This window comes from Pseudomonas sp. MF4836 (assembly GCF_002018875.1).
Lineage (GTDB): Bacteria > Pseudomonadota > Gammaproteobacteria > Pseudomonadales > Pseudomonadaceae > Aquipseudomonas.
In genome coordinates this window covers 113456-169977 of the sequence record NZ_MVOL01000006.1, presented here as the reverse complement: position 1 = coordinate 169977, position 56522 = coordinate 113456, and the positions used below count along the sequence as shown (strand labels likewise).

Genomic DNA, 56522 nt, shown 5'->3' with positions numbered 1-56522 from the left:
CAACAACAGGACCAGGGTAAACCCGATGCCCAGTTTCTTTGCCATGCCCAGGTTGGCAAAACGTCCGCTCGTGGCCGAATTCATTGCGCTCAGTCCCCTTCCGATACCCAATGGCGGCAAGGCCATTTTCGAGTACTGCAGGTTCGCAACGGGCTGTACCGCAACACAAGTCTCTGGCGTCGGAATAATGGCAAAAAGCTAGGTGCAGGTCGTTTTCAGGACGGTCGAGGTCGATCGGGCGGGCCTGGATGCGACAGGGCACATCACCGTCCCGCCTCGACGAAAAATCCCCTCAGATGGCGGTGGCGCCGCCGTCGACCGCCAGCGCATGGCCGGTGGTGAAGGCCGCGCCGTCACTGCACAGATACAACACGGCGCTGGCGATCTCCTCGACCTTGCCCACCCGGCCCACCGGATGCATGGCTGCCGCGAACTCGGCTTTCTTTGGATCGGCCTCATAGGCGCGGCGGAACATATCGGTGTCGATCACCGCCGGGCAGACCGCGTTGACGCGGATTTTCTTCTTCGCATACTCGATGGCCGCGGACTTGGTCAGGCCAATCACCGCGTGCTTGGAAGCGGCGTAGATACTCATCTTCGGTGCTGCCCCGAGGCCTGCCACCGAAGCGGTGTTGACGATGGCGCCGCCGCCCTGGGCCAGCATCAGCGGCAACTGGTACTTCATGCACAGCCAGACGCCCTTGACGTTGACCCCCATGATCGCGTCGAACTCATCCTGGGTACCGTCGGCCAGCCGGCCCTTCTCGATCTCGATTCCGGCATTGTTGAAGGCGTAATCGACCCGCCCGTAGGCATTCACCGCCTGGGCCATCAGTTGCTGTACATCTGCTTCCAGGGTCACGTTGCAGCGCACGAACAAGGCGTCGCCACCGGCACGGCGAATCAGCTCCACTGTGCCTTCGCCGCCGTCGACATCCAGGTCCGCCACCACCACTTTCAAGCCTTCGCCGGCGAATGCCAGGGCGGTGGCTCGGCCAATACCGGCGGCGGCACCGGTAACCAGGGCCACGGTGCCGGAAAACGTCATGCTCATTGTTATGTCCTCGATGGAATGCGGGTCGCGTGCCGGGAGTCTAGCCACAGGCCGGGGCCCTGCGGCAGCACTATCAGAAGCCCGGTTGAGGGCTTATGCGCGGCAGTGATAAACCGCCCGGGGTGACCATCACTGCACTGGATCGGCGCCTATTCGCTGCGCCGGCAATCCTTGCGGCAGCGGCGCTGAAGGTCTATCAACTAGGGTTTCATTGACCTTGAGTGCCTGCCATGACCAGCCAGACCAATCGCCAGTTCCTCCTCGCCAAGCGCCCTGTAGGCGCGGCGACCCGCGAGACCTTCACCTACCAGCAGGTTGCGGTCGGTGAACCGGGGCCGGGGCAGATTCTGGTGAAGAACGAATACCTGTCCCTGGACCCGGCCATGCGCGGCTGGATGAACGAGGGCAAGTCCTACATCCCGCCGGTGGCGATTGGCGAAGTGATGCGTGCCCTGGGCGTGGGCCAGGTGATTGCGTCGAACAACCCGGGCTTCAATGTCGGCGACTACGTCAATGGCGCCTTGGGCGTGCAGGACTACTTCCTCGGCGAGCCTCGCGGCTTCTATAAGGTCGACCCCAAGCTCGCTCCCCTGCCGCGCTACCTCTCGGCCCTGGGCATGACCGGCATGACCGCCTACTTCGCCCTGCTCGACGTCGGCGCGCCCAAGGCCGGCGAGACCGTGGTGCTGTCCGGGGCCGCCGGAGCGGTGGGCAGCATTGCCGGGCAGATCGCCAAGATCAAGGGCTGCCGCGTGATCGGCATCGCCGGGGGCCAGGACAAGTGCAAGTTCCTGATCGACGAACTGGGTTTTGACGGCGCCATCGATTACAAGAGCGAAGACGTGCACGCCGGCCTCAAGCGCGAATGCCCGAAAGGCGTCGATGTGTATTTCGACAACGTCGGCGGCGACATTCTGGATGCGGTGCTCAGCCGCCTGAATTTCAAGGCACGGGTGGTGATCTGCGGCGCCATCAGCCAGTACAACAACAAGGAAGCGATCAAAGGCCCGGCCAACTACCTGTCGTTGCTGGTCAACCGCGCGCGCATGGAAGGTTTTGTGGTGATGGACCATGCCGCGCAATTCGCGGCGGCCGGGCAGGAAATGGCCGGCTGGATGGCCAAGGGGCAGCTCAAGAGCAAGGAAGATACTGTCGAAGGGCTGGAGACGTTCCCGGAAACCCTGATGAAACTGTTCAGCGGCGAGAACTTTGGCAAGTTGGTGCTGAAGGTTTAAGCGCGGCTGACCATTGAAGGCACCGTCCATCGCCGGCACACCGGCGATGGACTGGCGACTCAGGGCCTGTTCACCCTCAGGCCAGTTCGGCGACCACAGCCGCCAGCGCCTGGCCTGGATCAGCCGCCTGGCTGATCGGGCGACCGATCACCAGGTAGTCGGAACCGGCATCCAGCGCCTGGCGCGGGGTGAGGATGCGCCGCTGGTCGTCCTGGGCGCTGCCTGCCGGACGGATGCCCGGAGTCACCAATTGCAGCGACGGGTGGGCGGCTTTCAGCGCCTGGGCTTCCAGCGCCGAGCACACCAAGCCATCCATGCCGGCCTTTTGCGCCAGCGCCGCCAGGCGTAGCACCTGCTCCTGGGGCTCGATGTCCAGGCCGATGCCGGCCAAGTCCTCGCGCTCCATGCTGGTCAGCACGGTCACACCGATCAGCAGCGGTTTCGGGCCGCTGCGCTGGTCGAGCACTTCACGGCAGGCGGCCATCATGCGCAGGCCACCGGAGCAATGCACGTTGACCATCCACACGCCCATTTCCGCCGCGGCCTTGACCGCCATCGCCGTAGTGTTGGGGATGTCATGGAACTTGAGGTCGAGGAACACTTCAAAACCCTTGTCGCGCAAGGTCCCGACGATTTCGGCGGCGCAACTGGTGAACAGTTCCTTGCCGACTTTGACCCGGCACAGTTTCGGGTCCAGCTGATCAGCCAGTTTCAGTGCGGCGTCACGGGTGGGGAAATCCAGGGCGACGATGATAGGAGTCTGGCAGGCGGACATGAATGGGCTCTCAGGCAAGTCGAAATCGGCGCGGATTGTAGCGCAAGCCGGGATGTTCCGGGACCCGGTGATCGGTAAATCGTCGCCAGGAGCGCCCGATCAGCTGCCATATCGGGCACAATGGCCGACCCGGCGGGCTTTGTATCAATCCCGATACACTTCCGACACGCCCGCAACAATCCACAGCGCTACCCTCGCCAGCCGCTATACCCCGAACAGCACTTCCAGCCCTCGGGCCGGACGCCTATGCTGAAGCCACAACCTCGCAGCCCATCTTTGTGGTTGGCAGCCTACCTGGCAGATGATCGCACCCATGCAAAACACTCCAGCCCCTCTCAACGACGATCAGAAAGCGCCCGTCAGCAACGACGAAAAACGCTGGAACACAAGGGCCTTGATCGTTGACGACGACGTGCCGATCCGCGAACTGCTGATCGACTACCTGGCACGCTTCAATATCCACGCCAGTGGCGTCACCGATGGCGCCGCCATGCGCGTGGCACTGCAAGCCGAACACTTCGACGTGGTGGTGCTCGACCTGATGCTGCCGGGCGAAGACGGCCTGTCCCTGTGCCGCTGGCTGCGTAACGAATCGGACATCCCGATCCTGATGCTCACCGCGCGCTGCGAACCCACCGACCGCATCATCGGCCTGGAACTGGGCGCCGACGACTACATGGCCAAGCCGTTCGAGCCTCGGGAACTGGTGGCGCGGATCCAGACCATCCTGCGCCGGGTGCGCGACGATCGCAGCGAACAGCGGGCCAATATCCGCTTCGACAACTGGCGCCTGAACAGCGTCCTGCGCCAACTGATCTCCGCCGATGGCCTGGTGGTGCCGCTGTCGAATGCCGAGTTCCGCCTGCTCTGGGTGTTCATCGAGCGCCCGCGCCGGGTGTTGAGCCGCGAGCAACTGCTGGACGCCGCACGCGGCCGCTCCATCGAAGCCTTCGACCGCAGTATCGACCTGCTGGTCTCGCGCCTGCGGCAGAAGCTGGGCGACGATCCGAAATCGCCACAGCTGATCAAGACCGTACGCGGTGAGGGTTATCTGTTCGACGCGCGAGACATCGGCTGATGCGGGGGCGTTTCGATACGCTGTTCAGCCGCCTGTTCGGGATGTTGCTGATTGCGATCGTACTCGCCCACCTGCTGGCCTTTTTCTGGTTTCACCACTACGGCCCGCCACCGCCGCCGCCCCCTCCCCAGGCCGGACAAGCCTTCAACGGTCCGCCCCGCGGGCCGCCGAATTTTGAACCGCGGCCGCCACGACCGTGGTTTGGCGGGCCCATCGTGCCGCTGACCTTTCAGCTGATTTCATTGGTGATTGCCGCCTGGTACGGCGCCAAGCTGCTGAGCCGCCCGATCCAGCGCCTGAGCGGCGCCGCCGAACGCCTGAGTGAAAACCTCGACAGCCCACCTCTGGATGAGTCCGGGCCACGAGAGGCACGCCAGGCGGCCCACACCTTCAACCTGATGCAACGCCGCATCCGCGAGCAGGTGCAGCAGCGCGGGCGCATGCTCGGCGCGGTTTCCCATGACCTGCGCACGCCCCTGTCGCGCCTCAAGCTGCGCCTGGAGCAGATCGAAGACATCAAGCTGCAAGGGCAGATGCGCCAGGACCTCGACGACATGATCAGCATGCTCGACGCGACCCTCAGCTACCTGCACGAGCAGCGCACCAGTGAAGCCCAGCAGCGCATGGACGTGCAGGCCCTGGTTGAATCGCTTTGCGAAAACGCCCAGGACCAGGGCGCCGATGTCCAGGCCAGCGGCCACTGCGCGCCGTTGCAAGTACAGCCCATGGCCTTGCGCTCCTGCCTGAACAACCTGCTCGACAACGCCCTGCGTTACGCCGGGCATGCCGCGATCGACCTGCAGGACAGCCGCGAACAGTTGCTGATCCGGGTCATCGACCACGGCCCGGGGATCGACGCCACCCAACGCGAGGCGGTATTCGAGCCGTTCTTTCGCCTGGAAGGCTCGCGCAACCGCAACTCCGGCGGCGTCGGCCTGGGCATGACCATCGCCCGCGAGGCGGTCGGGCGCCTGGGTGGTCAACTGAGCCTGGAACAAACCCCTGGCGGCGGCCTGACCGTGGTGGTCCGCCTGCCGCGTCACTGATCCCCCTCGAGCAGCATGTGTAGCCCCGGGTACAAAGCCCACATACCCACGACAAATCCCCCCGCGAGGCTGCACAAGCCGGCACACCCACCGGCTTTATCCATCCGCAGGGAGTGAGCCCCATGATCGGTAGCGTCAGTAACTATTCGAGCTATATCAGCTCCAGCAGCAGTACGACCAACAACACCCGCAGCCAGCAGTTGCAGAAAGAGCTGTTCAGCAAACTCGACAGCAACGGCGACGGCGCAGTGGATCAGGACGAGCTCAAGAGCGCCCTGTCGCAGAAAAGCGACAACGGCATCCTGGTCAGCCTGAGCAAGAACTTCAGTGACCTGGACAGCGACAGCAGCGGCAGCCTGAGCAGCGAAGAAATGGCCGCCATGGCGCCCCCGCCGCCGCCATCGCAGGACCAGGCACCCAATACCGAGCTGGCCGATGCCCTGATCAAGGCCCTGGACACCGACGGTGACGGCGTTGTCAGCAGCGACGAGCTGAGCAACGGCCTGAGCAGTGCCGGCAGCAGCGCCGACAGCAAGGAAATCTTCTCGGCCTTGGACAAGAACCAGGATGGCAGCGTCAGCCAGGAAGAAATGGCCGCCGCCCTCGCCCCGCCTCCACCGCCGCCTCAGCAGGCTTCCAGTGAGGAGTTGTTCAGCCAGCTGGACACCGACGGCGACGGCAGCATTACCACCAGCGAACTGAGCAGCGCGCTACAGGCCAGCAATAGCAGCACCAGCACTGACAGCAGTGCCGCCCTGCTCAAGGTGCTGGACAGCGATAACAGCGGTGGCGTCAGCAGCGACGAGCTAAAGGCCGCGTTGCAGGCCGGTCGTGATCAGCCAAGCACGGCCTCCAGCGAAAAGAGCGAACTGGCCCAGGCCCTGGGCAAGATGATCGCCAATCTGAACAAGCAGTATCAGCTCGATAACGTGGCGCAGGTCGGCAGCAGCGTCAACGTCGCCGCGTGATCCGCGGAAAGCGGCGCTGGCCTGCCAGCGCCTGCACGCCAGCAGGTCGCACGGTCAGCGCTGGTCCTCGACCCGCGCCTGGCTCGCGCTCCAGTCGGTGAGCAGGCTGTAGGCCACCGCCAGCAGGGTCGGGCCGATAAACAGGCCGATAAAACCGAAGGCAATCAAGCCGCCGAACACCCCCAGCAGCACAATCACCAGAGGCAGGTTGCCGCCACGGCTGATCAGGTAGGGTTTGAGCACGTTGTCGACGCCGCTGATGATGAACGTGCCCCAGATCCCAAGGAACACCGCCATCCCGTATTCGCCCTTCCAGGCCAGCCAGGCCGTGGCCGGTATCCACACCAGGGGCGGCCCCATGGGAATCAGACTGAGCAGGAAGGTGGTGATCCCCAGGACCAGGGCGCCCGGCACCCCTGCGATCAGGAAGCCGATCAGGGCCAGGATCGCCTGGGCCGCTGCCGTGCCGATCACGCCATTGACCACCCGCTGCACCGTACCCGCCACCAGCTCGATGTAGTAGCCGGCCCGCTCGCCGATCAGGCGTTCCAGCAGCTTGTGCACGAACAGCGCCAGGCGCGGGCCGTCGCGATAGAAGAAAAACACAAAGACGATACTCAGGGTCAACTCGAGGATGCCGCCGCCGATCTGTGCGCTGCGCGCCAGCAACCAGTTCCCGACCTGCCCCAGGTAGGGCTTGACCGCCAGCATCATCGCCGCGCCCTGCTGATCGATGCTGTCCCACAGCCCCACCAGACGCTCCCCGACCAGAGGGATGCTGCCCAGCCAGACCGGCGCAGCGGGCAGGCCATCGACCTGCACGTCCTTGATAAAGGCCGTGGCATCGCGCACATGGTCAGCCAGGTTCAAGCCCAGCCAGACCATGGGTGCGGCCACCAGCACCATCCAGCCCAGGGTCAACAGGGCCGCGGCCAACGACTCGCGGCCATTGAGCCAGCGTGTCAGCAGGCGCATCAGCGGCCAACTGGCAAACGCCAGCACCGCACCCCAGAACAGCGCCGACCAAAACGGCGCCATCACCCACAAACTGGCACCAAACAACACCAGGAGCAGAATCTGCACCAACAGGCGATCGTTATTGAGCATGAAGAATCTCGAGAAAGGACGTCGAACACAGAGTAGGCGAACACAGGGCCGGTGTGTTCGCCTTGGAGGGTATTAGCGCAACAGCTCGAAGTGCAGGCCCGTCGTATCGGTGGTGCCGGTTTCCATCCGCGCGGCGCGCACGCCCTGGCCGATCAGGGCCTGACGCCAGGCTTCGGCGTTGCTCCCGGAAATACTGACCCGCAGCGTGGTATCCAGGTTCAGCCCCCGGGACAGCAGGGTCAGCCAGACCGACTGCGGGTCGGCACCGAGTTTGGGCAGGTCCAGGCGGCCGGTGTCTTTCAACTGGCGCAACAGGGTTGCCGAAGTCGGCAGCAAGTCACCCAGTGGCGCACTGGCCTCGAACTGTTCGACATGCAGGTACGCCCGGCGATTGCCCCGAGTGATGCTGTACAGCGCCACCAGGGAATTGTCCTGGGGCGCGGCCAGGCGCAACAGCAGGTAGGCCTGCTGGTCGTCGGCGCCAAAGAGCTTGGCGTTGCCGAACACTTCATTGGCCCACAGGCTGCTTTCCCCGCAGTCCCGCGCCTGGCACCAGAACAGCAGTTCGGCGCCCTGCTTCTGCAGGGCTTCGCGGGCGGCGGTAAAGGCTTCGGTGGATGAATGCTCGGGCGGCAACTCATAGGTCACCGAAGTGGCCTTGCCCCGGGCGCCAACCTGGCCGTCAAAGCGCAACTGGCCGCTGATCCTGCGGATCGACCCCATGGGGTAGATGCGCTCCAGCTCCGCCAGTGGCCGGTAATCGACAATCTGCGCATCGGCCAGGCGCGGTACCAGCGGCAAGTCGTGGCTACCGGGCACGTCGGCGGCGAACACCATGGAACTGGCACAGTACAAACCCAGCATGCTGAAACAACGGATGAGTCCTTTCATTGGAAATACGCTCATCGGATCAGCATGGCCTGGGCACCTTTGACAACGCTGGCGTCATCCGTGCGTTGGGGGACCAGCAGGCCGCGTTGCACCGCCGGGCGCGCCGCCAGGGCCGCCATCCAGCGCTGCAGGGCCGGCAGGCCGTCGACCGAGACCCCGGACCATTCATGGCCGCGGACCCAGGGGTATGTGGCGATGTCGGCGATGCTGTAGTCACCGGCCAGAAATTCCACCGTCTGCAAACGACCGTCGAGCACTTCGTACAGACGCCGGGTTTCATGCTGGTAGCGGTCGATGGCGCCTTGGAGTTTTTCCGGGAAGTAACGGAAGAACACGTTGGCCTGACCCTGCATCGGGCCGACCCCGCCCATCTGGAACATCAGCCATTGCAGAACCAGCGAACGCCCCTTGGGGTCGGCGGGCAGCAATTGGCCGCTGAGTTCGGCGAGGTAGATAAGGATGGCGCCGGATTCAAACACGGCGAAATCGCCATTGGCACGGTCGACGATTGCCGGGATCCGCCCGTTGGGATTGATCTTGAGAAAGTCTGGAGCCTTCTGTTCCTTTTTGTCGAAACTCAGGGCATGCACCGTATAGGGCATGCCGAGTTCCTCGAGCACGATAGAGACCTTGTGGCCATTAGGCGTCGCAGCGGTGTAGAGATCTATCATGGTTGTCTCCGATTTCAACCCGCCCAGCCTCGACAGTTGACCGGCGCAAGTCAAGGAACGGCGAAAAACCGATTGAAACAGTCTGCGACAAAGATCGCGCCGGCCTCGTCGTTCAGGTGCAAATGATGGCCTCCCGGCAACTGCTCCCGGGCAAAGGGTAGTCGCTCGAGCAATTGCCCGTGCTTGGCCAGCATGCCATCGGCCGCCACCACCAGCCGGGTCGGGCAACTGACCCGCTGCACGAAGGCCATGGCCTGCTCTTCGGTCAGGCGCAACGGCGACGCCAGGGTCAGGCGGTTATCGCTGCGCCAGGTATAGCCCCCGGGCACCGGCATCAGGCCGCGCTGGGCCAGCAATTCGGCCGCTTCACGACTGACCGCCACCAGGCCCTTCATCCGCGCCTCGATGGCCTGCTCCAGAGTGGCGTAGACCCGCTTGCGCTTGTCCTGCAGGGCGAGTTGCGCCTGCAGCGCCATGCCCAGGCGCTCGGCGGCATTCTCGGTGCCGGCGGTGGGCGGGATCACCCCATCGATCAACGCCAGGTGGCTGACGCGCTCCGGCAAGGCTCCGGCCAGCACCAGCGAGACAATCGCCCCCAGGGAGTGGCCCATCAGGGCAAAGCGTTTCCAGCCCAGTTGCTCGGCCACCTGCAGCACGTCGTACACATAGTCCCACAGGGCATAACCGGCGCCCGCCGGCCGATGGTCGGAGTGGCCGTGGCCGGCCATGTCCAGGGCAACGATACGCAAGCCGTCGAGCTTGGGCGCCAGGCGCGCAAAGCTATTGGCATTATCCAGCCAGCCATGCAGGGCAATCACCGGCAAGCCGTCCTCGGGCCCGAACAGATGGGCCGCGAGTTCGATATGGGGCAGGCTCAGGCGCACCTCTTCGACCACCCGGCTCATGCGCAACTCCGTTCGCGGCGTGTGTCCCAGCGGCTGAACAGCTCCTTGAGCAGCGCCGCGGTGTCCTGGGGGCGCTCCAGCGGAAACATGTGCCCGCCCGGCATGCTCAGCGACTCGCCTTGGGGCATGCGCCCGACCGCGCTGGCGTGATGCCGCATCACCACCCGGCTATGCCGTCCACGCACCATGGCCAGCGGCACCTGCAATTGGCGGGCGAGGCCCGGGCTGGTGTGGGGCACCCCACGGTAGATGCTGATTTCCGTCGCCGGGTCGAAGCGCAGGCGCAGACGATCGCCGACCTGATGCAGGCCGTGTTGCAGATAGGCTTCGAAACATTCCGGATCAAACCGGCGAAACAGGCTCTTGTCGGCAAAGTAACTGCGGGCCGACTCCAGGCTGGCAAACTCCTCGCGCCGCCCCAGGGTGCGGCCGGCCGGGGTCAGGCGGTCGATAAATCCAAAGCGCTTGGCCGCCCGGATGACCCATTGGTCGGCACGGGTCAGCACCGGCGAATCGAGCATCACCACCCCGCGATACAGTTCCGGACAACGCAGGGCGGCATGCAAATGCAGAATGCCGCCCAGGGAATGACCCACGCCCCACACCGGCTGCGCCTGCTGTTGCAGATGGTGGATCAGCTCGCTGACCAGGTTCTGCCAGTTGTCGTCCACTGGAAAACGCGGATCGTGCGCGTGTTGCTGCAAATGGGCCACGTCATACTCGGGCGCCAGGGCAGCAAACAACTTGCCGTAGGTTCCCGAAGGAAAGCCGTTGGCGTGAGCGAAAAAGACCTGCTGCGACATACCGAGTTACCCATGGACCGGACAATGGCTGATTGTCCGCAGGTCACCGCACCAGGGCAATGACCGTAACGGACACGAATGATGACACGCCGCTTCAGCCTATAAGCCTGCGCCGCTCAGCGGGCCGGCGGCGTTTCCCCCAGCGGCACCACCGCCATGGTCAGGCGCGAGATGCAGCTGGACTTGCCCTCATCGCTGCTCAGGCGGATATCCCAGACATGGGTCGTGCGGCCGATGTGCACCGCCCTGGCCACCGCGCTCACCCGGCCGCTGCGCAGGCCACGCAGGTGGTTGGCGTTGATTTCCAGGCCCACGCAATAGAATTTGCTGGCATCGATGCACAGGTAGCTGGCCATGGAGCCGACGGTTTCCGCCAGCACCACCGAGGCGCCGCCATGCAGCAGGCCGTAAGGCTGGTGAGTGCGATGATCGATGACCATGCTTGCGGTCAGGGATTCTTCGTCAAAGGACTCGAAGCGAATATCCAGTACTTCGCCGATGGTGTTTTTCTGAAGCGAATTGAGTTGTTCGATGTTCGGAGTGGTACGCCATAGGCTCATCGCTGCATCCTTCAGGGTTTTTATGGGGGTCAATCCTGCCACAGCACGGCTTCGGAGCGCTCGCTCCACTCCTGAAAGCGCTGGCCGTAAGCGGCTTCGATCACGTTGCGCTTGATCTTCAGGGTCGGCGTCAGGAAACCGTTCTCGACCGCCCAACTGTCCTTCACCACCACTAGGCGACGCAAGCGCTCGTGTTTATCCAGGACCTGATTGACCTGCTCCAGCAGCACTTCCAGGCTGCTGTGCAGGGCACCGCGCGCCGCGCCGGCGGCCTCCTGCACGCCCACCGCCGAAAGCACGCACAGCCCCAGCGGCGCCCCCAGACCGTCGCCGACCACGCACACCTGCTCGATCCGCGGGTGCACCGCCAGGCGATTCTCGATTGGCGCCGGGGCCACATACTTGCCTTTGCTGGTCTTGAAGATCTCCTTGAGCCGGCCGGTCAGGCGCAGGTTGCCGGCGGCGTCCTGCTCGCCTTTGTCGCCCGTACGCAAAAACCCGTCGGCGGTGAGGGTCTCGGCGGTTTTCTGCGGATCCTTGTAGTACCCGAGCATGGTCGCGCCGCTGCGCACCTGGACTTCACCGAACTCATCGATGCGCACTTCGACCTCCGGGCACGGCTTGCCGATCCAGCCGGGAATATGTTCCCCGGGGCGGCCGATATGGGAGTAGCCGCAGCTTTCGGTCATGCCGTACACCTCCAGCACATCCAGCCCCAGGCGCTGATACCAGTGCAGCAACGTCTGCGGCACCGGAGCCGCACCCGACAGCGCCACGCGCAACGCGTCCAGGCCCAGCCCAGCCAGCACTTTGTGGCCCACGCGCTTGCCGATGAATGGCAGTCGCAACAAAAAGTCCAGGCGCTTGGCCGGGACCTTGCTGTAGACCCCCATCTGGAACTTGGTCCAGATCCGCGGCACACCGAACATCGCGGTCGGGCGCGCGCGCTGCAGGTCGGTGAGGAAGGTATCGAGGCTCTCGGCGAAGAACACCGTCTGCCCGGTATAGATGGCCGCCATCTCGACAAACATGCGCTCGGCCACGTGGCACAGCGGCAGGTAGGACAGCAGGCGGTCCGCAGTGCCCAGGCCGAACAGCCCGGCGCCGTGGGTGGTGGCAAACCCCAGGTTGGCGAAACTGTGCATCACCCCTTTGGGCAGGCCGGTGGTGCCGGAGGTATAGATGATGGTCGCCAGTTGCTCGGCGGCCGGCGTGGGGCTGTCCAGGATCGGTGAACAGCGCTGCAGATCGTCCCAGTTGAAATCAAAATCGCCCTCGGGGTGCAGCGGCAGGTTGACGGTGGTCAACCCCGGTTTGAGCCCGGGCGCCATGGCGGGCCAGTCATCCAGCTTGCCGATAAACACCAGGGCCGACTCGGAGTGTTCGAGCACCTGGGCCACCGAGTCGGCGGTCAGGTTGGGGTACAGGGGCACGGAGACGTGGCCGGCCATCCAGATCGCCAGGTCGGCAATGATCCAGTGCGCGCAGTTCTTGGAGATGATCGCGATATGGCTGCCGGGAGGCAGCTCACGCCCGCGCAGCCAATGTGCGGCGCAGCGTGCCTGGTGAGCGACCTGGGACCAGTCCAGTTCCTCGACCTGCCCACCGCCCGTGGGCTGGACCAGAAAACGTTGGCGGGGATGACGAGCTTCACGCTCGTAGAACACTTCCAGCGGCAAACGAAAAGCAGTAGACATGCGACTCGCTCCTTGTTTTTGTTCTGATCGTGAGACTAGCCAACCAAGCACTTGCTCGGCCGACTATTCCACGCACAAAGGAGCGCTGCAAGTTAAGAAATGTTGCGCCCTGCCACCTGGAGACAGGGCTGTCCCTCTAGGGCTGCTTGAGGCTATTGAGCGCCATCAGCCCGGCCAGTGGCCAGTCGCCTTCAAGCTCGGCAAGGAAGGCGGTGCCCATCGCCTGCGGGCTGCGCAGGTGACCATGCTGCAACAAGCCAATCAGGTTGCCCACCAGGGGTTGGTGGCTGACCAGCAGCAGGTTGTCCGCCGAATCGATCCGCTCCAGCGCGGTCAGCGGGTTGCTGTCGGGCGTCAGCCAGGGCACGGTGCGGATCGGCGCCTCGAAGCCCAGGGCCTCGCGCACCAGCTCGGCGGTCTGCTGGGCCCGCACATACGGGCTGGCAAGGATGGCGTCGATGGGCTGGCCGATCAATTGCGCGGCACTGCTCAGGACTTCCTTGCGCCCATGCTCGGTCAGGTTGCGCTCGGCATCGCTGCGGGCGTGGGGCTCGGCTTCGCCGTGGCGCAACACCCAGAGCTTCATAGCTTGGGCTCCTCGTCACGGGCCGGGTGCGGGGCCGGCGGCACGGCATGGGGCGCCTCGCCTTCAGGGGTGCGCGGCGCCGGCCAGTCGGCAAAGGGCCAGGGTTTCTGATCGGTATGAAAGCTGCCGAAACGGCCGATCTGCGCCAGGAACTGGCTCAGGCTGTCGCCGAAGTTCATCAGGCTGGCGCTGGGCGCGCCGTAGATCAGGCGATAGATCAACTGCACCAGCACCAGGACGCCGAGGATGAATTGCGCCACCTGCCACACCAGCAGAAACACCAGCATCCACAGGACCCGCAGCAGGATCGACTCGTATTTTGCTTCGGAATTGCTATCGTTCATGTCTCGCTCCTGTCTGCTTTCAGTTGAATCCGCTGGTGGAGATAAAGTCGACGTCGGTTTTCGGCTCGCCACGCATCAGCAACTCGATCACCTGGTTCAGCGTACGCCCTTCGAACAGAATCGCGTGCAGCCCGGCTACCAGCGGCATGTACACCCCCAGTTCCTGGGCCTTGACCTTGAGCACCTTGAGCGTGTTGACGCCTTCGGCCACCTCGCCCAGGCGGGTCACCGCCTCTTCCAGGCTCAAGCCCTGGCCCAGGGCAAAGCCGACCTGATAGTTGCGGCTCTTGGATGAAGAGCAGGTGACGATCAGGTCTCCCACCCCGGCCAGGCCGAGAAAGGTCATCGGGTTGGCACCCTGACTGACGGCAAAGCGGGTCATTTCCGCCAGCGCCCGGGTGATCAGCATGCTCTTGGTGTTTTCCCCCATGCCCAGCGCCACCGCCATGCCGGCGATGATCGCGTAGACGTTTTTCAGCGCCCCGCCCAACTCGACGCCAAAACGGTCGGCACTGGCGTACACGCGGAAGGTGCGCCCATGCAACGCGGCCTGCACGCGCTGGCACAGCTCTTCGTCTTCGCTGGCGACCACGGTGGCGGTCAACGCATGCTCGGCCACTTCGCGGGCCAGGTTCGGCCCTGAAAGCACGCCGATCCGCGCCTGGGGAGCGATGTCCTGGAGGATTTCGCTCATCAGCTTGAAGGTCTGGGCTTCGATGCCTTTGGTCAGGCTCACCAGCAATTTGCCGCTGAGCAGTTGCGCATGGGGGGCCAGTACCGAGCGCAAGGCGCTGGAAGGCAGCGCAACAAAGCACAGGTCACATTCGCCGAGGGTGGCCAACAGGTCGGTGACCGGCTCGACCGCCGGATGAATCTTGATGCCCTTGAGGTAGCGCGGGTTCTCGCGATTGACCCGAATGGCCTCGGCCTGCTCGGGATCGCGCATCCACTGCCGCACCCGATGACCGTTTTCGGCCAGTAGATTTGCCACGGCGGTACCAAAACTTCCGCCTCCCAGGACCGCAATAGGGCGCTGTTCAGTCATATGCAATCCGTCAATCCATACCAGTGGCGATGGCGGCATTATACGGTTCGGTCCTGCGCCTACCAGCCCCTGGGACAATTAGCGCGAAATGTCGGGATCTGCCGGATTCGATCTGGGAATGTCGGGCTTATCGACTGGAAAACTCAACCATCTCGGTTAACATGCGCGGCCATTATTCCGATTCAAGGCTGTACCGTGCGTTTTGGCCCTCCCCGCCGCCCCTCGTCGTTGCTCCTGGCACTGTTGTTCAGTGCTGCGGCGCTGGCCGACGACCTGTTTGTGGACAACCAGCCGCTGCCGCAAGTGCTGACGGCTACCCGTCTCAAGCAGTCCCCGGCAGCGGTGCCCGGGAGCATGACGGTGCTCGACAGCGAGCTGATCAAGGCCAGCGGTTCCCGGGATATCGGCGAACTGCTGCGCCTGGTGCCGGGGATGATGGTCGGCGCCATCAACGGCAACCAGGCGGCGGTCAACTATCACGGCACCAGCGCCAGCGAAGCGCGACGCATGCAGGTGCTGATCGACGGCCGCTCGGTGTATCGCGCGGGCCTGGCGACCGTGGACTGGAGCGATATCCCGGTGGCCATGGAAGACATCGAGCGCATCGAAGTCTTCCGCGGCCCCAACACCGTCAGCTACGGCGCCAACGCGCTGATGGCGGTGGTCAACATCATTACCCGCGCCCCGGCCGACAGCCACGGCACCCGGTTCAAGATGACCCGCGGCCAACGCGGCATCAGCGACTGGTACGCCAGCCAGGGCACCGGCTGGGACAGCGGCGACCTGCGGCTGTCGCTGTCCGGCCAGGAAGACGACGGCTTCGACTCCGACCGCAGCGGTGCCGACTACCGCGACAGCAGGCGCCTGAACCGCATGAGCCTGGCCCTGGGGCAGATGCTCGATGAGCGGCAGAGCATCGACTGGCAGTTCAGCGCCAAGGAAGGCAGCAACCAGCGTCCTTATACCTACCGGCCGGTGTTTGCCGGCATCACTCAGACCGGCAAGGACTCCGATGTGGCGGCCAAGGACTACGCCAGTTCCTTGCGCTGGAACCTCGACCTCAATCCCAGGCACAGCCTGTACATCCAGGGGTCGGCCCAGCACTGGGACCGCCAGCAGACCTGGCGCGCCTGCGATGCCGAGATCTCGTTCAGCCCCGAACTGACCCGCCTGTGGCAGCTCAACCCGAATTACGCCGAGCGCCTGGCGCGCAATATTCCCAGCTACCTCGGCACCGGTGCGCCGGCGGGCCGCAGCGACGAACAGGCCCTGGCCAACCAGGTACTGACCCAGTGGCGGGACGGCGCGAGCCAGACCGTGTGCGGCAATATCGACCAGAGTGCCCGGGAAACCCGCTACGACCTGGAGCTGCAAGACACCCTGAGCCTGTCCGACAGCCTGCGACTGGTCAGCGGCATGAACTATCGTTATGACCGGGCGGACTCCGAGACCTACTTCAATGGCACCCTCGATGACACCACCTGGCGCCTGTTCGGCCAGCTTGAATGGCGCGCCAGCGAACACTGGCTGCTGCAGGGCGGAGCCATGTTTGAAAACAGCCAACTGACCGGCAGTTCGCTGACCCCGAGGGTCGCGCTCAACTACCTGATCAACCCGCGCCATGGTCTGCGTGCGGTGTATTCGGAAGCGATCCGATCACCGGACATGTTCGAGAACAACGTCAACTGGAGTTACCGGGTCACCGGCCTCAACCCTCGCGCCTATGGCCAGCCCAGCGCCGAATACTTCGTCAAGACCCGGGGTCCGGGCAACCTCGACCAGGAACACATGCGTTCGCGGGAGCTGGGTTACAACGGCTTTTTCGTCGACCTGGGGCTCAACCTCGACGTCAAACTGTTCTATGACGAAATCACCGGCATGGTCAGCGAGCCCCTGCGCAACAATCAGTACATCGCCAGCAATGCCAACAGCTCGCGCTTCAGCGGCACCGAGAGCCAGCTGGACTGGCACCTGAGCCGCGCCGACCGGCTGCGCCTGACCTACGCCTATGTGCATGCCGAAGCCAGCAATCGCCTGGATCAGCGCCAGACCGCCAGCAACAGTGGTTCGGCGGGTTGGCTGCGCGATTGGGGCCAGGGTTGGTCGAGCGCGCTCTTCTACTATGGCGACAATGCGCTCAACGGCTATCGCTTCGAACGGGTGGACAGCCGTGTCGCCAAGCACCTGGCCCTGGGCAAGGCCAACCTGGAGCTGGCCGCCATGCTCCAGCAACGCCTGGACAAACAGCCGACAACCTTCAGCGACAACAATTACGACCAGCGTCACGTCCTGTACTTCAGCGCGGAGCTGGAGTTCTGACATGGGCCGGGCTCAGTCACGGGTACCGTCCGCTTTGGGCCGCAAGCTGGTCGCCTGCCTGGCGCTATGGGTCAGCCTGTGGGGCGCGGCGCCGGCCTGGGCCGCCTCGGTTCTGCTGACTGCCAGCGAAGACAGCCTCGGCGTCCAGGCCTTCACCCAGGAACTGGCCCAGCAACGACCGATGGACAACGTACGGTTCGTCGCCCTGCATGACCTGCCCGCCCCCAGCCGCCTGCCGAGCAATACCCGACTGATCCTGCTCGACCCTCCCAGCCTCGACTGGCGCCTGCAGGACGCCCAGGGACCATGGACTCTGGTGCTGCGTATCAGCCGCCTGCAAGCCGAAAAACACCCGGTAATCAGCCGCACTCCACGCCTCAGCCTGCTGTGGAGCGATCCACCGCTGGCCCGGCAATTGCGCCTGATCCAAAGCGTCCTGCCCCAAGCCAGGCGAGTCGGCGTGCTGTACAGCGCCCACAGCGAGTTTCTGCTCAAGGAGCTGGGCAGCGCCGCCGCCCGCCTGGGGCTGGAAATCGTTGCCGAGCGCTGGGACAGCACCGCTGACAGCCGGCCGCTGCAGGCCCTGCTGAAAAACAGCGACGTCCTGCTGGGGCTGGACGATCCCCTGCTGTACAACCCCAAGACCGCCAAGAACCTGTTGCTCAGCAGCTACGCTCGCCACCTGGCGCTGGTCGGCCCGAACGCCGGCTTCGTCAGGGCCGGCAGCCTGGCCAGTACCTACAGCGATCAGCAAGACTGGCTGCACACCCTCAACAGCCTGCTCGACCAGCCCCCGGCGCGCTGGCCTGGAGCGCTCTATCCCACGAATTTCAAGGTGCTGAGCAACCCGCAGGTGGCTCGGTCGCTGGGTATCGAAGAGATTGACGAGACGTCCGTCGCACGCCGACTGGCCGAAGGAGAACAACGCCCATGAGTTTGCGTCGCCATTGGGACATCAACACCCGCACCCAGGTCATCAGCCTTGGCCCGGCCCTGCTGCTGACGTTGCTGCTGATCAGTTTCTTCACCTTCGTGCGGATCCAGGACTTGCGTCAGGAGCTCAACCACACCGGCCAACTGATCGCCAACCAACTGGCGCCCGCCACCGAGTACGGGGTGATCTCGGGCAACAGCGAGGGGCTCGAAAGCCTGCTCAAAGCCACCCTGGCCACGCCCCATGTGCGCTTCCTGGAAGTTCAGGACAGCGCCAACAACATCCTGGTCTACGTCGAACAGCCGTCGGAGGCCGACAACCGCTCGCAACAGGTCAAGGTGTTCCAGGCCCCGGTACGCCTGCAGCGGATCCAGGTGCAGAACGACTTCTTCCAGAATGAAGACAGCCACCTCGGCACCCTGGGCGACGGGTATCTGGGCCGGGTCATCGTCGGCATGTCGAACGACGCCTTCAGCCAGCGCCAGCAGGAAATCCTGCTCAAGGCCGCCGTGCTGGCGCTGTTTGCCCTGCTGTTCACTTTTCTCCTGGCGCGGCGCCTGGCAGCCGGCCTGTCGCAGCCCATCAGTGCCATGGGCCAGGCGGTCAAGGCGATCCAGGAAGGCGACTTCAAGACGCCGCTGCCCATTGTCGACGACGCCGAGCTGGGTGACCTGGCGCGGCACATCAACAACCTCGCCGCCGGCCTCGAACTCGCCAGCCGCGAGCAGCACCAGGCCATGGCGCAACTGATCCAGACCCGGGAAGAAGCCGAGCGCGCGAACAACGCCAAATCGGACTTCCTGGCGATGATGAGCCACGAGCTGCGCACGCCGATGAATGGCGTGCTGGGTATGCTGCAGTTGCTGGAAACCACCGAAATGACCGAGGAGCAGGCTGAATACGCGGCGCTGGCCTCCGAATCCACCGAACACCTGCTCAAGGTGATCAACGACATTCTCGATTTCTCGCGCATCGAGCGTTCGGCCCTGGAGCTGGAGCATATTGCGTTCAACCTGTCGGAGCTGATCATCAGCTCGGCCCAGGCCTTCCAGCACAACGCCGCGCAGCGCGGCCTCGACCTGAAACTGCAGATCCCGCCCGGCATGGAGTCTTTGCAGGTCAAGGGCGACCCGACGCGGATCCGCCAGATCCTGGTGAACCTGGTGGGCAATGCCTTGAAGTTCACCGAGAAAGGCAGTGTCAGCATCGAGCCGCAGTGGCAAGCGCTGGATCACGAGTTGCTGTGGTTCACCTGCACCGTGCGCGACAGCGGCATTGGTATCAGCGCGCAAAGCCTGGAGCTGATGTTCGATGCCTTCCAACAGGCCGACAGCTCGATCTCCCGACGTTATGGCGGCACCGGCCTGGGCCTGCCCATCGCCCGCACCCTGGCCGAACGCATGGGCGGCACCCTGCGCGCCCAGAGCGAAGAGGGTCAGGGCTCGGTCTTCACCCTGGAAATCCCTCTGGCGCGGTTTCAACAGAGCCTGCCGGTGCTGGCACCGCGAGCCCACGCCGGCAACGCCCACGGCGAGGGGCGCAATGTGCTGCTGGTGGAAGACAACCCGGTCAACCAGACCGTGATCCAGGCCATGTTGCGCAGCCTGGGTTTTACCGTGAGCATCGCCACCGACGGTGCCCAGGCAATCCGCAGTGCCGAGAGCCTGATATTCGAAGCGATTCTGATGGATTGCCGGCTGCCGTTGATCGATGGCTATGAAGCCACCCGGCAGATCCGCCAACTGCCCGGCTGTGCCGATCTGCCGATCATCGCCCTGACCGCCAACGCCTTGCAGGGTGATCGCGAGGCCTGTCTGTCGGCTGGAATGAACGATTACCTGGCCAAGCCGTTCAAACGCACGGATTTGCAGCAAATTCTCCAACGCTGGGTGCGCTGAGAAGCGGTTTTCGTACTGCTACGACTGGCGTGAAGGGCGAAAGTGCGGCAGTCTTAGGCACCCGAACGGACCCGGAAACGGGCCGGTTTTAAATTTTCAGTGCACAAGTGTACATTCATGTTCCTTGTGCTGTGACTTTCACCACAACGCAATAGTCTATGAGTAGGCTGCCGGTTCGAGGCATGAAGGCTTCGATCGGCCGGGAAGATTTGCCCCACCTGCCGCATGGGACTATTGAGGAGCTCGCATGACCAAACAAAACGCCTTTACCCGGGAAGACCTGCTGCGCTGCAGTCGCGGTGAGCTGTTCGGCCCAGGTAACGCGCAACTGCCCGCCCCGAATATGCTGATGGTGGATCGCATCACCCATATCAGCGAAGAGGGTGGCAAGTACGGCAAGGGTGAATTGGTCGCCGAGCTGGATATCACTCCAGACCTGTGGTTTTTCGCCTGCCACTTCGAAGGTGATCCGGTAATGCCGGGCTGCCTGGGCCTCGACGCCATGTGGCAGCTGGTTGGCTTTTTCCTTGGCTGGCAGGGTCTGCCAGGCCGCGGTCGCGCACTGGGTTCGGGCGAAGTGAAATTCTTCGGCCAGGTCCTGCCGACTGCCAAGAAAGTCACCTATAACATCCAAATCAAGCGCGTCCTGAAAGGCAAGCTGAACCTGGCCATCGCCGATGGTTCGGTCAGTGTCGACGGCCGCGAAATCTACACCGCCGAAGGCCTCCGGGTCGGCGTATTCACCTCCACTGACAACTTCTAAGGGTTATCCGCATGCGCCGCGTCGTTATCACAGGTCTTGGCATTGTTTCGTGCCTGGGCAATGACAAAGAGACCGTCTCCGCTAACCTGCGTGCAAGTCGCCCTGGCATCCGTTTCAACCCGGAATATGCCGAGATGGGTCTGCGTAGCCAGGTTTCCGGCTCCATTGACCTGCCCCTCGAAGAACTGATCGATCGCAAGATTTATCGCTTCGTCGGCCACGCGGCGGCTTACGCCTACCTGGCCATGAAAGACGCCATCACCGATTCCGGCCTGACCGAAGAGCAGGTTTCCAACCCGCGTACCGGCCTGATCGCCGGTTCCGGTGGCGCGTCGACCCTGAACCAGATGGAAGCGCTGGACATCCTGCGCGAGAAAGGCGTCAAACGCGTCGGCCCATACCGCGTTACGCGGACCATGAGCAGCACCGTTTCCGCCTGCCTGGCCACGCCGTTCAAGATCAAGGGCCTGAACTACTCCATCGCATCTGCCTGCGCCACCAGTGCTCACTGCATCGGCACCGCCATGGAACAGATCCAGATGGGCAAGCAGGACATCGTGTTTGCCGGCGGCGGTGAAGAAGAACATTGGAGCCAATCGTTCCTGTTCGACGCCATGGGCGCCCTGTCCAGCCAGTACAACGAAACGCCGGAAAAAGCCTCCCGCGCCTACGACGCCAAGCGTGACGGTTTCGTCATTGCCGGCGGCGGCGGCATGGTCGTGGTCGAGGAGCTGGAGCACGCTCTGGCTCGCGGCGCGAAGATCTACGCTGAAATCGTGGGCTACGGCGCAACGTCCGATGGCTACGACATGGTCGCTCCAAGCGGCGAAGGCGCCATCCGCTGCATGCAGATGGCCATGTCCACCGTTGACGCACCGATCGACTACCTGAACACCCACGGCACCTCGACTCCAGTCGGCGACGTTGCCGAAATGAAGGGCGTGCGTGAAGTGTTCGGCGACAAGGCTCCGGCCATCAGCTCCACCAAGAGCCTGTCCGGTCACTCCCTGGGCGCCGCCGGCGTTCATGAAGCGATCTACTGCATGCTGATGATGGAAGGCAACTTCATGGCCGGTTCGGCCAACATCGACGAACTGGATCCGGAAGTGGCCGATATGCCGATCCTGACCAAGACTCGCGAAAACGCCACCATCAATACCGTGATGAGCAACAGCTTCGGCTTCGGTGGCACCAACGCCACCCTGGTCCTGAAACGCTGGCAGGGCAAGTAAGCCCCGCAGCTTGGCACCATGAAAAAGCCCCGACTGGTTCGGGGCTTTTTCATGCCTGGGACAATGGCTTTTCCAGGCCGACCACCTATACCGAGAAGCGCGCCACCATGCTGTTGAGGTCCACCGCCAGGCGCGACAGCTCCTGGCTCGCGGCGCTGGTCTGGTTAGCTCCGGCCGACGTCTGCAACGCCAGGTCACGGATGTTCATCAGATTGCGGTCGACTTCCCGTGCCACAGCCGCCTGCTCCTCCGATGCGCTGGCGATCACGATATTGCGCTCATTGATCAGGGTGAACGCCGAGGCGATCTCCTCCAGCGCCGTGCCAGCGGCCTTGGCCACCTCCAGGGTTGAACGGGCACGGGTGTTGCTGTGCTGCATGGAACTGACAGCCTGGTCGGTGCCCTGCTGAATACCGCCAATCATCTGCTCGATTTCCTGGGTCGACTGCTGGGTACGATGGGCCAGGGCCCGCACCTCATCGGCCACCACCGCGAAACCACGCCCGGCATCGCCAGCGCGCGCCGCCTCGATAGCCGCATTGAGTGCCAGCAGGTTGGTTTGCTCGGCGATCGAACGAATCACATCCAGCACCTTGCTGATGCCGTAGACCTTCTGCGCCAGATCTTCCACTTGTGAAGCGTTGGCGGTCACATCGTCGGCCAGGGCCTCGATCGACAGCACCGTCTGATGCACCTGTTCGCGACCGTGCTGGGCAATCCGATCCGATTCCCGCGATGCCTCGGACGTCGCCACAGCATTGCTTGCCACCTCCTCCACCGCTGCCGTCATCTGGTTGACCGCCGTCGCCGCCTGCTCGATCTCCAGGCTCTGCTGGTGCAGACCACGGGTCGCGTCCTCGGTCACGCAACTGAGTTCTTCCGAGGCGGACGCCAACTGGCTGGAAGAGTCGGAAATCCGGCGGATGGTCTCGCGCAGGTTGTGCTGCATGGTCTTGAGTGCCTGCAGCAGGCGCGCCGGCTCGTCCTTGCCGCTGATCGTGATATCTCCGGTAAGGTCGCCGCCCGCCACCACTTCGGCAACATTCAGCGATTGCGAGAGCGGCAGCACAATACTGCGGGTCAGCAGCAGCGCCAGGGCGATGGTCACCAGCCCGGTCACCAGGATCATGCCGATCACCCACACCCGGGAGTTGCTGAATACCGTGCGTGCCAGTTCAGTGGCCTGGCTGGCGTTCAGCTTGTTCAAGGCCATCAGCTCGTTCAGGGTCAGGGTCATGTCGTCGGCCAGCTGACTCATCTCGCCATTGACCACCGCCACCGCGTCCTCGACCCGGCCCTGACCGGAGAACGCCATGACCTGGCTCTGGTGCTCAAGGTATTGGCGCTCGATCTGTTTGAAGCGGTCGAACAGCACGCGCTCCGCGGGCAATACGATCAGCGCTTCATAGCGGTCCTGGGCAATGCTCAGGCCGCGCTTGATGTCATTGAGTTTGCCCTCGTTCTGGGCCAGGGCCTGGGGATTGCGATTGACCAGCAAGCGCATGGTCAGGGCCCGCAGGCGCAATAGATCCTGATTCATCTCGCCAACCGACATCACGCTGGGAAGCCAGTTGTTGTCGACCTCATCGGATTGCTGGCGCATGTTCGACATCTGCATCAGGGCGAACATCCCCAGGCCGAACACCATCAGCGCCAGCAAGCCAAAACCAAGGCCTGCACGCGGCGCGATATTGAGACTTCTGATACTCATCCTCTGGTTCCTTCCAAGAGCGCTGCATCCGCCATGCAGCTGGCTGCTTTAGAAGGTATCGGCCCTTGGAAATTTTGCGTAAGACAAAAACGTGATATCAAAACGCCCTAGCACTTCCATACCAGGGCTCAATCGATTCAGCGTACGGTAAAACGCTGCTGCGCCAGCAAACGATCACCCTGGAACACCATGAAATGCCATTCGCCTGGTATCACTTCATGGCTTTCGGTGAATTCGTAGGCCATCACATCCTGCGGTGCTCCGGGCACCAGCTTCTGGGTGACTTCGAACTTGTCATGGCGCAGGCCGTCAGGGGTGCGGATCCCTGGGGTGAGGTAAAGCAGGGTCAGCGGCACGTCATCGGCCACTTTGCCCACCAGCGAATAACGCAGGCCGAACTTGCTGCCCAACTTGGCCGGGACCACTTCGGTCTGCTGGATTTTCTCATTGCTGCGGCGCAGCACGCGTTCGCCCGACTGCAACTCGGCCTTGGGCCCGCTGAACACGCCATATTCCACCGGGCCTTCGACACGGACTTCGGCACTGGCCAGGCCACTGAGCATCATCAGCGCAGCCAACGCGCTAAAACGGGTGAGGTGCATATCGCGCTCCTTGATTGAGATGGCGCGAGCCTATGACGCAGGCATGACAGGCTGATGACAGTCTGAGGCGCGCCTGGCGCACTCGCTCCCCCCAGGCACCGACGCTCAGCGCGCCACGGTGCGGGGCAATATCGCCAGAAAGTTGTCCCGCGCCACCTTGTGCGCCACCTCCGGCGGCAAGGCATCGAGAAACGGCTCGAAACTGCGCAACTCCCGGCCCAGCTTGTTGAAACGCCCAACCACATCGGACCCCAGCATGAAGCGCTCCGGAAAGCGCTGGACCAGCGCCAGCCATTCAGGGCGGGGCTTGCCCTTGTCATCCAGCAGATAAGGCGTGAGCACGCTCCAGGACAGGTCCACGTACAGGTTGGGGTAGGCCTCGAGCATTCGCGCCAGGGTCGGCAGCAGAAAATCCAGCTGCACCTGGTGCCGATGGATCTCCGCGCTGGTGCCGGCATGGGCCCAGATAAAACGCGTGTGCGGATGGTTGCGCAGCGGCTCTTCGATCTCCGCCAGATACAGCGGGTTACGCTCGCGCTTGGAGGTGATGTTGGAATGCAGCATCACCGGCAGATCGTTTTCCGCCGCCAGGTGATAGATGCGGGTCATGGCTTCGTTATTGGCGCGCGGCGTATCGCCGGAGGTCAGTGCGGTCAGATCGTCGTGGCGAGTGAAGACCTCGCCGATGCCCTGCCACAGGCCCGGGTTGAGATCGAGCATGCGCTGGATATGGGCCGCGGAGTTTTTATCATTGGGATTGAAACCCGCAAGAAACGGATGAAAGTGCTGGCGCTGCTCGGGCGTCAGCTTGTTGACCGCCGCCGCGACAATCACGTCAGTGGCGCTGTACCAGTAGGCATCGGCGTCATCGCCGGCGTAATAGCGCGGGCGCTTGGGTTCATCCTCATGCCATTTCTTGGCCACCGGAATCCCGGAAATCATCACGTGCTCGATGCAATTGTCGGCCATGGACTTGAGCAGCTTGTCCATGCCCGCCGTTTCCTGGAAAAAGTCCACGTAATGCAGGTGCGCATCGCTGTAGGCGTAGTCCCGGGCCTGGGTCAGGGCCGCGGGCAGCAGCAACAACAGGGTAGTCAGATGAGTCCAGTGCACGGGGTAATCTCCAGTCGTTCCGAGCAGGATAGACCCGTCCCGAGGCGCTGCGGTTCATAAAAAGGGGAACGCAGCGGCAGCGTAATGCTCTATAACTTCAGCACCTTTGAAGCCTGTCCGAGTTTCATCACTGCCTGAGGTTTGCCATGACCATTACCGTCAATACCGAGTCCAGCGAAGGTTTTCGCCACAGCATCCAGATCGATGACCATGAACTGTTTACCGACCTGCCCAAGACCCTGGGCGGCGAAGGTTCGGCTCCTGACCCGCACGACTACTTCGACGCGGCGCTGGGCGCCTGCAAAGCCCTGACCCTGAAGCTGTACGCCCAAAAGAAGGGCATCCCGCTGACCGGGGTCACGGTGGAGGTCAAGCACGACAGCAGCCAGGAGCAAAAAGGCAAATACGCGCTGCACGTCAAACTGACCCTCAAGGACGTGCTGACCGACGCCCAGCGCGACGAATTGCACCAGGTGGCGGATCGCTGCCCGGTGCATAAATTGATGACCACGACCGAGGTCAGCATCGAGACCCACCTTTCCGAAGGAGCCTTCAGCCAGTAGCGGCGCGGGCATCAGCGGCGGGTTATGCTTTCGGGCATGACCCGCCCTGCCTGGAATGTCCCCATGCCCACATCAGTCGTGATCCGTCCCCGCGCCGAGGACGTCGAAGGCCAACCCATCCTGCGCCCCCTGCCCTCGGCACAATGCCGCAGCGTCGGGCCTTTCGTATTCTTCGACCATATGCTGAGCACCGCCTACCCGGCCGGCAGCGGCATGAATATCCGCCAGCACCCCCATATCGGCCTGTCCACCCTCACCTACCTGTTCGAAGGCCAGATCCAGCACAAGGACAGCCTCGGCTCAGACCAACTCGTCAACCCGGGGGACGTCAGTTGGATGACCGCCGGCAGCGCCATCGCCCACATCGAGCGCACGCCTGAAGCCTTGAAACAGAGCGGCTTCCGTCTGCATGGGCTGCAAGTCTGGCTGGCTTCGCCCAAGGACCATGAGCAGGGCCCCGGGCACTACAGCCATCACCCGGCCGCCAGCCTGCCGGTCAGTGAGGTGCTGGGGGTGAAGATCCGCATGATTGCCGGCAGCGGTTTTTGCCTGGAGTCCCCGGTGCCGGTGCTCTCCCCGACCTTGTATGCCGAGGTGCAGCTGCAGACGGCAACCAGCCTGCTGATCCCGGCCGAACATCAGGAACGCGCGCTATATGTGCTGGATGGCGATGCCGAACTGGATGGCGAAGCGGTGCAGCCCCACACGCTGATCGTGCTTGAACCCGGGCAAAGCGCGACGCTCTGCGCCCAGAGTGACTGTCATGGGGTGATTCTGGGTGGCGCGCCGCTGGACGGGCCGAGACGCATCAACTGGAACTTCGTTGCCAGCGACCCGGCACGCATCGATGAAGCTCGCCGACGCTGGGCGGCCGGCGACTGGCCGCAGGTACCGGGAGAAAGCAAGCGCATCGAATTGCCGCCGAGCAGGCGCTGATCCTCCTCAATTCGCCGGCAACCCAGGATGGCAAGGGCGCCCCCCGGGCAAAAAAGCCGAAGCCGGCAAACCGATGGCTTGCCGGCGCCCGCTCCGGGTCAGGCCTTGAACACCTCATCCAGCAGGTTATGCATTGAGGTGAAGGCGCGGCTGGCGGTCTTGGCGTCGTACATCATCTTGCCCGGCACGTTGGCGTGCGGATCGGTGAAGGAATGCACCGCGCCACCGTAACTGAGCAATTGCCAATCGACGCCTGCTGCATCCATTTCCGCCTCGAAGGCCGGCAGTTGCTCCTTCGGCACCAGCGGATCGGCGGCGCCATGCAGCACCAGCACCGAACCCTTGATGTTGTTGGCGTCTGCCGGGTTCGGCGTATCCAGGGTGCCGTGGAACGAAACCGCGGCCTTCAGCGGCGCACCGGTACGGGCCAGTTCCAGCGAGCAGCAGCCACCAAAACAGAAACCAAAGGTCGCCAGCCTGGAGCTGTCCACCGCCGCCTCGCCCTGGCTCTGCAAGGCTTCAAAGGCGGCCTGCATGCGCTTGCGCAACAGGGCGCGGTCATTCTTCAGCGGCATCATTGCGGCACCGGCTTCGTCAGCGTTGCTCGGCCGTACTGTCTGCCCGTACAAGTCGGCCACCAGCACCACGTAGCCCTTGGCGGCCACCGCTTCGGCGATCTGCTCGGCACCGGCGCTGACGCCCATCCAGTTCGGCGCCATCAACAGGCCCGGCCGCGCGCCCTTATGGCTGGCGTCGAATGCCAGGCGGCTTTCATAAGACTGGCCATCGACCTGATAGACCACGGAACGCAGAGTGACTTGGCTCATTAATCATGTTCTCCAGCTGAGAGGACGAGAATGAAAAAACCCGCCGAAGCGGGTTTTTCTTGCAACGCAGTTAAACCGACAGTTCAACCAACAGCTTGTTCAGTCGACGGACATAGGCCGCCGGATCCTTCAGGCTGTCGCCGGCAGCCAGGGCCGCCTGGTCGAAGAGGATGTGCGACAAGTCGCCAAAACGCTCTTCGCTCTGCTCGCCGTCGAGTTTCTCGATCAGCGGGTGAGCCGGGTTGAACTCGAAGATCGGCTTGGAATCCGGAACCTTCTGACCGCTGGCTTCGAGGATCTGCCGCATCTGCAGGCCAAGGTCCTGCTCGCCGATGGCCAGGATCGCCGGGGAATCGGTCAGGCGGTGGGAAACCCGGACTTCGCTGACGGCATCGCCCAGCGCAGTCTTGATACGCTCGACCAGGCCTTCTTTGGCCTTGGCCACTTCTTCGGCTTCTTTCTTCTCTTCTTCGGAATCCAGGTTGCCCAGGTCCAGGTCGCCACGTGCCACGTCGACAAAGCTCTTGCCGTCGAAGTCGTTGAGGTAGCTCATCAGCCACTCGTCGATGCGGTCGGTCAGCAGCAGCACTTCGATGCCTTTCTTGCGGAAGACTTCCAGGTGCGGGCTGTTCTTGACCTGTGCGTAAGTCTCGCCGGTCAGGTAATAGATCTTGTCCTGACCTTCCTTGGCGCGAGCCAGGTATTCGGCCAGGGACACCACTTGTTCCCCTTCTTCACCCTGGGTGGAGGCGAAGCGCAGCAGGCCGGCGATTTTTTCCTTGTTGGCGAAATCTTCAGCCGGGCCTTCTTTCATCACCTGGCCGAAGTTTTTCCAGAAGCCCTTGTATTGCTCAGGCTCGTTCTTCGCCAGTTTTTCCAGCATGTCCAGCACGCGCTTGGTCAGTGCGGACTTCATGGAGTCAATGATCGGATCTTTCTGCAGGATTTCCCGCGACACGTTCAGCGACAGGTCGTTGGAGTCGACCACGCCCTTGATGAAGCGCAGGTACAGCGGCAGGAAGGATTCCGCCTGGTCCATGACGAACACACGCTGCACGTACAGCTTCAGGCCTTTCGGCGCTTCACGCTGATACAGATCGAACGGAGCGCGGGCCGGTACGTAGAGCAGCGAGCTGTATTCCAGCTTGCCTTCGACCTTGTTGTGGCTCCAGCTCAGCGGGTTCTCGTAGTCGTGGGCGATATGCTTGTAGAACTCCTGGTATTCCTCGTCCTTCACCTCGGTGCGAGGACGGGTCCACAGGGCGCTGGCGCGGTTGACCACTTCCCATTCCTGGGCAGGCTTGTCTTCGCCTTCGGCAGCTGCCTGTTCTTTCGGCAGTTCGATCGGCAGCGCGATATGGTCGGAGTATTTCTTGATGATGTTGCGCAGGCGGTAACCATCGGCGAATTCATCTTCACCGGACTTCAGGTGCAGCACGATGCGGGTGCCACGGTCGGCCTTGTCGATGGTGGCGATTTCGAATTCGCCCTCACCCTTGGACGACCAGTGCACACCTTCGCTGGCGTCAAGGCCGGCGCGACGGCTGAACACTTCAACTTTGTCGGCGACGATGAAGGCCGAGTAGAAGCCCACACCGAATTGACCGATCAGGTGCGAATCTTTTTTCTGGTCGCCCGACAGGTTCTTCATGAAGTCTGCGGTGCCGGACTTGGCGATGGTGCCAAGATGGGTGATCGCGTCTTCACGGCTCATGCCGATGCCGTTGTCTTCGAGGGTGACGGTCTTGGCGTCTTTATCGAAGCTCACACGGATCTTCAGCTCCGAGCCACCTTCCAGCAACTCGGGCTTGGACAGGGCTTCAAAGCGCAATTTGTCGACTGCGTCAGAGGCGTTCGAGATCAATTCGCGAAGGAAAATTTCCTTGTTGGAATACAGCGAATGGATCATGAGGTGCAGCAGTTGCTTCACCTCGGTCTGGAAGCCCAGGGTTTCTTTTTGAGTTTCCACACTCATGGTCATCAAACTCCAATCAGATGGCATAAGCCGTGCCTACGGGGCTAACGGCGGGATGTCATCAAAGTTGGGGGCTGTGGCCGGGATTTCAAGGGCTGGGGCTTTCTTCGATCTTGAAATGTGCCCGCGCCGTGGCGATGGGCTCTGCCTGGGTGCTTTGCCAGGCGGTTATCGCGACGTTGGCCACCCGTCGGCCTTGGCGGCACACCTGGCATTTGGCGTAGGTATCACGAAATTGCCCGGCCCGCAGGTAGTCCAGGGAGAAGTCGATAATCTTCGGCACCCCGGGCGAGCCGGTGAAAATCAACAGGTGCAGGGCAGCGGCCAACTCCATGAAACCCGCAATCACTCCGCCATGGATCGCCGGCAGCAAGGGGTTGCCGATGTTGTCTTTGTTGGCCGGCAGGCGAAACAGCAATTCATCGCCCAGGCGCGAACACTCGATGCCGATCAGTTTGGCGTAGGGAATCAGGTGCAGCAGCGATGCATAGTCGCCCTGCTCATGGGCGGTTTGCAGTTGTTCCTTGAAGTCGTCGCTCATGCAGCACCGTCCTTGATCGCGCTGGTGAAGCCCCTGGTTCCCTTGAGCCCCTTGCCCATGCGCATGAAGGTGCCGACAGCATGGGCGACCGGTTGTTCGGGGTCGTCCTGATAGGCAAAACCGCGGGTGAAGATCACATCACGGGTAACCCGGTAGCACTGGGCGAAGCCATACACCGGCTTGTGCGGCTCGGCTGGGTGCATGTAATCGACGCGCAGGTCGAGGGTCGGGCAGACCTCGAACTCCGGCAGCACACAGAGGATGGCCATGCCGCACGCGGTATCCATCAATGAGGTCAGCGCGCCACCATGAATCACCCCGGTTTGCGGGTTGCCGACAATTTGCGGGCTGTATGGCAGGGTCACGGTAATGCCGTCCGTCGAGGCGCTGTGCACGCACATCCCCAGGACCTGACAGTGTCGCAACGCTGAAAGAAATCGCGTCGCACGCTCAAAAATGGGGTTTTGCGCCATGGGCTGAACTCTCTTTTAATGTCGAAACTTGGCAATGGGTGGGGGCTGTAAAAGTTCCCTGCGCTGAGCACTTAATATATCTGTGAATCTCAAGGAACTTAACCTGTTGGGGTGTGCTCGAAAGGCCAGAAGATATCTTCACTAAGGAGAAACACCCCATGCGTAAGACTTTAGCTATTGCCTTGATGTTGACCGCTACCCTCGGTCTCGCTGCCTGCGATAAAAAATCCGAGGACAAAGCTCAAGATGCCAACCAACATGCTGAGCAAGCTCAACAGAAAATGAACGAAGCTCAGAATAAGGTGAACGAGGCGGCAAAAGAAAACGCCGAAGCTGCCAAAGATCAGGCTGAATCGAATAAGGCTGCTGCTCAAGAAGCCGCTCCGGAAGCTGCACCTAAAACCAACTAATACGGTTTTAGAGCAACAAAAAAACCCGCTTAGTGCGGGTTTTTTTATGGGCTAAGTTATTCAGTTGCGCCACTGCAAAAACTGCTTGATTGCAAGTTGATACAGCGTCGACCAATGCCAATCGATAACGCAGTAAAACGTTTCAGTCACCACCCCCAACAACTAATGGCGGCCAGGCCTATCGCGGAACAAATACCTCATCGGCCTGGGGTTCGACCTGCAACGGAACATCCACCGTGGAATGCTCGGCAACCTTGTAAGTTAAGTGGCTGCCAGCCGGGAGCATGCGCACAGGAAACTCATAACGCCTGTCGAAGAGCACTTCCCAATGCCTGGCCTGGTAACCCGGGGCCTCAATGCTCACGAAACACGGCCGCTTGTTGTCCAGTGGCGAGCGCCCTGCCAGGAAGTTCACCACCTCCCAATCGGTTTTCTCGGCGACATGAAAAGCGCCGTCATCGCCCGTCACCCGCCTGACCCCGCAAAAGTTCACCTGCGCCTGGGCGATGGGCTCAGCCGTCAAGGCGTCCACCACGACGGCGGAACCTTCACCATTGAGGTACAAGGTCTGAACTCGGCATCCCGGCAACACCAGCACACATAAAAGCAGCAGCTTGAAGGCACTCGACTGCGTCATCGGCAACATCCTGTTTAGCTGAATATGAAAAAGCCCGTCAGCCTGCGTCCTTGGCGGACTCCGCAAGCGGCGCCTCGGTCGGGGTATAGACCATAACGTCGAGCACATCGGAATGAAACTCGCGCCGATAGAGCACAAACACCACCCCGGCACTCATCAGCATGAACAACCAGGGGCTGACGAACCAGGCCAGCATGGTCATGCCGAAGTAATAGGAACGCAGGCCGAAGTTGAACTGGTTGGCAGCCATGGAGATCACCCGTGCAGCCCGCGAGGCGAATGCCTTGCGCTCCTGCTCGGAGACATGCCGCTCGCCGATCATCGGGGCCGAGCCCACCAGGATCGCGGCAAAGTTGTATTGGCGCATGCACCAACTGAAGGTGAAGAAGGCATAGACAAACACCAGCGCCAGGCACAACAACTTGATTTCCGACATGCCTTGGGACGCCTGCTGGACCATGGGAATGTCCGCCAGCAGCGACACTGCACGCTCGGACGCGCCCAGCACAGTGAGAATACCCGCCAGGATAATCAGGGTGCTGGAAGCAAAGAACGAAGCATTACGCTCCAGGTTGCCGATCACGCTGGCATCGGCGATGCGGTTGTCACGCAGCAGCATCCGACGCATCCAGTCTTCGCGGTACAAATGCAGCACGCTGGCCAGGCACGCCGTATCGCGCCCCTTCCAGGTGGCGTAGCGGGTGTAGCCGCCCCAACAGATGGCAAACCACAGGGCCGCAAGAATATGGATCAGGTTGGCTTGAACAAACGACATGCATTTCCCTACAAGAGCGTTGGCAGAAGGTAAGAACAGACCCGAACTGCTTCGACGCTGCACCTGAGAAAAAGACACCCTGCGCCGCCCATAAAAAATGCCCCGCATCGATGGATGCGGGGCATGTTCATTCCTGCGCCGGGGTCGCTCGTGGCAACCCAGCCATCAAGGAGGTATCAGGCCAGGGCGTCGCTGCGCTTACCCAGCAGGCGATCGCACAAGAAGGCGAACACCAGGACGCTGAATGCAGGCACCAGCCATGCCAGGCCTTGTGCGCTCAGCGGCATGTCGGACAACGCCGGCGGGATCTTGTGCGCCCACGGCGTGCCCTTGAGCGCGTCAATCACGCCAACCACAAACGCCACCAGCATCACCGGCCCGACAATACGCCGCTCCTCATACCAGAAGTCCTTGCAGAAGCTCAGGGCCACCAGAACGATGCACGGCGGGTAGATCGCGGTCAGCACCGGAATCGAGAACGCAATCAGCTTGGTCAGGCCCAGGTTGGACACCACCAGCGAGAACAGCGCGAGGATCACCACCAGGGTCTTGTAGGAAAGCGGCAGGATCCGGCTGAAGTACTCGGCGCAGGCGCAGGTCAGGCCGACCGCAGTTACCAGACACGCCAGGGAAATCAACACGGCAAGGAAGCCGCTGCCCAGGGAGCCAAAGGTGTGCTGCACATAAGCGTGCAATACCGCGGCGCCGTTGCTGGCACCCGCCGCCACTTCATGGCTGCCCGCACCCAGGCGGAACAGGCTGATGTACACCAATGCCAGACCCACCCCAGCGATCAGGCCGGCGATGATCGCGTAGCGGGTGATCAGGCGTGGCGACTCAATACCGCGAGAACGGATGGCGTTGACGATAACGATGCCAAACACCAGTGCCCCCAGGGTATCCATGGTCAGGTAGCCATTGACGAAGCCTTGAGAGAACGGCGCGGCAACGTACTCCGGGGTAGCAACCCCGATATCACCGGCTGGCAAGGCAAACGCAGCGATACCCAGTACCGCCAGGGCGATGATTTTCAACGGCGCCAGGAAGCGCCCGACGGTATCCAGCAAGCGACCTGGGTAGAGGGAGACGAAAAACACCAGGAGGAAATACACCGAACTGTAGAGGAACAACGCCAGCGGGCTTTCACCCGTCAATGGCGCCAGGCCCACTTCAAAGGACACGGTGGCGGTCCGCGGCGTCGCGAACAACGGCCCTACCGCCAGATAAGCCGATGCCGCCAGCAGGCCACCGGCGATCTTGCCGATCGGGCTGCTCAGCGCATCCATCGCACCGCCGACCTTGGCCAGGGCTACGACTGTGACCACCGGCAGACCGACTGCCGTGATCAGGAAACCCAGCGCCGCCATCCAGACATGAGGTCCGGACTGCAAACCGACGATAGGCGGGAAGATGATGTTGCCAGCCCCGACGAACAGGGCGAACGTCATAAAACCAAGTGCCAGAATGTCCTGGCCTTTCAACACTTTCATTAAGGAAATACCACACTACTGAATCGGAATTTAGAGAGGGATTTCCCTTATGGGTGAGGGAAATGCTGTCAGTCCGTATAAGACTGACCCGTTTAGCGCGCAGCATCCTTATGGGACGCAGACGCAAAAAGAGGCGGCTAGATTACAGATTTCACAAGACAAGCGCACCGTTAGAGGGCGAACTATCTGATAAGCGACATTTGCGTGTCGCGTTTTTGAAAGAAAAGCAGCCATAAGCGGCAAACAACGGCCTTGGACTTCAAGCTTGAAGCTACAAACTTGCCGCTTGTAGCGGCCCCTAAAACAACAAAAGCCACCCGAAGGTGGCTTTTGTCGTTAGGGGTTTCAGCTAAGCGCGAGGCTTACTTGATAGCCCAACCGGTCAGCTCGGACAGAGCCTTGCCGATGTCTGCCAGCGAACGCACGGTTTTCACGCCTGCGTCTTCCAGGGCAGCAAACTTCTCGTCTGCAGTACCCTTGCCGCCGGAGATGATTGCGCCAGCATGGCCCATGCGCTTGCCCGCAGGGGCAGTCACACCAGCGATGTAGGAAACAACCGGCTTGGTCACGTTGGCCTTGATGTAGGCAGCGGCTTCTTCTTCAGCCGAACCGCCGATCTCGCCGATCATGACGATCGCTTCGGTCTTCGGGTCTTCCTGGAACAGCTTCAGGATGTCGATGAAGTTCGAACCTGGGATCGGGTCACCGCCGATGCCGACGCAAGTCGACTGACCGAAACCGGCGTCAGTGGTCTGCTTCACAGCTTCGTAGGTCAGGGTGCCGGAACGGGAAACGATACCGACCTTGCCTGGCAAGTGAATGTGACCTGGCATGATGCCGATCTTGCATTCGCCTGGAGTGATCACGCCTGGGCAGTTAGGACCGATCAGGACTACGCCTAGCTCGTCGCACTTGACCTTGGCATCCAGCATATCCAGGGTAGGAATGCCTTCAGTGATGCAAACGATCAGCTTGATGCCGCCGAATGCTGCTTCCAGGATGGAGTCCTTGCAGAAAGGAGCTGGAACGTAGATCACGCTGGCGGTGGCGCCAGTGGCAGCTACAGCGTCTTTCACGGTGTTGAACACTGGCAGACCCAGGTGCTCGGTGCCGCCTTTACCAGGCGTTACACCACCCACCATCTTGGTGCCGTATTCCAGAGCTTGCTGGGTGTGGAAACTACCTTGCGAACCGGTAATACCCTGGCAGATAACTTTGGTGTCTTTATTGATCAGGACGCTCATTATTTGCCCTCCGCAGCTTTGACAACTTGTTGAGCAGCGTCGGTCAGGCTGGTAGCAGCGATAATGTTCAAGCCGCTTTCTGCCAGTACTTTAGCGCCCAGTTCAGCGTTGTTACCTTCAAGGCGAACAACAACCGGGATTTTCACGCCGACTTCTTTCACTGCACCGATGATGCCTTCGGCAATCATGTCGCAACGAACGATGCCGCCGAAGATGTTGACCAATACTGCAGCGACGTTGGTGTCGGACAGGATGATCTTGAACGCTTCGGTAACGCGTTCCTTGGTAGCGCCACCACCTACGTCGAGGAAGTTGGCTGGTTTGCCGCCATGCAGGTTGACGATGTCCATGGTACCCATGGCCAGGCCAGCACCGTTGACCATGCAACCGATGTTGCCTTCCAGGGCTACGTAGTTCAGTTCGAACTTGGCAGCGTGCGCTTCGCGCGGATCGTCTTGCGACGGATCGTGGAAAGTCTTCAGCTTAGGCTGACGGTACATGGCGTTGGCGTCGATGTTGATCTTGGCATCGAGGCAATGCAGATCGCCGTCAGCCTTGATCACCAGCGGGTTCACTTCCAGCAGAGCCAGATCGTGGTCCTGGAACAGCTTGGCCAGGCCTACGAAAATCTTGGCGAACTGAGTGACTTGCTTGCCTTCCAGGCCCAGCTGGAATGCCAGCTCGCGACCCTGGAATGGCTGAGCGCCAACCAGTGGATCGATAGTGGCCTTGAGGATTTTCTCAGGGGTATCGTGAGCGATTTTCTCGATGTCCACGCCACCTTCGGTGGAAGCCATGAACACGATGCGACGGCTCGAACGGTCAACGACAGCGCCCAGGTACAGCTCTTTAGCGATATCAGTGCACGATTCAACCAGGATCTTGGTGACTGGCTGACCATTGGCGTCAGTCTGGTAAGTCACCAGACGCTTGCCCAACCACTGTTGAGCGAATGCTTTAGCGTCTTCTTTGCTGCGAACCAGCTTAACGCCGCCCGCTTTACCGCGACCGCCTGCGTGAACCTGGGCTTTGACAACCCACTCGGTGCCGCCGATCTTGTCGCAAGCTTCTGCTGCTGCTTCGGGGGTGTCTACCGCGTAGCCTTTGGATACTGGCAGGCCGTACTCAGCGAACAGCTGCTTACCCTGATACTCGTGAAGATTCATGCTTTTTACCGTCTTCGTTAGGTACTGCGCATTCGGCGCTGCACTGTTGATAAGTGCCGCGCCACCTGTGACCGCTACTCACCGGACATCTCCAGCCCTGAACCCGGAGCCGTGGCTCTGGTACAGCGCTGAAGCGATCCCATGAGGTCGAGTCCAGCGGATGTTCCGCGGTGAGTCTTGCTCGCAAGGCTCACGACGGGCAATCCGCCGTGGTTTCTTATTGTCTTAACGCTTTTTGCGGTTGGCGATGTGGATGGCGCCGCCATTCACTGCCAATGCTGCTTCGTGCAGGGCTTCGGACAGGGTCGGATGGGAGAAAACCATCATGCCCAGGTCTTCGGCACTGGTGCCGAATTCCATGCCGATTGCACCTTGCTGAACCAGTTCCGCAGCGCTTGGGCCAATCACATGGACGCCCAATACGCGATCAGTCTTGGCATCGGCGATCACTTTGACGAAACCGCCGGTGTCGTTGGCGGCCATGGCACGGCCACTGGCTGCAAACGGGAAGGTGCCGACGTTAACTTCAACGCCTTCAGCTTTCAAGGCCTGCTCGGTTTTACCGACCCACGCGATTTCCGGGTGAGTATAAATAACCGAAGGGATCAGGTCATAGTTCATCTGAGCCTTGTGACCCTTGATGCGCTCGACAACCATGATGCCCTCTTCCGAGGCCTTGTGAGCCAGCATCATGCCGCGAACCACGTCACCGATGGCGTAAACGCCCGGTACGGTAGTGGCGCAGTGATCATCAACGTGCACGAAACCGCGCTCGTCGAGGGTCACGCCGCAATCAGCAGCCAGCAGATCGGTGGTCACCGGACGGCGACCAACGGCTACGATCAGCTTGTCGAAAGTAATGGTCTGCTCGCCATTGGCGTCGGTGTAAGTCACTACGACTTCTTCGCCATTGACCTTGGAACCGGTAACGCGAGCACCCAGCTTGATATCCAGACCTTGTTTGGTCAGGGTTTTCAGTGCTTCCTTGGAAACGGCAGCGTCTGCAGCCATCAGGAAGGTATCCAGGGCTTCCAGAACGGTCACCTGGGCACCCAGGCGCGACCATACCGAACCCAGTTCCAGGCCGATGACGCCAGCGCCGATCACGCCCAGACGTTTTGGTACAGCTTGGAATTCCAGAGCGCCGGTGGAGTCGACGATCACGTTCTGATCGACTGGAGCCGGTGGAATGTCGATTGGACGCGAACCTGGAGCCAGGATCACGTTTTCGGCTTCGATCACTTCAACCGAACCGTCAGGCTTGGTCACTTCGACTTTCTTGCCAGCCAGCAACTTGCCGTGACCCTGGATAGAGGTCACGCCGTTGGCTTTGAACAGGGTGGCAACGCCGGAAGTCAGGCCTTTGACGATGTTGGCCTTGCGGCCGACCATCGCCGATACGTCCATGGTCACGCCAGCGTGATTGATACCGTGGATCGCGAAACCGTCTTGGGCTTCGTGGAATTTCCAGGAGCTGTCCAGCAGCGCCTTGGAAGGAATGCAGCCTACGTTCAAGCAAGTACCGCCGAGGGCCAGCTTGCCTTCTTTGTCGGTGTATTTCTCGATGCAGGCAGTGCTGAGGCCCAGCTGTGCAGCCTTGATCGCGGCTACGTAGCCACCAGGGCCCGCACCAATAACTACAACGTCAAATTTCTGTGTCATAAAAGGTTCCCTTTTAGCAACAAGCTACAAGCCGCAAGCTGCAAGTTCGAAGCCCAACAGCTCTTGAGCTTGAGGCTTGCCACTTGCAGCTTGCCGCTGCTTTTTAGATATCCAGCAGCAGACGAGCCGGGTCTTCCAGCAGGTTTTTGATGGTAACCAGGAAAGTCACAGCTTCTTTACCATCGATCAGGCGGTGATCGTAGGACAGTGCCAGGTACATCATCGGACGGATAACGACCTGACCGTTGATCGCCATAGGACGCTGCAGAATGTTGTGCATGCCCAGGATGGCCGCTTGCGGCGGGTTGACGATCGGGGTCGACATCATGGAACCGAAAGTACCACCGTTGGTGATAGTGAAGGTACCGCCAGTCATCTCTTCCATCGACAGCTTGCCGTCGCGGGCTTTCTTGCCGAAGGTGGCGATGCCGCCTTCGATTTCAGCCAGGCTCATCAGTTCGGCGTTACGCAGAACCGGCACTACCAGGCCACGGTCGCTGGACACGGCAACACCGACGTCGGCGTAGCCGTGGTAAACGATGTCCGCGCCATCGATCGAGGCATTGACTGCCGGGAAACGCTTCAGCGCTTCGGTAGCCGCTTTCACGAAGAACGACATGAAGCCCAGGCGTACGCCGTTGTGGGACTTCTCGAACAGGTCCTTGTACTTCGAACGCAGGGCCATGACTTCAGTCATGTCGACTTCGTTGAAAGTGGTCAGCATCGCCATGTTCGATTGAGCTTCAACCAGACGCTCGGCAACCTTGGCCCGCAGACGGGTCATCGGTACGCGCTTCTCGACACGATCACCGGCAGCGAATACCGGGGCAGCGGCAGCAGGAGCAGCAGCCTTGGCAGGAGCGGCAGCCGGAGCAGCTTTCTTGGCGGCAACAGCAGCTACCACGTCTTCCTTGGTCACACGACCGCCTTTGCCAGTGCCGGCAACGGAGGTGATGTTGATACCGTTTTCTTCAGCCAGCTTGCGCGCGGCTGGAGCAGCAACAGGATCGTCTTCGCCAGCAGCGGCTGGAGCAGCGGCCTGTGCGGCAGCAGGTGCAGCAGCAGCGGCCGGAGCGGCGGCGGCGGCGGCAGCGCCACCTTCCACGATGGAGCCCAGGACTTCGTCGGACAGAACGGTGTCGCCTTCGTTCTTGACGATAGCGCCCAGCACGCCGTCAGCAGTGGCCAACACTTCCAGTACGACTTTGTCAGTTTCGATATCGACGATCAGGTCGTCACGCTTGACAGCATCGCCCGGTTGTTTGTGCCAGGTGGCAACGGTGCCATCGGCAACCGATTCCGGGAAAGTGGGGGCTTTGATCTCGATAGCCATTATCTGTGGTTCCTTAAAATTCGGTTTCAGTCAGCGCGAAGGCGTTAAACAGTAAAGGCATCTTGCAGCAGTTTTGCCTGCTGCTCAGCGTGCATCGATGCATAACCACAAGCAGGTGCAGCAGAAGCGTCACGGCCCGCGTACTCGAGTACGAGCGACTTGTTGTGACCGCTGATGATGCGACGCATGTGATGCTGGCTGCAGTACCAGGCACCCTGGTTCATCGGCTCTTCCTGACACCAAACGATGTGTTTGAGGTTGGAATAAGGAGCCAGGACTTCAATCAAGTCGTCCTCAGGGAATGGGTACAGCTGCTCAAGACGCACGATAGCGATGTCGTCACGACCTTCGGCACGGCGTTTTTCCAGCAGGTCGTAATAGACCTTGCCGCTCGCCAGTACGATGCGACCGACCTTTTTCGGGTCCTGGGCATCGATTTCCGGAATAACGGTCTGGAACGAACCTTCCGCCAGATCTTCCAGGGTCGAGATGGCCAATTTATGACGCAACAGCGACTTCGGAGTCAGGACTACCAACGGCTTGCGCAGTGGGCGAATGACCTGGCGACGCAGCAGGTGGTAGATCTGAGCCGGGGTCGTCGGTACGCACACCTGAATGTTGTGCTCGGCGCACAGCTGCAGGTAACGCTCCAGACGAGCCGAGGAGTGCTCCGGCCCCTGCCCTTCATAACCGTGCGGCAGCAGCATGGTCAGACCGCAGAGACGGCCCCACTTGTGCTCGCCACTGGTGATGAACTGGTCGATAACCACCTGGGCACCGTTGGCGAAATCGCCGAACTGAGCTTCCCAGATAACTAGGGCATTTGGCGTGGTGGTCGAGTAACCATACTCGAACGCCAATACAGCTTCTTCGGACAGGAACGAATCGTACAGGTCGAAACGTGGCTGGCCTTCGTACAGATGCTGCAACGGGATGTAGGTGCCCGCGTCTTTCTGGTTGTGCAAGACCGCATGGCGGTGCGAGAACGTACCGCGGCCGATGTCCTGGCCGGTCATGCGAATCGGGTGACCTTCGAACGCCAGGGTCGCGTACGCCATGGTTTCGGCATAACCCCAGTTGATCGGCAGGCCGCCGGCTTGCATTTTCTGACGGTCTTCGTAGATCTTCGCAACCTGACGCTGAACCACGAAGCCTTCCGGAATTTCCAGCAGCTTGGCAGACAGCTCTTGCAGGGTCTTGAGATCGAACGTGGTGTCGTGACGCGCGGTCCAGGCGTGGCCCAGGTATGGACGCCAGTCGACGAACAGCTCCTTGTTCGGCTCTTTGACCAGGCTTTTTACAACATGCAGGCCGTTGTCCAGCGCGTTGCGGTATTCATCGATCTTCGCCTGAACACGAGCATCATCCACCACACCGGCCTGAGTCAGGCGTTCGGCATACAGCTCACGGGTAGTGCGCTGCTTGGCGATTTGCTGGTACATCAGCGGCTGGGTGCCGCTCGGCTCATCCGCTTCGTTGTGACCGCGGCGACGGTAGCAGACCAGGTCGATCACGACATCGCGCTTGTACTGCATGCGGTAATCGATGGCCAACTGGGTCACGAACAATACGGCTTCCGGATCATCACCATTCACATGGAGGATCGGCGCCTGGATCATTTTCGCAACGTCGGTAGCGTACTCGGTGGAACGCGAGTCCAGCGGGTTGCTGATGGTGAAGCCAACCTGGTTGTTGATCACCAGGTGGATCGTGCCGCCAGTCTTGAAGCCGCGGGTCTGCGACATCTGGAAGGTTTCCATGACCACGCCCTGACCTGCGAATGCAGCGTCACCGTGGATGGAAATCGGCAGGACCTTGTCGCCATTGGCGTCGTTACGACGATCCTGACGAGCACGTACCGAACCTTCTACCACCGGGGAAACGATTTCCAGGTGGGACGGGTTGAAAGCCATGGCCAGGTGAACTTCACCGCCGGCAGTCATGACGTTGGACGAGAAGCCCTGGTGGTATTTGACGTCACCGGACCCCAGCTCGACCTTCTTCTTGCCTTCGAACTCGTCGAACAGCTCACGCGGGTTCTTGCCGAAGGTGTTGACCAACACGTTCAGGCGACCACGGTGGGCCATGCCGATGACGATTTCCTTGGTGCCGTAGGAACCGGAACGCTGGATCAGCTCGTCGAGCAACGGAATCAGGCTCTCGCCGCCTTCCAGGCCGAAACGCTTGGTACCCGGGTATTTGGTACCCAGGTATTTTTCCAGGCCTTCAGCTGCAGTTACGCGCTCAAGCAGGTGGCCCTTGATATCGGCGGAGTACGTTGGGCGACCACGCACGCTTTCCAGACGCTGCTGGAACCAGTGGCGCTGCTCGGTATCGACGATATGGGTAAATTCAGCGCCGATGGTGCGGCAATATGTCTGCTGCAACGCTTCGTGAATTTCGCGTAGGCTCGCTTCCTCTTTGCCGATGAACAGGTCGCCGGCACGGAAGGTCGTATCAAGATCGGCATTGGTCAAGCCGTAATGATTGATCGACAGGTCTGCAGGTGCAGGACGCTGCCACAGCCCCAGCGGGTCAAGCTGGGCTGCTTGGTGGCCCCGCATACGGTAGGCCTGGATCAATCGCAGCACTTCAACTTGCTTCTTCTCGTGCTCACTGCTCACGCTACCGGCGGATACCGGTTGAGCGCGGCGCTGGTTCTTTGCCAGCAAGACGAAATGATCGCGGATTGTCGAGTGCGAAACATCGATGGCAGTGCTGCCTTCGGTAGGCAACTTCTGAAAGTAAGTGCGCCACTCTTCTGGCACAGCGTTAGGGTCGTGCAGGTAGAGCTCGTAGAGCTCTTCCACATAGGCAGCGTTACTACCGGATAGGTAGGCGCTGTTCCACATGCGCTGCATCACGCTTTCTTGCATGCTTGGTCACCCTCGGTTAGGGGAACACCACCGGCGAAGACACCGAGCAAACTTGCAGAAGTCCGAGTGCAGCGACCAAAACAAGCCACTTAGGATCACGCTGATAGTCCGGGTACCAGCCCGGATGCCCCTGCTTGTCTCATTTCTTCAAAATATAGAGCGGCAGCTTTGTGAGCTGCTACTCAGGTTAAAACTACGGCGCCGGTTGAAGCCTGCGCCGCAGCATCTACGGTACAGCGGTCTACGGGTACAGCAGCTGAATCAAACGCCGCTTTGCAGCAGCATGTTACGAATGTGACCGATGGCCTTAGTCGGGTTCAGGCCCTTCGGACAAACGTTGACGCAGTTCATGATCCCACGGCAGCGGAATACGCTGAATGGGTCATCCAGCGAAGCCAGTCGCTCGGAAGTCTTGGTATCGCGGCTGTCTGCCAGGAAGCGGTAGGCTTGCAGCAGAGCAGCTGGACCCAGGAACTTGTCCGGGTTCCACCAGAAGGACGGGCAGGAAGTCGAGCAGCAAGCGCACAGGATGCACTCGTACAGACCATCGAGCTTTTCGCGCTCTTCCGGGGACTGCAGACGTTCGATGGCCGGAGCCGGCGTGTCGTTCTGCAGGAATGGCTTAACCTTCTCGTATTGCTTGTAGAAGATGCTCATATCGACGACCAGGTCACGGATAACCGGCAAACCTGGCAGCGGACGAATGACCAGCTTGTTACCTTTTACGACAGCGGACAGCGGCGTAACGCACGCCAGACCGTTTTTGCCGTTGATGTTCATGCCATCCGAACCGCAAACACCTTCACGGCAAGAGCGACGATAGGAGAAGCCTTCGTCCTGCTCTTTGATCAGGGCCAGCACATCCAGCACCATCAGGTCTTTACCACCGGTATCGACCGAAAATTCCTGCATGAACGGCGCAGCGTCCTGATCAGGGTTGTAGCGATAAACACTGACTTTCAACATGGCAGCCACCCTTAGTAAGTCCGAATCTTCGGTTCAAACGTCGGAACCGTCTTCGGCGAGAAGTTCACGGCACGCTTGGTTACGCGCTTGTCACCCGGGAAGTACAGGGTGTGGCACAACCAGTTTTCGTCGTCGCGATCTTCAAAGTCTTCACGAGCGTGAGCACCACGGGATTCTTTACGAACCTCGGCGGCGATCGCAGTCGCTTCAGCCACTTCCAACAGGTTTTGCAGCTCAAGGGCTTCGATACGAGCGGTGTTGAACGCCTGGCTCTTATCGTTGATCTTGACGTTGGCGATACGCGTGCGCAGGTCGGCCAGCTGGGCGATACCTTTCTGCATGTATTCGCCGGTACGGAACACACCGAAGTAGTTCTGCATGCAGCTTTGCAGCTCGCGACGCAGGGTAGCCACATCTTCGCCATCAGTGCGCTCGTTCAGAGCGTTCAGACGCGCCAGGGCGGCCTCGATGTTGGCGTCGGTCGCGTCATCGTACTCGATGCCGTCGGTCAGGGCTTTTTCCAGGTGCAGGCCGGCCGCACGGCCGAACACCACCAGGTCGAGCAGCGAGTTGCCGCCCAGACGGTTGGCACCGTGTACGGATACGCAAGCCACTTCGCCTACCGCGAACAGACCATGAATGATCTCGTCCTGGCCTTCGGCATTCTGGGTGATCGCCTGGCCATGAATGTTGGTCGGCACGCCGCCCATCATATAGTGGCAAGTTGGAACAACCGGAACCGGAGCAACCACTGGGTCAACGTGAGCGAAGGTCTTGGACAGCTCGCAGATACCTGGCAGGCGGCTGTGCAGCACCTCTTCACCCAGGTGATCGAGCTTCAGCAGTACGTGGTCGCCGTTAGGGCCACAGCCGTTACCGGCGATGATCTCTTTAACCATCGAACGGGCAACAACGTCACGGCCGGCAAGGTCTTTGGCGTTCGGAGCATAACGCTCCATGAAACGCTCGCCGTGCTTGTTGATCAGGTAACCACCTTCACCACGGCAACCTTCGGTAACCAGTACACCGGCGCCGGCGATGCCGGTCGGGTGGAACTGCCACATTTCGATGTCTTGTACCGGAACGCCTGCACGCAGTGCCATGCCGACGCCGTCACCGGTGTTGATCAGGGCATTGGTGGTCGATGCGTAGATACGACCTGCACCGCCGGTCGCCAGAACCGTAGCCTTGGCGCGGATGTAGGTGGTTTCACCGGTTTCGATGCAGATGGCGATCACACCGACGAATTCGCCTTGTGCGTTCTTGACCAGATCAACCGCGTAGTACTCGTTCAGGAACGTGGTGCCGGCTTTCAGGTTGCCCTGATAAAGGGTGTGCAGCAGCGCGTGACCGGTACGGTCGGACGCGGCGCAGGTACGGGCAGCCTGGCCACCTTTACCGTAATCCTTGGACTGGCCGCCGAATGGACGCTGGTAGATACGACCTTGCTCGGTACGCGAGAACGGCAGACCCATGTGGTCCAGTTCGAAGACCGCAGCCGGGCCTTCCTGACACATGTATTCGATAGCGTCCTGGTCACCGATGTAGTCGGAACCCTTGACGGTATCGTACATGTGCCAGCGCCAGTCATCGTTCGGGTCGGCCGAAGCGATGGCGCACGTGATGCCGCCCTGGGCAGACACAGTGTGCGAACGGGTCGGGAACACCTTGGTGATCACTGCAGTCTTGTGGCCGCCTTGGGCCAGCTGCAGTGCGGCACGCATGCCGGCGCCGCCGCCACCAATGATGATGGCGTCGAAGGAAATAGTTGGAATGTTAGACATGAATCAGATACCCCAGAGAATCTGCACACCCCAGACGAAGTAAGCGAACATTGCAACGCCGCATACTGCCTGGAAAAGGAAACGTACTGCAGTCGCGGACTTGCCCAGCGCCATCGGCGTCAGGTAGTCGGTCGAAATGGTCCACATGCCGACCCAGGCGTGAGCGCCCAGAGCAACCAGAGCCAACAGACTGAAGATGCGCATCCCGTTGTTTGCGAACAGCGCGTGCCACTGGGCGTAGCCCATGCCCGGGTTCGCAACGAGGTATCCAATCAGGAAAATGAAATAAGCCGCGAGAACGACTGCAGAAACGCGTTGCGCCATCCAGTCATAGAGGCCCGAACGCGACAGGTTCGTGACGTTAGTTACCATATCCAAACTCCCGCCAGAACGATGATCACCACGGATACGGCGATAACGATTTTCGAGCCCAGCTTGCCGCCTTCCAGCGTCTCACCGATGCCCATGTCCATGATCAGATGGCGTACACCGGCCACCAAGTGATACAGCAAGGCGGACAGCAGGCCCCACGCAACGAATTTGGCCAGCGGGCTGGTCAAGCATGCCTTCACCTCGGCGAAACCTTCCTCGGAACCCAGGGATTTGCCCAATGCATAAAGCATGATGCCAAGGCCCAGGAAGAGGATGATGCCGGAAACACGGTGGAGAAATGACGTAACGCCAGTAATGGGGAGTTTGATGGTCCTTAGGTCTAGGTTTACAGGTCGTTGGCTATTCACGGCTTTTTTTCACACTGAAGAGCCCCTAACAATCAGGGCAAAGTTGTTGGGGAGTGCACTGGTCAGGTAACCACCACCCAGGGAGTGCGACCCCCATCAAAACAGGCCCAAAAGCCCATGGCGGTCGGTGGCCGAGTATAGACAGTTAGGCTACTAATGACAACGCAAACGCCTTCCCCTAATAGCGCATTGCGTTACGAGTATAAAAGGCGTAAATGGCAGGGAATTTCGAGGAAAAAGTACGGTTAAAGCCTTCTGGGGCAAGACTTTAGGCAAATTGACATTCAGATTTATCTCACTATAGTGGTGCGGGCCCTGCGTGGGGGGTCTGTCTGATGATTTCAAGCATAAATAGGAGGCCACATGGCTGACAAAAAAGCGCAGTTGATCATCGAGGGCGCAGCCCCCGTCGAGCTGCCCATTTTAACCGGCACCGTTGGTCCCGATGTTATTGATGTTCGGGGCCTGACGGCCACGGGCCGCTTCACCTTTGACCCTGGCTTCATGTCGACCGCTTCCTGCGAGTCGAAAATCACCTACATCGACGGCGACAACGGCATCCTGTTGCACCGCGGCTATCCGATCGAGCAGTTGGCTGAAAAGTCGGACTATCTGGAAACCTGCTACCTGCTGCTTAATGGCGAACTGCCAACAGCGGAACAGAAGGCCCAGTTCGTCAGCACCGTGAAAAACCACACCATGGTCCACGAGCAGTTGAAGACCTTCTTCAACGGCTTCCGTCGCGATGCTCACCCGATGGCCGTCATGTGCGGCGTAGTCGGCGCCCTCTCGGCGTTCTACCACGACTCCCTGGACATCAATAACCCGCAGCATCGCGAAATCTCCGCGATCCGTCTGGTCGCCAAGATGCCGACCCTGGCAGCGATGGTTTACAAGTACTCCATGGGCCAGCCCATGATGTACCCGCGCAACGACCTGACGTACGCGGAAAACTTCCTGCACATGATGTTCAACACCCCGTGCGAGATCAAACCGATCAGCCCGGTACTGGCCAAGGCGATGGACCGGATCTTCATCCTCCACGCCGACCACGAACAGAATGCCTCGACGTCCACCGTGCGCCTGGCCGGCTCCTCGGGTGCCAACCCGTTCGCCTGTATCGCTGCCGGTATCGCCGCGCTCTGGGGCCCTGCCCACGGCGGCGCCAACGAAGCCGTGCTGACCATGCTCGATGAAATCGGCGATGTCTCGAACATCGACAAATTCATCGCCAAGGCCAAGGACAAGAACGATCCGTTCAAGCTGATGGGCTTCGGTCACCGGGTTTACAAGAACCGCGACCCGCGCGCCACGGTAATGAAGCAGACCTGCGACGAAGTGCTCAAGGAACTGGGGATCAACAACGATCCGCAACTCGAACTGGCCATGCGCCTGGAAGAGATCGCCCTGACCGACCCGTATTTCATCGAACGCTCGCTGTACCCGAACGTCGACTTCTACTCGGGGATCATCCTCAAGGCGATCGGCATTCCAACCAGCATGTTCACCGTGATCTTCGCCCTGGCGCGGACTGTTGGCTGGATCTCCCACTGGAAAGAAATGCTCTCCAGCCCGTACAAGATCGGCCGCCCGCGCCAGCTGTACACCGGTTACGAGTCGCGTGATATCACCAAGCTGGAAGACCGCAAATAAGATCTGCCTTGCGATAACGTCTTAGCAGCAGCGATTACGGCCTCTTTAGAGGCCGTTTTTGTGTCCGGGATAAAGGTCGACAACCTTACAACCCGCGCAGGCTGTGGCAACGGCTACAGCATACCGACAGCGCCCCCACCCTCTGTAACCACCGCCTCAGGCTGCGCTCGATCTCCGCCTCACCCCAGCCCTCCCCCCAGGCAAAAAAATACCCCAGTCTCTCGATTGGGGCATTTTTCGGGTAACGCCGCTTATATATAGAAGCCGATACCTCTTGCTACCTTAGTGCGACACCGCCCCACTGGCGCCAAGACCGGTTTGCGAGCGGACGAATTGCGGGAAGAACAGCGCCCGCTCATTTTCCGCAGCTGCCGACTTGTCAGTGATGGAGAAGAACCAGATCCCGACGAAGGCAATGATCATCGAGAACAATGCCGGGTACTCGTACGGGAAGATCGCCTTCTCGTGATGCAGGATCTGCACCCAGATGGTTGGGCCCAGGATCATCAGGCCAACCGCACTGACCAGCCCCAGCCAGCCGCCGATCATGGCGCCACGGGTGGTGAGCTTCTTCCAGTACATCGAGAGCAGCAGTACCGGGAAGTTGCAGCTGGCGGCAATGGAGAACGCCAGGCCGACCATGAACGCGATGTTTTGGCTTTCGAACAGGATGCCCAGGCCGATCGCCAGGACGCCCAGCGCGATGGTGGTGATCTTCGAGACGCGGATTTCATCCTTCTCGTTGGCCTTGCCTTTCTTGATCACGCTGGCATACAGGTCGTGAGACACCGCCGAAGCGCCTGCCAGGGTCAAGCCGGCAACCACCGCCAGAATGGTGGCGAAGGCCACCGCCGAGATGAAGCCCAGGAACACGCTGCCGCCTACGGCATTGGCCAGGTGCACCGCCGCCATGTTGTTGCCGCCCAACAGCGCGCCAGCAGCGTCCTTGAAGGCCGGGTTGGTGCTGACCAGCAGGATCGCGCCGAAGCCGATGATAAAGGTCAGGATGTAGAAGTAACCGATGAAACCAGTGGCATACAGCACGCTTTTGCGAGCTTCTTTCGCGTCACTCACGGTGAAGAAGCGCATCAGGATGTGTGGCAGGCCAGCGGTACCGAACATCAATGCCAGACCAAGGGAGAAGGCCGAGATCGGATCCTTCACCAGGCCGCCCGGGCTCATGATCGCTTCACCTTTGGGGTGAACCTTGATCGCCTCGGCAAACAGCGCGTTGAAGTCGAAATTGACGTGTTTCATCACCATCAGTGCCATGAACGAGGCACCGGACAGCAGCAGCACAGCCTTGATGATCTGTACCCAGGTGGTCGCCAGCATGCCGCCGAACAGCACGTACAGGCACATCAGGATCCCCACCAGGATCACCGCCACGTGGTAGTCGAGGCCGAACAGCAGCTGGATCAGCTTGCCGGCACCTACCATCTGCGCGATCAGGTAGAACGCCACCACCACCAGCGAGCCACAGGCCGACAGGGAGCGGATCTGGGTTTGCCCGAGGCGGTAGGACGCCACGTCGGCAAAGGTGTATTTGCCCAGGTTGCGCAGGCGCTCGGCGATCAGGAACAAAATGATCGGCCAGCCCACCAGGAAGCCAATCGAGTAGATCAGGCCGTCATAACCGGAGGTGAACACCAGCGCGGAAATACCCAGGAAGGACGCCGCCGACATGTAGTCGCCGGCGATGGCCAGGCCGTTCTGGAAACCGGTGATCTTGCCGCCTGCCGCATAGTAGTCGGCCGCCGACTTGTTGCGCTTGGAGGCCCAGTAGGTGATGCACAAGGTTGCACCGACAAACACCACAAACATGATGATCGCGGAAACGTTGAGTGGTTGTTTATGCACTTCGCCAGTCAGGGCTTCAGCCGCCCAGACACTTGGAGCAAAGGCCGCGACGCCCAGTAATGCCAATAGACGCCGGATCATTGCTGAGCCTCCTTGAGAATCGCATTGTTCAGGTCGTCGAATTCGCCATTGGCGCGTCGTACGTAGATAGCCGTCAGCACAAAGGCCGAAAGAATCAGCCCGACACCGATGGGAATGCCCCAGGTGATGGATGACGTTGGACTGAGTTTGGCGCCAAGGATCTGAGGTCCATAGGCGATCAATAGAATGAAGCCCGAGTAAAGCCCAAGCATGATCGCCGAAAGAATCCAGGCGAACCGCTCTCTCTTGCTGACCAGCTCCTTGAAACGCGGGCTGTTTTGAATCGAGAGGTAAATGCTGTCGTTCATTGTTTTTATCCTCGCAGCACAGATTTTAGTTGGAACGCATTCCACTCTATGCGGCTATGGAGCAGGTTCCAGACGACCTTAGTATTAGAACGACATTAGTCATGACGCCAATTTATCCCCAAGAAAAAACAAAGGCCGCCCGGTGCGAACACCGAGCAGCCTTGAGAAGCCTAATCTAGACGCTTCGTCGATTATTTAGCAGTCCACTCCGCGACGCGCTCCGGGTGTTTGGCCACCCACTCTTTCGCAGCTACATCAGGCTTGGCACCGTCCTGAATGGCCAACATGACTTCGCCGATTTCGTCTTTCGAGGCCCATTGGAACTTTTTCAGGAAGGCCACGACTTCCGGCGCCTTCTTCTCCAGGCCCTTGCTGCCGATGCTGTTGACGGTTTCAGCCGCGCCATACACGCCTTTCGGGTCGTCGAGGAAGCGCAGTTTCCACTTGGCGAACATCCAGTGCGGCACCCAGCCGGTGACGGCAATCGATTCGTTTTTCTCTTCGGCACGGGTCAGCTCGGCAATCATCGCCGCCCCCGAACTGGCCTGCAGTTTGTAATCGAGGCCGTAATCCTTGATCGCCTGGTCGGTCTTGAGCATCACACCCGATCCGGCGTCGATGCCGACAATCTTGTTCTTGAAGCTGGTGTCGTCCTTGAGGTCGGCGATGGACTTGGCTTTCACATACTCCGGCACGATCAGACCGATTTTCGCGTCCTTGAAGTTGGGGCCGTAGTCGACCACCTTGTCCTTGTTCTTCGCCCAGTATTCGCCATGGGTCACTGGCAGCCAGGCCGACAGCATGGCATCGAGTTTGCCGGTGGCGACGCCCTGCCACATGATCCCGGTCGCGACGGCTTGCAATTTGACGTCATAACCGAGCTTCTGCTTGATCACTTCAGCCGCTACATGGGTAGTCGCCACGCTGTCCGACCAACCGTCGACATAGCCGATGCTCAGGGTTTTGCTGTCGGCGCTGGCCAGGGTGGAGCTGATCGCAAGTACCAGAGCGGCACCTGCGCCTAAGAGTCGTCGCATCTTCATCGTTACTTCCCCGAAAGTGCTGCGCCCGACGGATGCCGAGCCGCGTCAACCTATTGTTCTGGTGCACGGCGCCCCCTTCACGCTCACCACAAAACCCGTTCGAACATCAGCGGAGTACTGATGTTTCGATCATCAACCTGCGGCCATCTGCAACCTGCTCTGTCTGCGACCTCAAGGCAGCCAGCAACGACATCAGATAGCCAGCAATCCTGCCGCTTCCAGGGCAGATACCGATCCCGCCCGAACTTTGCATGTCAAAATCATGCGGCGCCCCAAGCCAGCGGCAAATGCAGGTAAGATGCCCGGCTTTGCTCCCAGACGGCCTGACCATGCCCGCGATAGCCCGCTTCCCTGTCCTGCCCTATTTATTTGCCTGCCTGCTTGGCCTGTTTGCGATCTGCGGCTTCTGGTACGGCCTCGGCCAGCCGGTGTTGCTGCCCGACGTCGCCAGCGCCAGCCACAAGCTGCAATGCGCCTCCTACACCCCTTTCGATAAAGACCAGTCACCGTTCGACCAGCCGTTCAAACTGCGCCCGGAGCGCATGGACGCCGACCTGGCGCTGCTGGCCACCCGCTTCGAGTGCATCCGCACCTATTCCATGACCGGCCTTGAAGCCCTGCCGGACCTGGCGCGCAAGCACGGCCTGAAGCTGATGATCGGCGCCTGGGTCAACAGCAACCCGGTGGACACCGAAAAAGAAGTCGACCTGCTGATCGCCTCGGCCAACGCCAACCCGGATGTGGTGAGTTCGGTGATCGTCGGCAACGAAGCCCTGCTGCGCAAGGAAGTCACCGGCCCGCAACTGGCCAAGCTGATCCACAAGGTCAAGGCCAACGTCAAACAGCCGGTGACCTATGCCGATGTCTGGGAGTTCTGGCTCAAGCACCCGGAAATCGCCCCGGCGGTGGACTTCCTGACTATCCACTTGCTGCCGTACTGGGAAGACGATCCGTCCAATATCGACGCCGCGTTGAACCACGTTGCCGAGGTGCGCCAGGTATTCGGCAACCGCTTCGCGCCCAAGGACGTGATGATCGGCGAAACGGGTTGGCCCAGCGAAGGCCGCCAGCGTGAAACCGCCCTGCCGAGCCGGGTCAATGAAGCCAAGTTCATTCGCGGGTTCGTCGCCCTGGCCGAGCACAATGGCTGGCACTACAACCTGATTGAAGCCTTCGACCAACCCTGGAAGCGCGCCAGCGAAGGCGCCGTCGGCGGTTACTGGGGCCTGTTCGATGCCGACCGCCAGGACAAGGGCGTGCTCGCCGGCTCGGTATCCAACCTGCCTTACTGGCCAGTGTGGCTGGGCGTGGGCGGGGCGATCTTCCTCGTGACCCTGCTGCTCGGCGGCCGTGTCCGCAGCACCCGCGCGGCGCTGGTGCTGCCACTGCTGGGCGCCCTCGCCGCCTGCTCCATCGGGGCCTGGGGCGAGCTGGCGCGGGTCACCAGCCGGTTTGCCGGCGAGTGGTTCTGGGCCGCGCTGCTGCTGGGCCTGAACCTGCTGGTGCTGGCCCACGCGGCCCTGACCCTGAGTACCCGCAGCGGCTGGCGTGGATGCGCCTTCGCTGCCTTGGAGAAACGCGCTGGCTGGTTGCTCACCGCCGCCGGTTTCGCGGCCGCGGTGATGATGCTGGAGCTGGTGTTCGACCCGCGCTATCGCAGCTTCCCGAGTGCGGCCCTGGTGCTGCCGGCCCTGGTCTACCTGTGCCGCCCGGTACGGGTGCCACGCCGCGAGATCGCCCTGCTGACCTTTATCGTCGGCGCCGGGATTGCTCCGCAGCTGTATCGCGAAGGCCTGCAAAACCAGCAGGCCTGGACCTGGGCCCTGGTCAGCCTGCTGCTGGTGGCCGCCATGTGGCGCAGCCTGCGGGCACGCAAGGCCTGATCCCGATTCAGGCCTCACGGGCACAAAAAAAGGGATGACAACAGTCATCCCTTTTTTATCGAGCCCCGCTTGATCAGGCCGATTGGCGCGGCGCCCTGACCAGGCGCAAGGCCGCGATCACCACGGCAAACACCGCCAGGGTGGTGTTGTACAGCGCCAGCGCCGGCAAACCGCACAGCAGCGCCACCACCGCCAGGCCCCAGCCACCGCGGCCCGGCAGCACAAACGCCAGCAGCGCCGAGACCAGGGCCGCCCAGCCCATGACCTTGAAGTGAATCCACAGGCCCAGAGTGGAACGTGCCTGGCACTCCCAGCGGCTCGCCTCATCGACACAGACGCCCACCCACCGAGCATCTTCCATAAAGCCGTAGCGCAGGCCATAACTGGCGGCCAGCCACAGGGGCAGGACAATAAGCAGCACAACCACGGGAAGACGGGACATGAGGCACTCCGATAAGCGAAAACGGCGCCCAGCATAATCGCCCGAGAGCGGTAAGCAAGCCTGTTACACATATAACTGTGAGCAATTAGCGGCAAAGTGTATCGTCCGGCTACTATTACCCCCGATCCCGCCTGTCTTGACCGATATTTGTGCCGAACCATGGCACTTCGGCAGTACCCCGGTGGTCATAGCCTGCGAACCTCTCCCGGCACCTTCCTCTAAGGGATTCAGTCATGCTCCGTTCCTTGCGCTTCGCTGCCCTGTTTGGCGGCCTTATCTTGAGTGCGTCCGCACTGGCAGTCGATATCGACGCTGCCAGCTATGGCTATCCTTTGACCAATCCGTTCGAAGCGACCATTGCCACCACCCCGCCGGAGCTGCGCCCGGAACTGCCGTCCAACGACGATATCAACCAGTCCGACCGCAGCCTGACCTTGCGCCCCGAGCGCGAGTTCATCCTCCCGGACAACTTCTGGGCGGTGAAGAAGCTGACCTACCGCATCGCCGAGCAGGATCACGCCGCCCCGCTGATCTTCCTCATCGCCGGCACCGGCGCGCGCTATGACAGCAGCCTCAACGAATACCTGAAAAAGCTCTACTACAAGGCTGGCTATCACGTGGTGCAGCTGTCGTCGCCCACCAGCTTCGACTTCATCAGCGCCGCCTCGCGCTTCGCCACCCCTGGGGTCACCCAGGAAGATGCCGAGGATATGTACCGGGTAATGCAGGCCGTACGCGCGCAGAACCCCAAGCTGCCGATCACCGAGTACTACCTCACCGGTTACAGCCTGGGCGCCCTGGATGCGGCCTTCGTCAGCAAACTGGATGAAACCCGGCGCAGCTTCAACTTCAAGAAGGTCCTGCTGCTCAACCCTCCGGTCAACCTGTACACCTCGATCAGCAACCTCGACAAACTGGTGCAGACCGAAGTCAAAGGCATCAACAACAGCACCACCTTCTATGAACTGGTGTTGAACAAACTGACCCGCTACTTCCAGCAAAAAGGCTACATCGACCTCAACGATGCGCTGCTCTACGACTTCCAGCAGTCCAAACAGCACCTGACCAACGAACAGATGGCGATGCTGATCGGCACTTCGTTCCGCTTCTCGGCGGCCGATATCGCCTTCACCTCGGACCTGATCAACCGCCGCGGCCTGATCACCCCGCCCAAATACCCGATCAGCGAGGGCACCAGCCTGACGCCGTTCCTCAAGCGTGCCCTGCAGTGCGACTTCGACTGCTACCTGACCGAACAAGTGATCCCCATGTGGCGCGCGCGCACCGACGGCGGCAGCCTGCTGCAACTGATCGACCAGGTCAGCCTGTATGCACTCAAGGATTACCTGCACGACAGCCCGAAAATCGCCGTGATGCATAACGCCGACGACGTGATCCTCGGCCCTGGCGACCTGGGTTTCCTGCGCACCACCTTCGGCGACCGCCTGACCGTCTACCCCCATGGCGGCCATTGCGGCAATCTCAACTACCGCGTCAACAGCGACGCCATGCTGGAGTTCTTCCGTGGCTAAACATCTCCTGCTAATCGCTGCGTTGCTCTGCGCAGGCTATGCCCAAGCCGACAACAGCAAAGCCAACGCGCCGACCGTGGTTGACTCGGACGGCTTCACCGAGCCGTTGAAGAAACTCAAGTTCAACGCCGGGCTGGACCAGCGCGAATTCGAGCGCTCAACCCTCAACGCACTGAACGTGTACGACCCGCTGGAGTCATGGAACCGCCGGGTCTACCACTTCAACTACCGCTTCGATCAATGGGTGTTCCTGCCGGTGGTCGACGGCTACCGCTACGTCACCCCCAGCTTCCTGCGCACTGGCGTCAGCAACTTCTTCAACAACCTGGGCGATGTGCCCAACCTGATGAACAGCCTGCTGCAGCTCAAGGGCCACCGCTCCATGGAGACCACCGGGCGCCTGTTGCTCAACACCACCATCGGTATCGCCGGCCTGTGGGACCCGGCAACCGCCATGGGCCTGCCGCGCCAGAGCGAAGATTTCGGCCAGACCCTGGGGTTCTACGGGGTTCCGGGCGGCGCCTATTTCGTGCTGCCGATCTTCGGTCCGTCGAACCTGCGTGACACCGCCGGCCTGGCAGTGGACTTCACCGCAGAATCGGCGATCAACTTCCTCAACGTTTCGGAAGTCAGCAGCAACCATCCGGAGATCTGGGTCCTGCGCGGCGTCGACAAGCGCTACCAGACCAGCTTCCGCTACGGCCAACTGAACTCGCCGTTCGAATACGAGAAGGTGCGCTACGTCTACACCGAGTCGCGCAAGTTGCAGATCGCCGAATAACCCCCTTCCTGCGCTACAAAAAAAGGCCATCCGGGAACTCCGAATGGCCTTTTTTCATGGTTGGGACAGCGCCCGGGTTCAGGTCCTGACAGCTTTCCACAGCTTGCTGAACAGGGTCACGCCCACCAGCACCACGGCGCCGGCGATAATCCCGGCCACTGCGTTGAGCAGGGTCGGCATGATCACCGAGAAGCCGCCGATCACGGCTGCGGTTTGCCCGGTTAGCCCCTCGATCAGGTGGTGCGCCGCGGGCACGCCGTGGGTGAGGATGCCGCCGCCGACCATAAACATCGCCGCCGTGCCGATCACCGACAGGCTTTTCATCATGTACGGTGCGGCGCGCAGGATCACCCCACCCACACTCTTCGCCAACTGCCCCGGCTTCTGGGTCAGCCACAGCCCCAGGTCATCGAGCTTGACGATGCCCGCCACCAGGCCATAAACGCCCACGGTCATGACAATCGCGATACCCGAGAGCACCACCACCTGCTGCATCAGCGGCGCATCGGCCACAGTGCCCAGGGTGATGGCGATGATTTCCGCCGACAGGATGAAATCGGTGCGCACCGCACCTTTGATCTTGTCCTTCTCGAAGGCCACCAGGTCGACTTCGGGGTTGGCCACCGCCTCCAGCAACTGCTCATGCCCGGCCTGATCGTCAGCCTTGCTGTGAAGGAAGGTGTGGGCGAGCTTTTCAAAGCCTTCGAAACACAGGTAGGCGCCACCGAGCATCAGCAGCGGGGTCACCAGCCAGGGGGCGAACGCGCTGATGGCCAGCGCCGCCGGAACCAGGATCAGTTTGTTGCGAAACGACCCCTTGGCCACGGCCCAGACCACCGGCACTTCACGCTCGGCACGAACCCCGGAGACTTGCTGGGCATTGAGCGCCAGGTCATCGCCGAGTACGCCGGCGGTTTTCTTGGCCGCCATTTTGGTCATCAACGCCACATCGTCGAGCACTGCCGCGATATCGTCGATCAGCACCAACAAACTGCTTCCTGCCATGAATCAAAGTCCCATTCGGTGATCAAGGCGCGCAGCATACCGTGCGGCGAAGCACTCCGGGAGGCATTCTTGAGCCCCGCGCAAAGCCGGTGCTACCATGCGCAACCGCCGCCCCAGGCAAGGAATTACCGGATTTATGAGCACCATCCGCGAGCGCAATAAAGAATTGATCCTGCGTGCTGCCAGCGAAGAATTTGCC

The 56522-nt window shown here is 61.1% G+C and carries 53 protein-coding genes (1 of these 53 cut by a window edge); 17 read left to right on the top strand and 36 right to left on the bottom strand.

Translation table 11 applies throughout. From position 1 onward, the window contains the following. Positions 1-292 precede the first annotated feature (292 nt). Positions 293-1054: an SDR family oxidoreductase gene (locus MF4836_RS15880; RefSeq protein WP_078471055.1), complete on the bottom strand. Its 762-nt coding sequence runs from the start codon at positions 1052-1054 to the stop codon at positions 293-295. Positions 1055-1284: 230 nt separating this feature from the next. Here MF4836_RS15880 and MF4836_RS15875 point away from each other — a divergent pair, with 230 nt between their 5' ends. Continuing rightward, on the top strand, positions 1285-2289 hold the full coding sequence (locus tag MF4836_RS15875; RefSeq protein ID WP_078471054.1) for an NADP-dependent oxidoreductase: 1005 nt from the start codon (positions 1285-1287) through the stop codon (positions 2287-2289). 76 nt (positions 2290-2365) lie between these two features. Here the strand turns inward: MF4836_RS15875 and pyrF are convergent, their stop codons facing one another. Continuing rightward, positions 2366-3064: an orotidine-5'-phosphate decarboxylase gene (gene pyrF, locus MF4836_RS15870; RefSeq protein ID WP_020299191.1), complete on the bottom strand. Its 699-nt coding sequence runs from the start codon at positions 3062-3064 to the stop codon at positions 2366-2368. A gap of 313 nt (positions 3065-3377) precedes the next feature. Here pyrF and MF4836_RS15865 point away from each other — a divergent pair, with 313 nt between their 5' ends. From MF4836_RS15865 to xopAW, 3 genes are all read left to right on the top strand, one after another. Continuing rightward, on the top strand, positions 3378-4142 hold the full coding sequence (locus MF4836_RS15865) for a response regulator (protein WP_020299192.1): 765 nt from the start codon (positions 3378-3380) through the stop codon (positions 4140-4142). Beyond that, positions 4142-5188, top strand: coding sequence for a sensor histidine kinase (locus MF4836_RS15860; protein WP_078471052.1), 1047 nt, complete (start codon positions 4142-4144; stop codon positions 5186-5188). The genes MF4836_RS15865 and MF4836_RS15860 overlap by 1 nt, the downstream gene beginning before the upstream one ends. A gap of 122 nt (positions 5189-5310) precedes the next feature. Beyond that, positions 5311-6156, top strand: coding sequence for an EF-hand domain-containing protein (gene xopAW / locus MF4836_RS15855; RefSeq protein ID WP_078471051.1), 846 nt, complete (start codon positions 5311-5313; stop codon positions 6154-6156). 54 nt (positions 6157-6210) lie between these two features. Here the strand turns inward: xopAW and MF4836_RS15850 are convergent, their stop codons facing one another. From MF4836_RS15850 to MF4836_RS15805, 10 genes are all read right to left on the bottom strand, one after another. Next, positions 6211-7263 carry an AI-2E family transporter gene (locus tag MF4836_RS15850; RefSeq protein WP_078471050.1) on the bottom strand — a complete coding sequence of 351 codons (1053 nt, stop codon included), beginning with the start codon at positions 7261-7263 and terminating at the stop codon, positions 6211-6213. A gap of 72 nt (positions 7264-7335) precedes the next feature. Further along, entirely contained in the window at positions 7336-8142 is an 807-nt protein-coding gene (locus MF4836_RS15845; protein ID WP_178102959.1) for a DUF4892 domain-containing protein, read from the bottom strand. Positions 8143-8165: 23 nt separating this feature from the next. Next, the gene (locus MF4836_RS15840) at positions 8166-8825 is read right to left on the bottom strand and encodes a glutathione S-transferase family protein (RefSeq protein ID WP_078471048.1); all 660 of its coding nucleotides are present in this window, start codon (positions 8823-8825) and stop codon (positions 8166-8168) included. Between the two features lie 50 nt (positions 8826-8875). After that, positions 8876-9730, bottom strand: a complete 855-nt coding sequence (locus tag MF4836_RS15835) for an alpha/beta hydrolase (RefSeq protein ID WP_020299198.1) — start codon at positions 9728-9730, stop codon at positions 8876-8878. Beyond that, positions 9727-10533 carry an alpha/beta fold hydrolase gene (locus MF4836_RS15830; protein WP_078471047.1) on the bottom strand — a complete coding sequence of 269 codons (807 nt, stop codon included), beginning with the start codon at positions 10531-10533 and terminating at the stop codon, positions 9727-9729. Before MF4836_RS15830 ends, MF4836_RS15835 begins: the two co-directional genes overlap by 4 nt. A gap of 116 nt (positions 10534-10649) precedes the next feature. Next, positions 10650-11093 carry a hotdog fold thioesterase gene (locus tag MF4836_RS15825; protein ID WP_020299200.1) on the bottom strand — a complete coding sequence of 148 codons (444 nt, stop codon included), beginning with the start codon at positions 11091-11093 and terminating at the stop codon, positions 10650-10652. A gap of 29 nt (positions 11094-11122) precedes the next feature. Further along, the gene (locus tag MF4836_RS15820; RefSeq protein WP_078471046.1) at positions 11123-12790 is read right to left on the bottom strand and encodes an AMP-binding protein; all 1668 of its coding nucleotides are present in this window, start codon (positions 12788-12790) and stop codon (positions 11123-11125) included. 136 nt (positions 12791-12926) lie between these two features. After that, positions 12927-13376 carry a phosphohistidine phosphatase SixA gene (gene sixA, locus MF4836_RS15815; RefSeq protein WP_078471045.1) on the bottom strand — a complete coding sequence of 150 codons (450 nt, stop codon included), beginning with the start codon at positions 13374-13376 and terminating at the stop codon, positions 12927-12929. Then, positions 13373-13720: a DUF4389 domain-containing protein gene (locus MF4836_RS15810; protein WP_020299203.1), complete on the bottom strand. Its 348-nt coding sequence runs from the start codon at positions 13718-13720 to the stop codon at positions 13373-13375. The genes sixA and MF4836_RS15810 overlap by 4 nt, the downstream gene beginning before the upstream one ends. Before the next feature lie 19 nt (positions 13721-13739). Further along, positions 13740-14765 carry an NAD(P)H-dependent glycerol-3-phosphate dehydrogenase gene (locus MF4836_RS15805; RefSeq protein ID WP_078471044.1) on the bottom strand — a complete coding sequence of 342 codons (1026 nt, stop codon included), beginning with the start codon at positions 14763-14765 and terminating at the stop codon, positions 13740-13742. Between the two features lie 195 nt (positions 14766-14960). Here MF4836_RS15805 and MF4836_RS15800 point away from each other — a divergent pair, with 195 nt between their 5' ends. The 5 genes from MF4836_RS15800 (at position 14961) to fabB (ending at position 21911) form a co-directional block, all read left to right on the top strand. Continuing rightward, a complete protein-coding gene (locus MF4836_RS15800) occupies positions 14961-17084 on the top strand; it encodes a TonB-dependent receptor plug domain-containing protein (RefSeq protein WP_078471043.1) in 2124 nt (707 codons plus the stop codon). 1 nt (position 17085) lies between these two features. Then, positions 17086-18018 carry an ABC transporter substrate-binding protein gene (locus MF4836_RS15795; RefSeq protein ID WP_078471042.1) on the top strand — a complete coding sequence of 311 codons (933 nt, stop codon included), beginning with the start codon at positions 17086-17088 and terminating at the stop codon, positions 18016-18018. Then, positions 18015-19916 carry an ATP-binding protein gene (locus tag MF4836_RS15790; protein WP_078471041.1) on the top strand — a complete coding sequence of 634 codons (1902 nt, stop codon included), beginning with the start codon at positions 18015-18017 and terminating at the stop codon, positions 19914-19916. The genes MF4836_RS15795 and MF4836_RS15790 overlap by 4 nt, the downstream gene beginning before the upstream one ends. 247 nt (positions 19917-20163) lie before the next feature. Continuing rightward, on the top strand, positions 20164-20679 hold the full coding sequence (fabA, locus tag MF4836_RS15785) for a 3-hydroxyacyl-[acyl-carrier-protein] dehydratase FabA (protein ID WP_010211704.1): 516 nt from the start codon (positions 20164-20166) through the stop codon (positions 20677-20679). Between the two features lie 11 nt (positions 20680-20690). Then, positions 20691-21911 carry a beta-ketoacyl-ACP synthase I gene (fabB, locus tag MF4836_RS15780; RefSeq protein ID WP_020299208.1) on the top strand — a complete coding sequence of 407 codons (1221 nt, stop codon included), beginning with the start codon at positions 20691-20693 and terminating at the stop codon, positions 21909-21911. Positions 21912-21996: 85 nt separating this feature from the next. Here the strand turns inward: fabB and MF4836_RS15775 are convergent, their stop codons facing one another. From MF4836_RS15775 to MF4836_RS15765, 3 genes are all read right to left on the bottom strand, one after another. Beyond that, the gene (locus MF4836_RS15775) at positions 21997-23559 is read right to left on the bottom strand and encodes a methyl-accepting chemotaxis protein (protein WP_443217343.1); all 1563 of its coding nucleotides are present in this window, start codon (positions 23557-23559) and stop codon (positions 21997-21999) included. A 200-nt stretch (positions 23560-23759) separates the two neighbouring features. Beyond that, entirely contained in the window at positions 23760-24224 is a 465-nt protein-coding gene (locus MF4836_RS15770; protein WP_020299210.1) for a DUF3859 domain-containing protein, read from the bottom strand. Positions 24225-24329: 105 nt separating this feature from the next. Further along, entirely contained in the window at positions 24330-25337 is a 1008-nt protein-coding gene (locus MF4836_RS15765; protein ID WP_078471039.1) for an amidohydrolase family protein, read from the bottom strand. Between the two features lie 146 nt (positions 25338-25483). Here MF4836_RS15765 and MF4836_RS15760 point away from each other — a divergent pair, with 146 nt between their 5' ends. Both MF4836_RS15760 and MF4836_RS15755 read left to right on the top strand, forming a co-directional pair. Then, positions 25484-25900 carry an OsmC family protein gene (locus tag MF4836_RS15760; RefSeq protein WP_078471038.1) on the top strand — a complete coding sequence of 139 codons (417 nt, stop codon included), beginning with the start codon at positions 25484-25486 and terminating at the stop codon, positions 25898-25900. A gap of 63 nt (positions 25901-25963) precedes the next feature. Then, positions 25964-26836 (top strand): pirin family protein, encoded by an 873-nt coding sequence (locus tag MF4836_RS15755; RefSeq protein WP_078471037.1) that lies wholly within the window; start codon positions 25964-25966, stop codon positions 26834-26836. A 98-nt stretch (positions 26837-26934) separates the two neighbouring features. Here the strand turns inward: MF4836_RS15755 and MF4836_RS15750 are convergent, their stop codons facing one another. From MF4836_RS15750 to MF4836_RS15735, 4 genes are all read right to left on the bottom strand, one after another. Continuing rightward, on the bottom strand, positions 26935-27663 hold the full coding sequence (locus tag MF4836_RS15750) for a dienelactone hydrolase family protein (protein WP_078471036.1): 729 nt from the start codon (positions 27661-27663) through the stop codon (positions 26935-26937). Between the two features lie 70 nt (positions 27664-27733). Then, complete coding sequence (gene htpG, locus MF4836_RS15745; RefSeq protein WP_078471275.1) at positions 27734-29638, bottom strand: molecular chaperone HtpG; 1905 nt, start codon at positions 29636-29638, stop codon at positions 27734-27736. A gap of 88 nt (positions 29639-29726) precedes the next feature. Further along, the gene (locus tag MF4836_RS15740) at positions 29727-30179 is read right to left on the bottom strand and encodes a PaaI family thioesterase (RefSeq protein ID WP_078471035.1); all 453 of its coding nucleotides are present in this window, start codon (positions 30177-30179) and stop codon (positions 29727-29729) included. Beyond that, positions 30176-30652 (bottom strand): PaaI family thioesterase, encoded by a 477-nt coding sequence (locus tag MF4836_RS15735; protein WP_020299217.1) that lies wholly within the window; start codon positions 30650-30652, stop codon positions 30176-30178. The genes MF4836_RS15740 and MF4836_RS15735 overlap by 4 nt, the downstream gene beginning before the upstream one ends. A 158-nt stretch (positions 30653-30810) precedes the next feature. Here MF4836_RS15735 and MF4836_RS15730 point away from each other — a divergent pair, with 158 nt between their 5' ends. Next, positions 30811-31062: a hypothetical protein gene (locus MF4836_RS15730; protein ID WP_078471034.1), complete on the top strand. Its 252-nt coding sequence runs from the start codon at positions 30811-30813 to the stop codon at positions 31060-31062. Positions 31063-31240: 178 nt separating this feature from the next. On the opposite strand, the gene MF4836_RS15725 is transcribed toward MF4836_RS15730, so the two are convergent. From MF4836_RS15725 to sdhC, 12 genes are all read right to left on the bottom strand, one after another. Then, positions 31241-31699, bottom strand: coding sequence for a hypothetical protein (locus MF4836_RS15725; RefSeq protein WP_078471033.1), 459 nt, complete (start codon positions 31697-31699; stop codon positions 31241-31243). A 37-nt stretch (positions 31700-31736) separates the two neighbouring features. After that, a complete protein-coding gene (locus MF4836_RS15720) occupies positions 31737-32474 on the bottom strand; it encodes a DUF599 domain-containing protein (RefSeq protein WP_020299220.1) in 738 nt (245 codons plus the stop codon). A gap of 176 nt (positions 32475-32650) precedes the next feature. Then, entirely contained in the window at positions 32651-33964 is a 1314-nt protein-coding gene (gene brnQ / locus MF4836_RS15715) for a branched-chain amino acid transport system II carrier protein (RefSeq protein WP_078471032.1), read from the bottom strand. A gap of 362 nt (positions 33965-34326) precedes the next feature. Then, on the bottom strand, positions 34327-35208 hold the full coding sequence (gene sucD / locus MF4836_RS15710) for a succinate--CoA ligase subunit alpha (RefSeq protein ID WP_020299222.1): 882 nt from the start codon (positions 35206-35208) through the stop codon (positions 34327-34329). Next, entirely contained in the window at positions 35208-36374 is a 1167-nt protein-coding gene (gene sucC, locus MF4836_RS15705; protein WP_020299223.1) for an ADP-forming succinate--CoA ligase subunit beta, read from the bottom strand. Before sucC ends, sucD begins: the two co-directional genes overlap by 1 nt. A gap of 225 nt (positions 36375-36599) precedes the next feature. Next, positions 36600-38036: a dihydrolipoyl dehydrogenase gene (gene lpdA, locus MF4836_RS15700; RefSeq protein WP_078471031.1), complete on the bottom strand. Its 1437-nt coding sequence runs from the start codon at positions 38034-38036 to the stop codon at positions 36600-36602. A gap of 103 nt (positions 38037-38139) precedes the next feature. Beyond that, the gene (gene odhB / locus MF4836_RS15695) at positions 38140-39369 is read right to left on the bottom strand and encodes a 2-oxoglutarate dehydrogenase complex dihydrolipoyllysine-residue succinyltransferase (protein ID WP_078471030.1); all 1230 of its coding nucleotides are present in this window, start codon (positions 39367-39369) and stop codon (positions 38140-38142) included. 44 nt (positions 39370-39413) lie between these two features. Then, a complete protein-coding gene (locus MF4836_RS15690) occupies positions 39414-42245 on the bottom strand; it encodes a 2-oxoglutarate dehydrogenase E1 component (protein WP_078471029.1) in 2832 nt (943 codons plus the stop codon). 261 nt (positions 42246-42506) lie between these two features. After that, a complete protein-coding gene (locus tag MF4836_RS15685; protein ID WP_020299227.1) occupies positions 42507-43211 on the bottom strand; it encodes a succinate dehydrogenase iron-sulfur subunit in 705 nt (234 codons plus the stop codon). A gap of 11 nt (positions 43212-43222) precedes the next feature. After that, positions 43223-44995: a succinate dehydrogenase flavoprotein subunit gene (gene sdhA, locus MF4836_RS15680; protein WP_078471028.1), complete on the bottom strand. Its 1773-nt coding sequence runs from the start codon at positions 44993-44995 to the stop codon at positions 43223-43225. Positions 44996-44998: 3 nt separating this feature from the next. Then, positions 44999-45367, bottom strand: coding sequence for a succinate dehydrogenase, hydrophobic membrane anchor protein (gene sdhD, locus MF4836_RS15675; protein WP_020299229.1), 369 nt, complete (start codon positions 45365-45367; stop codon positions 44999-45001). Continuing rightward, positions 45361-45735, bottom strand: coding sequence for a succinate dehydrogenase, cytochrome b556 subunit (gene sdhC / locus MF4836_RS15670; RefSeq protein ID WP_020299230.1), 375 nt, complete (start codon positions 45733-45735; stop codon positions 45361-45363). Before sdhC ends, sdhD begins: the two co-directional genes overlap by 7 nt. Positions 45736-46098: 363 nt before the next feature. Between sdhC and gltA the strand changes: the two genes are divergently transcribed. Continuing rightward, the gene (gltA, locus tag MF4836_RS15665) at positions 46099-47388 is read left to right on the top strand and encodes a citrate synthase (RefSeq protein ID WP_003222994.1); all 1290 of its coding nucleotides are present in this window, start codon (positions 46099-46101) and stop codon (positions 47386-47388) included. A gap of 282 nt (positions 47389-47670) precedes the next feature. Here gltA and MF4836_RS15660 read toward each other — a convergent pair whose 3' ends face one another. From MF4836_RS15660 to MF4836_RS15650, 3 genes are all read right to left on the bottom strand, one after another. Further along, entirely contained in the window at positions 47671-49329 is a 1659-nt protein-coding gene (locus tag MF4836_RS15660) for a cation acetate symporter (protein ID WP_078471027.1), read from the bottom strand. Beyond that, entirely contained in the window at positions 49326-49637 is a 312-nt protein-coding gene (locus MF4836_RS15655; RefSeq protein ID WP_020299232.1) for a DUF485 domain-containing protein, read from the bottom strand. The genes MF4836_RS15660 and MF4836_RS15655 overlap by 4 nt, the downstream gene beginning before the upstream one ends. 191 nt (positions 49638-49828) lie before the next feature. Further along, a complete protein-coding gene (locus MF4836_RS15650) occupies positions 49829-50680 on the bottom strand; it encodes a glycine betaine ABC transporter substrate-binding protein (RefSeq protein WP_078471026.1) in 852 nt (283 codons plus the stop codon). Between the two features lie 287 nt (positions 50681-50967). Between MF4836_RS15650 and MF4836_RS15640 the strand changes: the two genes are divergently transcribed. Beyond that, positions 50968-52563, top strand: coding sequence for a glycoside hydrolase family 17 protein (locus MF4836_RS15640; protein ID WP_178102952.1), 1596 nt, complete (start codon positions 50968-50970; stop codon positions 52561-52563). Between the two features lie 73 nt (positions 52564-52636). On the opposite strand, the gene MF4836_RS15635 is transcribed toward MF4836_RS15640, so the two are convergent. Beyond that, positions 52637-53005 (bottom strand): hypothetical protein, encoded by a 369-nt coding sequence (locus tag MF4836_RS15635; RefSeq protein WP_078471023.1) that lies wholly within the window; start codon positions 53003-53005, stop codon positions 52637-52639. A 233-nt stretch (positions 53006-53238) separates the two neighbouring features. Here MF4836_RS15635 and MF4836_RS15630 point away from each other — a divergent pair, with 233 nt between their 5' ends. After that, complete coding sequence (locus MF4836_RS15630) at positions 53239-54537, top strand: lipoprotein (RefSeq protein ID WP_020299236.1); 1299 nt, start codon at positions 53239-53241, stop codon at positions 54535-54537. Further along, positions 54530-55318, top strand: a complete 789-nt coding sequence (locus MF4836_RS15625; RefSeq protein ID WP_078471022.1) for an MlaA family lipoprotein — start codon at positions 54530-54532, stop codon at positions 55316-55318. The genes MF4836_RS15630 and MF4836_RS15625 overlap by 8 nt, the downstream gene beginning before the upstream one ends. Positions 55319-55396: 78 nt before the next feature. On the opposite strand, the gene MF4836_RS15620 is transcribed toward MF4836_RS15625, so the two are convergent. Continuing rightward, complete coding sequence (locus MF4836_RS15620) at positions 55397-56323, bottom strand: DUF808 domain-containing protein (protein ID WP_078471021.1); 927 nt, start codon at positions 56321-56323, stop codon at positions 55397-55399. 136 nt (positions 56324-56459) lie between these two features. Between MF4836_RS15620 and MF4836_RS15615 the strand changes: the two genes are divergently transcribed. After that, positions 56460-56522, top strand: the start of a protein-coding gene (locus MF4836_RS15615) for a TetR/AcrR family transcriptional regulator (protein ID WP_078471020.1). It continues 558 nt past the right edge of the window; only the first 63 of its 621 coding nucleotides appear in the window; the start codon lies at positions 56460-56462; its stop codon lies beyond the right edge, outside the window.

Excerpts from the sequence above, each read along its gene's own strand:
- MF4836_RS15880 (WP_078471055.1), bottom strand. The coding sequence starts at position 1,054 with ATGAGCATGACGTTTTCCGGCACCGTGGCCCTGGTTACCGGTGCCGCC.
- MF4836_RS15875 (WP_078471054.1), top strand. The coding sequence starts at position 1,285 with ATGACCAGCCAGACCAATCGCCAGTTCCTCCTCGCCAAGCGCCCTGTA.
- pyrF (WP_020299191.1), bottom strand. The coding sequence starts at position 3,064 with ATGTCCGCCTGCCAGACTCCTATCATCGTCGCCCTGGATTTCCCCACC.
- MF4836_RS15865 (WP_020299192.1), top strand. The coding sequence starts at position 3,378 with ATGCAAAACACTCCAGCCCCTCTCAACGACGATCAGAAAGCGCCCGTC.
- MF4836_RS15860 (WP_078471052.1), top strand. The coding sequence starts at position 4,142 with ATGCGGGGGCGTTTCGATACGCTGTTCAGCCGCCTGTTCGGGATGTTG.
- xopAW (WP_078471051.1), top strand. The coding sequence starts at position 5,311 with ATGATCGGTAGCGTCAGTAACTATTCGAGCTATATCAGCTCCAGCAGC.
- MF4836_RS15850 (WP_078471050.1), bottom strand. The coding sequence starts at position 7,263 with ATGCTCAATAACGATCGCCTGTTGGTGCAGATTCTGCTCCTGGTGTTG.
- MF4836_RS15840 (WP_078471048.1), bottom strand. The coding sequence starts at position 8,825 with ATGATAGATCTCTACACCGCTGCGACGCCTAATGGCCACAAGGTCTCT.
- MF4836_RS15835 (WP_020299198.1), bottom strand. The coding sequence starts at position 9,730 with ATGAGCCGGGTGGTCGAAGAGGTGCGCCTGAGCCTGCCCCATATCGAA.
- MF4836_RS15830 (WP_078471047.1), bottom strand. The coding sequence starts at position 10,533 with ATGTCGCAGCAGGTCTTTTTCGCTCACGCCAACGGCTTTCCTTCGGGA.
- MF4836_RS15825 (WP_020299200.1), bottom strand. The coding sequence starts at position 11,093 with ATGAGCCTATGGCGTACCACTCCGAACATCGAACAACTCAATTCGCTT.
- MF4836_RS15820 (WP_078471046.1), bottom strand. The coding sequence starts at position 12,790 with ATGTCTACTGCTTTTCGTTTGCCGCTGGAAGTGTTCTACGAGCGTGAA.
- sixA (WP_078471045.1), bottom strand. The coding sequence starts at position 13,376 with ATGAAGCTCTGGGTGTTGCGCCACGGCGAAGCCGAGCCCCACGCCCGC.
- MF4836_RS15810 (WP_020299203.1), bottom strand. The coding sequence starts at position 13,720 with ATGAACGATAGCAATTCCGAAGCAAAATACGAGTCGATCCTGCTGCGG.
- MF4836_RS15805 (WP_078471044.1), bottom strand. The coding sequence starts at position 14,765 with ATGACTGAACAGCGCCCTATTGCGGTCCTGGGAGGCGGAAGTTTTGGT.
- MF4836_RS15795 (WP_078471042.1), top strand. The coding sequence starts at position 17,086 with ATGGGCCGGGCTCAGTCACGGGTACCGTCCGCTTTGGGCCGCAAGCTG.
- MF4836_RS15790 (WP_078471041.1), top strand. The coding sequence starts at position 18,015 with ATGAGTTTGCGTCGCCATTGGGACATCAACACCCGCACCCAGGTCATC.
- fabA (WP_010211704.1), top strand. The coding sequence starts at position 20,164 with ATGACCAAACAAAACGCCTTTACCCGGGAAGACCTGCTGCGCTGCAGT.
- fabB (WP_020299208.1), top strand. The coding sequence starts at position 20,691 with ATGCGCCGCGTCGTTATCACAGGTCTTGGCATTGTTTCGTGCCTGGGC.
- MF4836_RS15775 (WP_443217343.1), bottom strand. The coding sequence starts at position 23,559 with ATGGTGTTCGGCCTGGGGATGTTCGCCCTGATGCAGATGTCGAACATG.
- MF4836_RS15770 (WP_020299210.1), bottom strand. The coding sequence starts at position 24,224 with ATGCACCTCACCCGTTTTAGCGCGTTGGCTGCGCTGATGATGCTCAGT.
- MF4836_RS15760 (WP_078471038.1), top strand. The coding sequence starts at position 25,484 with ATGACCATTACCGTCAATACCGAGTCCAGCGAAGGTTTTCGCCACAGC.
- MF4836_RS15755 (WP_078471037.1), top strand. The coding sequence starts at position 25,964 with ATGCCCACATCAGTCGTGATCCGTCCCCGCGCCGAGGACGTCGAAGGC.
- MF4836_RS15750 (WP_078471036.1), bottom strand. The coding sequence starts at position 27,663 with ATGAGCCAAGTCACTCTGCGTTCCGTGGTCTATCAGGTCGATGGCCAG.
- htpG (WP_078471275.1), bottom strand. The coding sequence starts at position 29,638 with ATGAGTGTGGAAACTCAAAAAGAAACCCTGGGCTTCCAGACCGAGGTG.
- MF4836_RS15740 (WP_078471035.1), bottom strand. The coding sequence starts at position 30,179 with ATGAGCGACGACTTCAAGGAACAACTGCAAACCGCCCATGAGCAGGGC.
- MF4836_RS15735 (WP_020299217.1), bottom strand. The coding sequence starts at position 30,652 with ATGGCGCAAAACCCCATTTTTGAGCGTGCGACGCGATTTCTTTCAGCG.
- MF4836_RS15730 (WP_078471034.1), top strand. The coding sequence starts at position 30,811 with ATGCGTAAGACTTTAGCTATTGCCTTGATGTTGACCGCTACCCTCGGT.
- MF4836_RS15725 (WP_078471033.1), bottom strand. The coding sequence starts at position 31,699 with ATGACGCAGTCGAGTGCCTTCAAGCTGCTGCTTTTATGTGTGCTGGTG.
- MF4836_RS15720 (WP_020299220.1), bottom strand. The coding sequence starts at position 32,474 with ATGTCGTTTGTTCAAGCCAACCTGATCCATATTCTTGCGGCCCTGTGG.
- brnQ (WP_078471032.1), bottom strand. The coding sequence starts at position 33,964 with ATGAAAGTGTTGAAAGGCCAGGACATTCTGGCACTTGGTTTTATGACG.
- sucD (WP_020299222.1), bottom strand. The coding sequence starts at position 35,208 with ATGAGCGTCCTGATCAATAAAGACACCAAAGTTATCTGCCAGGGTATT.
- sucC (WP_020299223.1), bottom strand. The coding sequence starts at position 36,374 with ATGAATCTTCACGAGTATCAGGGTAAGCAGCTGTTCGCTGAGTACGGC.
- lpdA (WP_078471031.1), bottom strand. The coding sequence starts at position 38,036 with ATGACACAGAAATTTGACGTTGTAGTTATTGGTGCGGGCCCTGGTGGC.
- odhB (WP_078471030.1), bottom strand. The coding sequence starts at position 39,369 with ATGGCTATCGAGATCAAAGCCCCCACTTTCCCGGAATCGGTTGCCGAT.
- MF4836_RS15690 (WP_078471029.1), bottom strand. The coding sequence starts at position 42,245 with ATGCAAGAAAGCGTGATGCAGCGCATGTGGAACAGCGCCTACCTATCC.
- MF4836_RS15685 (WP_020299227.1), bottom strand. The coding sequence starts at position 43,211 with ATGTTGAAAGTCAGTGTTTATCGCTACAACCCTGATCAGGACGCTGCG.
- sdhA (WP_078471028.1), bottom strand. The coding sequence starts at position 44,995 with ATGTCTAACATTCCAACTATTTCCTTCGACGCCATCATCATTGGTGGC.
- sdhD (WP_020299229.1), bottom strand. The coding sequence starts at position 45,367 with ATGGTAACTAACGTCACGAACCTGTCGCGTTCGGGCCTCTATGACTGG.
- gltA (WP_003222994.1), top strand. The coding sequence starts at position 46,099 with ATGGCTGACAAAAAAGCGCAGTTGATCATCGAGGGCGCAGCCCCCGTC.
- MF4836_RS15660 (WP_078471027.1), bottom strand. The coding sequence starts at position 49,329 with ATGATCCGGCGTCTATTGGCATTACTGGGCGTCGCGGCCTTTGCTCCA.
- MF4836_RS15655 (WP_020299232.1), bottom strand. The coding sequence starts at position 49,637 with ATGAACGACAGCATTTACCTCTCGATTCAAAACAGCCCGCGTTTCAAG.
- MF4836_RS15650 (WP_078471026.1), bottom strand. The coding sequence starts at position 50,680 with ATGAAGATGCGACGACTCTTAGGCGCAGGTGCCGCTCTGGTACTTGCG.
- MF4836_RS15640 (WP_178102952.1), top strand. The coding sequence starts at position 50,968 with ATGCAGGTAAGATGCCCGGCTTTGCTCCCAGACGGCCTGACCATGCCC.
- MF4836_RS15635 (WP_078471023.1), bottom strand. The coding sequence starts at position 53,005 with ATGTCCCGTCTTCCCGTGGTTGTGCTGCTTATTGTCCTGCCCCTGTGG.
- MF4836_RS15630 (WP_020299236.1), top strand. The coding sequence starts at position 53,239 with ATGCTCCGTTCCTTGCGCTTCGCTGCCCTGTTTGGCGGCCTTATCTTG.
- MF4836_RS15620 (WP_078471021.1), bottom strand. The coding sequence starts at position 56,323 with ATGGCAGGAAGCAGTTTGTTGGTGCTGATCGACGATATCGCGGCAGTG.